This window comes from uncultured Thiohalocapsa sp., assembly GCF_913063425.1.
Taxonomy (GTDB): Bacteria; Pseudomonadota; Gammaproteobacteria; order Chromatiales; family Chromatiaceae; genus Thiohalocapsa.
In genome coordinates this window covers 1-57671 of record NZ_CAJXYK010000005.1, presented here as the reverse complement: position 1 = coordinate 57671, position 57671 = coordinate 1, and the positions used below count along the sequence as shown (strand labels likewise).

Genomic DNA, 57671 nt, shown 5'->3' with positions numbered 1-57671 from the left:
CGTCCACCCCAACAAGCGCAAGGCCCTTCAGGGCGCGGCGGACCAGCCCTGGAAGGTGGCCGTCAGCGAGACGGCCACGGGGCAGCTGGTGACCGGCACCAAGGTCGGCCGCAGCCGGAGCACCACCGGCGACGAGCCCAGCACCTGCCGCACCGTCACCGGCACCGAGTACATGGGCGCGGACATCTTCCGCGAGTTCTGTCAGACGGACCCGGTGGGCCCGGTGCCCAAGGTGCACGAGAGTCCCACCGGCCACGGTCAGCGTGTCACGGGCAACGAGGTCGGGCGCTCGCCGCGGGTCACCGGCGACGAGCCCGGCACCTGCAAGAACATCACCGGCACCGAGTACCTGTCGCCCACCCAGTACGAGGCCTTCTGCGACGCCCGCCCCGCCCCCGGCCCGCGCAAGATCGGCGCCGCCAAGACCTACGGCGGCAAGCCCGTCTCCGGCAACATGGTGGGCCGCTCCGGCAAGGTCACCGGCGATGAGCTGGGCGCGGAGATCAAGCCCACCGGCACCCAGTACACCGCGCCGTCCGACATCGGCACCGACATCGTCCCGCCCAAGGTGGGGCTGTCCACGACCCTCTCGGGCGGCAGTGTCAGCGGCACCCGGGTCGGCCGCTCGGCCAAGGTCACCGGCGACGAGCCCGGCAGCTGCCGCGTCGTCACCGGCGACGAATACGTGGATCTCGCGCAGTACCAGGGGTGCAACGTCGAGGCCAGGCCCGAGCCGCCCAAGGTCGGCGCCTCCGCCACCAACAAGGGCCAGTTCGTCTCCGGCACCCAGACCGGCCGCTCGGCCAAGGTCACCGGCGATGAGCCCGGCACCTGCAAGGCCATCACCGGCACGCCCTACGCCGGCCTGGAGCAGGCGGCGGACTACTGCCCGGCGCCGCAGCAGCAGGAGATCCAGGCCCGCACCCGACCGCTGGCGATGACCCCAGGCCCGGCCATGACGGGCCTTCAGCCCGGCATCAGCGGCCCCAGGGCCGGTGGTCGCAGCTTCGGCGGCGGCATGACCGGCGCCGCCAAAGGCGCCTGCGAGCCCCTCACCGGCACCCCCTACGTCGGCAAGGACCAGTGGGCCGAGGCCTGCGGCGGCAGCGGGGCCGACCCCAGTGCGCCGGACTTTCCGCGTGCCATCGACGCCGGCAGTGTGCAGGGCATGGCCCAGCCGGTGCCCTGGCAGGGCTTCAGTGTCGCCTCGCCCGCGCAGGAAGCCTTTGCCGCGAAACAGCGCGGCGGCGCGGTGACCGGCACGGTCTATGAGTCCGACCGGCACATCACCGGCCCCTTCGGCATGGCCAGCGGCAAGATCACCGGCACCGAGCAGGCGCGGTTCGACTTCAACCGGCCCATGCCCGAGCTGACCAAGATGCAGCCTGCCGCTGCCGCCCAGCCCGCCGCCGATGCGGCGCCCGGGGAGGAAGCGTCCCCGGCACCGGAGCGCTCGCGCATCACCGGCGAGGGCCAGAGCGCGGGGCTCAAGATCACCGGCGACGATTGGGACCGCGGCGAGCGCATCACCGGCACCGAGGGCACCTCGGCCCGCCGGCGCAACCCGACCCGACCCGGTCCCATGAGCGCCATGCCGCCCACGGACCGCAAGCGCAATGACGAAGGCCCGGTGCCCACAAGCCGGGTGACCGGTGCCGCAGGCTCCACCGACCGCGGCGCGCTGATCACCTACTCGGGCGGTGCCCGCGGCTGAGCCCACTTCACGAAGCGCCCACGAAGACGCGTTTAGACCCCTGACCGACAGCGACACCGCGACCCACGCAACCGCAGAGCCACCATGCCACGCCGTCCCATCCAATCGCCGCGCCGTCGCGGGCTGCCGTCCAGAACGGACCTGCCCGCGTCCGGCGCAGCACCGGCTGCGAGCCGAGCCGCGCGGCCGGCCGGCGCCGAGCCGGCGCTCGGCGCGGGTACGGCGTCCGCACCGGCAGCGCGGCCGCGGGGCACTGCGCAGCGGGCACTGGCGGCGCAGGCGACGCGAGCAGAGCGGACTGCGAGCCAGGCGTCTGCGGAGCGCGCCAAGGCGCGGCAGCCGCAGCCTGCAGCCGCCGCCGTTGCCCTGCGCAAGCCCGCGCCGCGGAGCACTCGGCCTGGGCCGGCTGCCGGTAAGTCGGCGCGTCCTGCTCGCAGCAGCAGCCCGGCCTTCGGCCACAGCGGGCTGCACCCGCTCACGGACGCCGCCGCCAACGAGCGGCTGTATGCCTACGAGTCGTCGGTCAAGGGGGCGTTCGATGCCATCGTGCCGGTGCTGAAGCGCATCGCCAGCGAGCGCTGCGAGCCGGACTTCATCGACCGCGCCCAAGCCATCGCCCGCGATGAGCTTGGCTTCGCGCTGCCGCAGCACATTCTGGAGGCCACCTGGGTCACCGGGCTCGACATGCGCCGACTCTTCGCCGCCTGCGTGTTCGAGACCTATCACCGGTTCAGCGACGCGTTCTACAGCCAAGACCCCCTGGCCGGGCGCGACGGCGCTGACTTCCAGGGCTTCCTGCAAGCGTGCGGCTTCCATCTCATGGACGTCACGCCCTGCGCCGACGGCCGGCTCGCGCACGCCATCAGCTACGTGCTGCGGCTGCCCTACGGCGCGGTGCGGCGCAAGTCCTACGCAGGCTCGCTGTTCGACATCGAGAACACCGTCGAGAAGTGGGTCGAGACCGAATTTCTGCGCTTTCGCGAGGGCGTGCCGAACACCGCCGACGAGCCGACGCGCTATCTCAAGGTGGTGCTGTATCACTTCAGCAGCGTCGATCCTGCCCACCAGGGCTGCGCCAAGCACGGCTCCGACGACGAGGCCGCGGCGCGCGAAGGCTGGGAGCGCCTCAAGGCCTTCCGCCAGGCGGTGGAGAACGGCTTCTGCTGCGGCGCCTCCGTGGACCTGCTGCTGATCGGCATGGACACGGACACCGACGCCATCCGCGTGCACGTACCGGACGCCGACGGCTATTGCGACCTCAACGAATGGCTCGACGCCGGCAAGGTCTACGAGATCACCCAGGGCCTCGCCGCCGATGAGGCGCGCAGGCGCATCCTGGAGCTGGTGCGGGCGCACGCCCCCGGCAAGGCGGCAGGGCCACGCGCCCGCCGGCCGGCTGCGGAGACGGGCGGCGCCGCCTGGGCCGGCATGACCGAGCTCATCGCCTGGCTCATCGAGCAGAACCTCTCGCAGATCGACTATGTCCGCCAGTATCACGCGGGCGGCTACGCCGACATCGGCCATGCCGAGCGCTTCATCGGTGCCGGCATCGGCTTCGAGGAGATTCAGCTGCGCAATCTGACCTATTTCGCCTACCTGGACACGGTGGAGGAGGGCGCCGCGGACCTGGACGTCGGCATCAAGATCTTCACCGGCCTCAACGTCTCGCGCCAGCTGCCGGTGCCGCTGGTGGTGCGCTTCGACTACCACGGCCAGGTGCCGGGCGCCCGTGAGCGCGCGGTGGACCGTTGCGAGCGGGTGGCCGCGGCGCTCAAGGCCCGCTACCCGAAGCTCTGCGACGACGGCCTGCTGCACTGCCTGCGGGCGGTGCGCGATGTGGACGCCCAGGCGCCCATCGAGATCGTCGGCTCGTCACTGGCGCCGGCCGCGGCCGCGGCGCATTGAGGGTGCAGCCATGAAGATCTGTCGTGTCGTCAAGCCGCTGGTCTCGACCTACCGCATCCCGGAGTTCGAGCACAAGCACCTGCAGGTGGTGCAGGACGGCAGCAGCCAGCTGGTGGCGGTGGACGCCATCGGCTGCAAGCCGGACGACTGGGTCATCTGCGTCGGCAGCTCCGCCGCCCGCGAGGCCGCCGGCAGCAAGGCGTATCCGAGCGACCTGACCATCGTCGGCATCATCGACGACTGGCCGCCGCCGGAAGAGACCTGAGGAGGCGGCGCGGATGGAGATCAACCAGGTGGTGGGCACGCTCTACTGTACCCAGCGCGTGGCCGGGCTTGAGCACTGCGCCCTGCGCATCCTGCAGGACCGCAAGGGCAAGCTGCTGGTGGCCACAGACCCCGTGGGCACGCGCCCCGGCAACTGGGTGTTCACGGCGAGCGGCTCCGCGGCGCGCTACGCCATGGGCAACGCCGAGATCCTGACCGACCTCACCATCGGCGGAATCATCGACAACTGGGGGCCTGAGACGGTGGCCAAGCCGCAGCCGGCCACCGCGAGCAACAACACGAGCGCCTCCGCCACGACGGCGCAGAACAACGGTAACCGGGCGCAGGCGGCCTGAGGGCGCCGGCGTCAGACCAGGCCCGAGCAAGGGCCGCTTTTGAGGGTAAGCACATGGCCGAGCGGCCGTTCGGTATTGCACTGGGCATGATCGAGACCCGCGGTCTCGTGCCCGCCATCGAGGCGGCAGACGCCATGACCAAGGCGGCGGAGGTCACCCTCACCGGCCGCGAATGGGTCGGCGGCGGCTATGTGACCGTGCGGGTGCGCGGCGAGACCGGCGCCGTCAACGCCGCGGTGCGCGCCGGCGCCGACGCCTGCGAGCGCGTCGGCGACGGCCTGGTGGCCGCGCACATCATCGCCCGCCCGCACTCGGAGCTGGAGCCGCTCCTGGCCGGCACGGGCACGTCCTTCGCACCCGGACGGCCGGGGCGCTGAGCCGACAACAACAGAATCCCTCCCGGCCGGCCGACGGCCGCCGGGAACCCGCTAGGCAGGTTTAACGAGCTGACACAGACGGAGACAGACAATGGCGAGCGAGACCATGGGCATTGCCCTCGGAATGATCGAGACCCGCGGCCTGGTGCCGGCCATCGAGGCGGCGGACGCCATGACCAAGGCGGCCGAGGTGCGCCTCATCGGTCGTGAGTTCGTCGGCGGCGGTTATGTGACCGTGCTGGTGCGCGGCGAGACCGGCGCCGTCAACGCCGCGGTGCGTGCCGGCGCCGACGCCTGCGAGCGCGTCGGCGACGGCCTGGTGGCCGCGCACATCATCGCTCGCCCGCATCGCGAGGTGGAGCCGGTGCTGCCCAAGGGCGGCAGCGGCGAGTAACCGCCGACCGGGCGGCAGCCGCCGCCCCGGGGCGACGCACGCGAGCCCGTAACGCGGCTTTGATGCCCGCGGTCGACACAAGCTTCAAGAACACGCGAACCGGGCCGCTGACGCCCGGCGCACAAACCCAACGGAGAGCAGACTAATGGCAAACGAGACCATGGGCATCGCCCTCGGCATGATCGAAACCCGCGGCCTGGTGCCGGCCATCGAGGCGGCGGACGCCATGACCAAGGCAGCGGAAGTGCGCCTCATCGGCCGCGAGTTCGTCGGCGGCGGCTATGTGACCGTGCTGGTGCGCGGCGAGACCGGCGCCGTCAACGCCGCGGTGCGTGCGGGTGCTGACGCCTGTGAGCGCGTCGGCGACGGTCTCGTGGCCGCGCACATCATCGCCCGCCCGCACCGCGAGGTGGAGCCGGTGCTGCCGAAGGGCGAGAACACGCCTGACTGAGGAGTGACGAGGGACGAGTAACGAGTCACGAGAAAGGCGTCGCGAGGCGGCCCCGACGCTGCGCCTCGCGCCTCGGCACGCGATACTCGCAAAGCCCGCTATGCGCACCGCCACCATCCACCCCCGCACCCTCGGCTACCTCGGCCGGGCCTTGAGTCTGGAGTACTCTGCCGTGCAGCAGTACATGACCCAGGCCGGGCTCGCCGACGCCTGGGGGCTCAAGGACGCAGCGGACCGCCTGCGCCGGGAGGTGGTCGAGGAGCTCCAGCACGCCGAGCGGCTGGTGAAGCGCATGCTGGGGCTCGGCGTCGCCCCCAACGCCTCGCAGCTGCGCCCGGCGGGGGTGGCGCGGAACCTGGTGGACCTGCTGCTGCAGGATCAGGCCCTGGAAGCCGAGATCGTCGCCCTCTACCATGAGGCCACCGAGTTCTGCCGGCGCATCGGCGATGTCGAGAACGCCGCCTTCTTCGAGGGCCTGCTGCGCGAGGAGCAGCACCACGCCGGCGAGATCGACGCGTGGCTCAAGTCACTCGGTGTTGCACCCGACGGAGGTCGCGATGACCGGGCCTACTTCTGACGGCGGGGGCCCAACCCCCGCGGACGGTCCGCCGACACCGCCCCACGGCTGGCGCCGGCGCCAGCGCCCGCTGCGCCTGGAGCGCCGCCTGGAGTTCCCGGACTACGACAGCCTGCGGGACTTCCTGGACCAGGTGGCGGACCTCTCGGAGCAGACCGGCATCTACCCGAACCAGAGCTTCGGGCGGACCTATGTGAACCTCACCCTGTTCGCGGATGAAGACAGTGGTGAGATCAGCGCCGCGGCGGAAGCCTTCGCCGAGCGCGTGGATGGTTTTGCCAAAGGCTGACCGACCAGGCCGGCCGACTCGGCTGATCGACAAGAGGATCCAGTCCCATGAGCGAAGAAAAGGCCACCCCCGCCAGCGGGTCCACCGCCGGCAGCACCAGCACCAGCACCCGCCGGAGCGGCATGAGCGGCCGCCGGCGCAGCGCCGCCAAGCCCGGCACTCCCGCCGGTCCCGCCCTTGCCCCTGAGCGCGACGACAGCTACCAGCGCTTCCCGCGTATCTGGCCGGACTGAGCGCCCGGTGGCTGGTGATCGGGCGCCGGTGATCAGGCGCCGCTGATCAGGCGCGGGCGCTCATTGACGGGGCGCCCATGACGAGGCGCGGGTGCGACAGCCAAGCGCTGACGGATGCCTCAGGCCCGAGACCCCATTCCAAGGGTCCGCTCCGCGGACCCTTTTTTGTGTCTCGCCACAACGCGCTCATCCGCATCCAGTGACGCTTACGGGCCGTCGCCATCGCGGCGCGCAGCGCGCCCAGCCAAGCCCGACCCCGATTGAGCCGCGGGCTGTAACCACCACGCACGACCGCCCAAAGCCGGGCCGGTCCCACCTGGGGGCGCCGGCTTCCAGCCGGCCCGCTGTGTGCCCGGCTCAGCACCGGGCACGCGGCGTCAAACCTGCGATGACCACCCCGAAACCGCGACGGGACCAATCCCCCGGCGCCGGGCGACAACCTCCAGGCGTTGCAGATTCTGATCCGGTAGATCCAATGTAACCACGGTCAGTTGCGGCGCGTTTCGGGTCGGGGCTGCTGTAGCGCACCCGCAGGTACGACTGGCGCTCGTCGGTCACGCGGCGCTGCTGGTACTGCGTCGTGGCCACAAGCATCCCAGGTAGGGTTTTCGCACCAGGCATAAGGCCCCAGGCGCGCCATGCCAGGGCGACCTTGGCCGGCCTTCCCTTCCTTGAGGTGGCCGGGAGGTGGCCGGATCACAGCTCTCCCCCTCAGGATTTCTCCGTCGGGCAGGCAACGCCCGGGGCGACGAGCACGCTGCTGCGGTACACTTGGCTTGCGCTGGGCCAACAAGGAGTCAGGTTGCCGTAACCTAGGCCGGTCCCTGACGCTCCGCTCAGATTTGCCTTGGCCCTGCCGACCGGCCTACCGCCGCCAGCCAGTCCGACCAGGCATTCCTTGCGCCGCGCCAGCTACGCGTTGTTTCACGATTCGGAGGAGATCAAGCCAGTGATAAACCAAGCTCGCGCCGTCATAGCGCTGCGACGCGTACTTGTTGTGATCGGCCTTGCGGGGGCTCTAGTCGCCTGCGGCGAAGGCGACAGGAACACGCTCTCCGTCGCACTTTTTCAAGCTCCGTCGAGTGACGCACTGATCGAGCTGATTCCGGAATTCGAGGAGGAGACGGGTGTCAAGGTCGAGTACGACGTCCTGCCGTACGCCGACCTCAAAACCAAAGTCGAGCAGCAATTCTACGCCAGAAGCGGCACTTACGATGTTGTGATGGCCGATTGCATCTGGATCCCGTCCTTTGCCGAACGCGGGTATTTGCAGGAAGTCGATGAAACCGCCTGGCTCCCCGGCGAATATGACTTCGAGGACTTGTTGCCGGCGCTGGACGATTATCTCGGGCACTACCCCAAAGGCGGCACGCGTTATGGCATGCCCTTCATGAGCAATACGCACATGATGACCTATCGCCCCACCATGATCCAAGCCGTGGTTGACAAGCTCGGCCTTGACTTGCCGGGCGAAACGCCTGAGTCGACCTGGACCTGGGATCAGTACCTTCAAGTTGCGCAAGCTGTACAGGAAGACCTCTCCGCCGCCGGCGTCGATGCGTACGGCTCGTCCCTTCAGGCGCGCGCCGGGGCTTGGCTCATCTACGAATGGTACAGCGTGTTGTTCGGTTTCGTCACCGATGACGAAGCCCGCGCCACCGGCCTCCCCGCCTTCGATGCGCCTGCGGCGGCCGCGATGGCCTACTACGCGCAGTTGTACGACGATGCGGCGCCGAAAGGAGCCCTCACCTGGGGCCACGAGGAAGAAACGGCCGCCATGTGCTCCGGGCGCACGGCGATGGATGCGACGTCGAACGTGGAGTTGGCCGCCAACCTTCTGGCAGAAGAATGCCAGACGGCGGGACCGCTCGCGTTCGCCTATCCGCCCATCGGAGCGTCCGGAAAGGCATCCCCGGACATGGGTGGATACGGTTTGCTGCTGTCCGCTGACAGCGACATGCCCGACCAGGCGAGTGCCTTTGTCCTATGGGCCGCCAGCAAGGATGTGCACGCACGAGTCGTCGCTGGCGGCGGATCGCCCGTCCGGAAGAGTGAGGTACGCAATCCCGACGTGCTCGAGCAGTTTCCGTATCTCGCTATGTACGAGCAGCTTATCGAGGATTCGATCTATCGGGCACGTGTGGCCTTCTGGCCGGAGTTGCAGGATGTGTTGTCGCGCGAGCTCACGGCCGTCATGAAAGGCGACAAGGCCGCCGCCGCTGCCACGGCTGAAGTGCGGGCGTGGCTCGAGTCCCGCGCGGCCAATTGACGCAAGCGCACTGAACCACTGGTTCGTACCAGAGGCGCCTGTTCGATCAAGGGGGCGAGAGGCCATCGGGGATGGGGCTGGCTACGCTTCAGGAATTATTCGGCGGTCCGGCACGCTTGGTGAGGACTGTCTCCGTCGTTGGCGTGTTATTGGCCGTACTTGGAGCAGCCGGACCGCTCCTCTTTGTGCTCTATACGCTTGTGCCCTGGGCACCGTCGACAAGCGCCAGTCCGCTTGTGATGCCTTGGAGCGACCCTCGTCACATGCAGGCGCTGGCCAACTCGCTGTGGGTGGCTGGCGGGTTGACACTCGTGCTGACCGGCGGCAGTGCCGCGATCGCACTGTTGTTCAAACATCTGGCGCTGACCGGCAGCCCTTTCATCTATGCCCTGAGCGCCATCCCTTTGCTGATACCGGACTTCGCGTTCGGCGTCGCCGCCCGCATGGTCTTAGACCCGTCCGTCGGATTGTTAGGTCAGGCATTGCCGAGCACATTGCTGATCGATCGCCCGTCGGCGCTGTTGGCGGTCATCATGGTGGCGGCGCTGAAGTGGCTGCCGGTCATGACGGTGGTTGCAGATGCCAGCCTCGCGAGTATCCCGGCTGGGCAGCAAGCGCAGATTCTGCTGGACTTCCGTTCCTTCGGGCGAGCTGTCCGCCTAGCCTATCTCCCGTACATGCGTGGTGAACTGCTGCTGGTCGCAAGCCTCAGCTTTCTCATTGGTTTTCGCCAGCACGAGTTGGCCATGGAGCTCACCGCCGGCGGCGCCGGCTTCGTTGCCGAGCTCTGGTCGCCCTGGAACCACCGCCAGATCTTCGAGTTCGCACGGTTGGATCAGGCGGCACTGGAGGCGCTCTTCGTCCTCCCCCTCGTCCTCGGCATCGTGCTGATGATCAAGTCAAAGGCACAGGAAATGCTGCGCGATGACGACTGACGGCCGTCGCACCGCCCGGGCTTTCGCGCTGAGTGTTTACGCGGCGCTCTGTCTGCTCGTCCCAGCGTTGATGCTCTGGGTAGGAGCGCGCTCCTCGGGTATCGATCTCGGCCAAGCGCTCTCCGGCAGCGTGGATTGGGAAGGGTTTCGCCGCCTACTGTTCGACGACGGCCAGCGAGCCATGGACTTCCGCCGGAGCGTTGGCCGCGGCGTGCTCTACGCAACACTGGTCGCGGCGCTGAGTACCGTCATCGCATTCTCGTTCGCGGTCTGGACGGCGCATTGGCCACGGAAAAACGGCGTCGGGCTCGCCTTCGTTCTGCTTACGCTAGTTCTCCTGCCGCAGACCTACCTACTCATGCCCGGTCTGGTCCTGCTCCATAACATGCCGATACGCCTGCCGGAATGGCTGCTGATCTGTACTTTTCTGTTCATTGGGACTCTACCAGTCGCCGCCTGGGCCTGCTACATGCTCGCGACGCCGCGCATCCGCAATATGCAGCAACTCTGCGCAACGGACGGTACGATCCTGCTGGATTGCATCCGCAGGACCGGGCGCTATGTCAGTGTCGAACTCGTGGTGGTATTCGTATTGGCCTGGGCGCTGGCTTGGGGGAACTTTCTGGTTCCGTTTTCGCTTGGTTCGCGGCAGTCGTTCCCCGCCGTGGTGCAGATTGCAACTTTCACGACCAATCTGGGACGGGACTGGGCGATGATCGCAGCAGCGTCATTCGTGGTTTCATTGCCGGGCGTGATAGCGGGCGTGATTGTTGGCCTCAGATCCATATCATCGAAAGCGTAGATCGTCGAGGTGCCGCAAGTGAGCAGAAGTGAGGACTACGAAGCTGCGCTACGCGAAGCGCTGAGAAGCGAGAACTACAAAGCTGCGCTACGCGAAGCGCTGGAAAGCGTGAACAAACAAGAGACGGTATTCGAAGAGAATAAGGTTCCGACTGTTACACAGACAGGGGACTACTTAAAACGTATTATTGTGGACAAATCAAACGACCAGTTGCGCTCCGCGTTCGTTGCGCTGGTCGGCACACTAACGCTTCTGTATAGAAAGGAATTATTTGGCCACTTTAGCGATAACCCGCATCGCATTGTCGCGGAACTCGCTGACGCATTGCTCCCCGACCCCGAGGATGGTGGTACGGTCTCGCAAATGCTTGAAAGCCTCGTCAGATCAGACGACGATCTCCGAAAACTCTGGGATTGTCTATCGACTAGCCCCCACCCCCACTACCGTTTTTTTTACTGGAGTCGCCTCCCAATAACCTTACAAACAACCGGCGGCGAGAGAGCTGCAAAAACGATCTCACGCTTAGCCCGCGACGGCGGCCAAGAGGGCGTGTGGTTCGGCGTGGCACCGTCCGAGAAGGACTGTGCTCAATACGACACGTACTGTGATCTCCTCCACGACGAAATGCGCAGAGCGCTCCACTCTACGAACTTCGTGCTTCTGGACTCTATTGATGTGGGCAGCTACTACGATAAGGGGCTGTTAGTACCGATATGGAAGTACGGGAAGGCACCATTTGCAAACTTGGCTGATAAAGCCGAGGAACAATTTAAATCGATTAGCACTCACGAACTGGAGTTCTCAACGAAAGGAGGCAAACAGACACCAGGTGTTATAGATACACATAAACTTTCGCCAATTGTGCTACCAATTACTCTGAATTGGCATCTGCCGGCGCGTTCCAAATCATTCTCCACGTGCTCACATCCATTGCGCGAAGAAATTCGCCAGTGGGCTCGCCAGGATCGACCATGCATCGTTGACCTCGTAGGTTTAGTCGAACGAGCCATAGGCCAAGTTGGTGGCGACAAACCGGCTGACCAGCTTAAGTTTGAAGCAGATTTCTTTGTACCTCCCACAAACGACGCCGAACGACCGATCGTGCCCATGCAGTTGGCAAGTGGCGCGCATGTGACTTATTCACTATTCGCCTACACCGCCAAACTGCATGGAGAATGGCGGTCTTTGTTGCGAGTGGAGCGCGACCCAGGACAGTCTGGTGGGGAGACGTATAGGATTTTCTTCCCCGACCGAGGGTTCCGAGAAGAGTTGCGGCGCCGAATCGAGTACATGTTCAAGGTCGCTTTCTGCTTCGCGCCCGTTCTGACGCTATGCTTGGATCAGCAACGTGCAGCCGATGTCCGCAGTTTGTATAAATGCTGGTTCGATCCATGCTTGCCGATAGAGGGCGTTTACTTTCAGAAGCTGAACGTCAGCGATAATCTGCCCCTCTTTTCCAAGCATCCTGCCAGGGGTCGCGAAGACAATTCTGCATTGACCTGCATTGGTGGTTATTGCATCGCTGTTCTTAACCGCCTTCACAACTCGTCCCAAGAGGCGGAGAAAGCCACCGAGATCGCGGGGCTTCTTCGGAAGTATTTTTTGGCTGCCGATTTCTCCGGTTGCCTGCCTGAGAAGTCGGAAGGGGGCTTACCTGAGAAGTCGAAAAGGGGCCTACCTGACCTTATCCCAGACCGGGGCCAGTTCGCGGTTCGGCCAGCATTCCCGCAGTGGCGAAAACTCGAAGAGGCTGTGTCCGAGATCACTCGCACGTACTTCTGCGCGCTATTCTGGTACCGGGCCGTTTGGTGGAGGAAGCAGGACGGAGACTTAACGAACCGAAAAGCCGAAGAGTTGCGTGTTCAATTGGAAGCTTGGCTGGACTCTGTTTTGGACGAAGTCGCCGCCTGGGCCACTAGAATGAACGTGGGTGCGACCGCGGGGGGCATTAGGCCGGGTAAGCACTGGGACAGAGAGGTATTGAGACGTCAGACGCACGGTTTTCTTTCGGACGCTCCTCGGCTCATAAACGAGGCGATAGCGTTTAACAAAGCTTGGGACTCGACCATTTTTCGCCTAAGTGAAGGTTGCGTTGAAGCTCTTGAGCAACGACTTCGCAGCGTCTGTTTGCGAGAGGGCTGGGCGTTCGGTGCGAAGAGACAACAAGACGGGGAGGAGTAACAATGACCACTGGCGATTTTTTGATCAGCTTCGTGGGCAGTGTGGGCGCATCGATCCTGGCTATCTCTCTGGCGGCAGCTGCGGCGATATCTGGGTTGGTGCGGTCGGCGCAAGATCGCGTTCATCAGTGCATTGCACCCTTCGCTGATAAGGTGGGGCTTCTTGCCGATCAAGTGCGTAAGTATAGAAACGGCGGAGACATAGAGCCCAACGAGCTTAACAAGGCTTTGTCTGCGGTTGCCGCCGGAGGTGAGGACCTATCCGACGCTGCTGGATTAGTGTCTATCCTGAAAGACTACGGCACCTTTCGCGGCGAGTTGCTTGGCCTAGCCGAGTCTTTGGCGACGGTCTCCTTTGCGGACCATCTAGGAGACGCCGCTTCTGCGAGCGGTTTAGAACAAAAGATGGAGCGGATTCTCCCCAATTTAGACGATGAGGGCGTACCTATTGCGCAGAAGGTGTTAGCCTTGATAGAAAAGACGTGGTCTGAGGAAGAGTGGCCTAAGCTTGCCGCGGGCCGCCGAAGTTTACAGAGTTGGGCGCGGTTGCGTCGGTTAGAAGAGGCTGTTCACGCAAGCCTCGGGCTGTCGGTATTTTCTCTCTTGCTCGTTTCCGGAGCGGCGGTTCTCTGGCATCTTCCGGACAGCGTCTCCGTCTTGTGGATGTCTAGCACAGATCTGGCCGGGGCATTTTCCTCGGCCGCTTTGTTGTTGTTGTGGGGCGCCGTTTTCGTGTTGGCCTATCGGATCGTGGGGGAAAAGACGTCTGCCGGAATTACAGGGCTAGTGTTGGTGGTGGTTTTGATAATGTATGTCAGCGCAAAAGATAGTGCGAACCCGGCCAGTGACACAGCGTCTTCCCAGCAGAACACCATGACCGGCGCGCCGGCCGCGGCTCCCGTCTCGCCAGAGCCCTGATGCTGTCTTCAGCGATCGTTCTAGGCATGGCGCGTTATGCTCATACTCGATAGCCTGTCTTTCGGTTTTCGGGCCAGGCGCATTTTGAATAATGTGTCCTTGTCTGTCGCCCCGGGCGAGATCGTAGGTCTATTCGGTCCATCGGGCTCAGGCAAGTCCACGTTGGCCCGCGTCGTAGCCGGGCTGTTGGTGCCGGACAGTGGGAGGATCCGCCTGCACGGGGAGTCGCTCGGGGGCATTCCGGCGGCGATGAGACCTGTAGGCTTTCTCCAGCAGGGCTTCCCTCTGTATCCGCATATGACGGTGTTGGAGAACGTGGAGGTTTCGGTCGAGGTGCGGACGCCTGGCAAGGCGACCCGTGCGACCGCAGTTCTTGAGCAATTGGATCTACCCGAGCGGATCTGGCACCGGAAGCCTGAGAGTCTCTCCGGCGGCGAGGCGCAACGGGTGGCGCTCGCGAAGGTGTTGGCGAAGGATTGTCGCGCGTTGTTGCTGGATGAGCCGTTCAGCAATTTGAACAAGGAGCTGAGGCTGGCGCTCGGGCAGTTGGTTCGTGAGTCGGTGCGAGAAAGGCAGTTGCCGTGCATCTACATCTCTCACGACGAACACGACTTGATGCTGACTGCTGATCGGATAGCAGTGATGGAAGGCGGCAGGCTGATTCAAGCGGAGCCGATTGAGCGGCTTGTGCAATCCCCTTGCACTGCGCGTGCGGCTGGTATTGCTTTGGAGGTTGGCTTACAGTGGCTGCCACTCGCGTCTGTGGTGAAGCAAGCGGCAGTATCGGGCGTTGCCGAAGGTGGGCAGCTTCCCGAAGCGTGCGCCCGTGTCGCGTGGCGAGCGGACGACGCGAGTTTCATCTCTCGCCGCCCACACCGGGAGAGCACCGAACCGGGCGCGCTTGTCATCGGCGTGACCGTCGATCGCGTAGTGAGCGTCGGTCGGCGTCGTTTTTTGGCGTTGTGCGTTGCGGATGACACATCTGCTCGCATGCTCTGGGCTTCCGTCACCAGCGACCGCCTGGGTGATGGTTTTGCGGGGGAAGGGGCGCAGGCTGCCCTCCATATCCCCGCTGATCGTGTTCTGCTGCTCGATGCGCAGGACCGCGTTCTCGGTAGCTTGCGATGACCAACTATTACGAAGAGCTGTATGACATCGATTTCTTTTCGGGTCCGGTCTATGCGGCTCGGGTTGAGGGTGTTTCAGTAGACGTTGCCGTTACAGGCCCGGTGTGGGAGTCCTGGGCGTCGAGGGAAACAACCGTAAGCGCCGCGCGCCGGGCGTTTACGGAGCTCGCTGAGGCCGCGTGTGCTGCGGACGCGACACGCGCGCTGCGCTGCGTCACGTCGGAGGTGGACAGGGCGCTTCTCCTGCTGGTTGCAACAGAGGACGCCTATCGTTGCTGGGAACAGTCCCGGCTGTGTTGGCTGCTGCGGCTCCTGTGGGCGTCTGAGTTTCCGGACACGCGCCTGAAGGCGCGCAAGCTGTGTGCAGCCTGGGCGGCGTTGCGGGACCTGGATGCATGCCTTACTCCAACGTGCGTGCACGCAGCTTTCCCCGGCCATGACGCTGCGCACCCGCTGTGCCGTTTGGTGGGTGAGGCCGTCGACTTCTGCAACACGCACGACGGCGAGCGGTACACGCATAGTGACGTCAAGGTTGAGCGTCCTGTTCGGGAGGCGTGGGAACGCGGTGGCTTCGACATTCGGGTTCCGGCGGATGTCGAACACTTTTACCGCACCACATACGCCTATGTGCTGGAGCTCACCGCCGCGAATTTCCAAGTCCAGACTCTATTCAATTACCATGAGGTGTTGTCGCACCTGAGGCTTCTCGGCGTGCGGCAGATCTTTGACTACGGCGCCGGCATTGGGACCTTTCTCGCCCTGGCTGCGCGACAAGGGTTTGGCGGAACGTACGCCGACCTACCGTCGAGCACGTCAGCCTTTGCCCAAAGGATGCTTTCCGCCTGCGCGGCAGACGTTGTAATTGCGGAACTCGACTATCAGGAGACGCGGCTGGCCTCGGATCTCGACTGCATCCTGTGTACAGAGGTCATGGAGCATGTTTTCGAGCCGGAGCGCCTTGTCGAAGCATTCCATAGCTCGCTGAGGCCGGGCGGCGTTTTTGTTGTATCGGAATCCTTCGACTACACTGAGGAGTTCTGCACGCACCTTCCCTGGCATAAGGGCAAGGGCGGCCAACATTTCATCGAGTTCTTGCGCAAAACGGGATTTGCTCAGGTTCACACGCCTTTCACGATACATCCCACGCTTCACGTCAAGGTCGCCTAGCTCCGTCTCAGCTCTTGGCGCACCTCCATGCCTTCCCGGCCGCCAGGCGTGCAGCTCCTGTTGGCTGTCGCCTATGCAGCCTCACTGTGCTCAAGCACCTTATCCCGCGAGGCAATCCGGCGGTCCGTGACGTGGTGTCGGATCATCGCGAGCGTGTTCTGACGGGCTACGCAACGATGCGCGCCGATGATCGCCGCTGCTTGGCAACATTTGCAGCCGAGTCCGAGCGGCTAGTCCCGAGCGTTTGAGCGGCGGACGGCGGCGTTACATGCAGCTGCGCTGCCGAGGATGGCGCTGCGCAATCGCGAGAGGGTCTGGGACGGTAGACCAACGCAGCACCTCGGCGGCCCGGAAGCGTGCTGTGACCGCCAAACGCCTTCATGCTACCGCTCCCGCCACACCGTGGTGTACAGGTCATGCCGCCGGTCTTTCAGGTTCTGCACCGTGCCCTCGTAACGGGCCTCGGGCAGGGCCGTGAGGCCGGGATCGGCAAAGGCGACGGTCTCGACTGGCACGGCACCGTGGCCACGCGCACGGTCTCCATGAGCTGCCCGCCGTAGTGCTTCTGCCGTGTCTCCTCCGCCTCGTCCGCCGCCTGCGGGTTGCGCCAGAGCAGGTGCACCCCGTAGCCCATGGACTGCTGGTCCTCGGTCCGGTAGCCGGGCATCAGGCCGATGACCTTGAAGTCGTTGCGCGAAACCGGGAGCTGGAGCTGGGCCGGGCAAGTCTCATGAGGCGCGCCAGACCCGCCTGACGCCTGCTCGATCCTGCTAGACTGCGGGTGTGGGCGTCCACAGGACTTTTTTTGGTTCGGCAGCAGCGATCAGCGCCAAGGCGACCCCATGATTCAAGACGAGCTTCTCCAACGCATCACCGCGCGCCCCGACGTGTTCGGCGGCAAGCCTATCATTCGCGATCTGCGTATCTCCGTGGAGATGATCCTGAGCCTGCTCGCCCAGGGCGAATCCTCCGATGCGATCCTCAGCGACTACCCCGGGTTGGAGCACGCAGACATCAACGCCTGCCTTGCCTACGCCCATGCCGTGATCGCCAATGATCGTCTCGACCACATCGCGATACACGGTTGAAGTTTCTCGTTGACCGTTGCGCCGGACGCCGACTCGCCGACTGGCTGCGGGATCAGGGCCACGACGTTCGCGAGGCAACCGAAATCGTCCCGGACCCCGGCGACCAGGCCCTCTTGCGCTGGGCGGTCCGCGAACAACGGATCCTCGTTACCATCGACAACGACTTCGGGCTCCTCGTCTTCCACCACAATGAGCCGCACACCGGCATCCTGCGCCTACCCGACCTGCCTGCCGCGCAGCGAATCGCCCTGACGGCACAGATCATCGAGCGCTACACGGACGTCCTTGCCGATGGTGCGATCCTGACCGTCGGTTCAGACCGCGTGCGCATCTCTGCACCACACGGCCGGGGACCGACTGATATCGGTTAACTCTCAGCCGGTGGTTTCAGCGACATCGCAGGGCGCATGGCGATCTCTTTGCGCAGTCCGCTGATCGGCCAGACCCCCGGGATCAGAAACATAACGACAACGAACGCCCAAGGTTGAACAGGTTTCGCACACAGTCCCCAATGCCTAGCGCTCCCGCCACACGGTGGTGTACAGATCATGCCGGCGGTCTTTCAGGTTCTGCACCGTGCCCTCGTAGCGGGCCTCGCGCAGGGCCTTCAGACCCAGGTCCGCGAAGGCGACGGTCTCGACGTTGGGGCTGGTGTCGGCGGCGATGCCGTCGCGGGCAAAGGGGAAGTCGCAGGGGGTGAGGATGCAGCTCTGGGCGTACTGGATGTCCATGTTGGCGACATTGGGCAGGTTGCCGCAGTTGCCGGACATGACCACATAGCACTGGTTCTCCACGGCGCGGGCCTGGCTGCAATAGCGCACCCGCAGGTACGACTGGCGCTCGTCGGTGCAGAAGGGCACGAAGATGATATTCGCGCCCTGGTCGGCGAGGTGGCGTGCCAGCTCCGGGAATTCGGCGTCGTAGCAGATGAGCACGCCGATGGGGCCGCAGTCGGTGTTGATGGCGGCAAGCTCATGGCCGCCCTCGATGTTCCACCAGTAGACCTCGTTGGGGGTGGGGTGGATCTTGGGCTGCTCGTGCACCTCGCCGTCGCGCAGGCACACATAGCAGATGTTCTCCACCCGCCCGTTCGGCATCTTGGTGGGGTGCGAGCCGCCGATGATGTTGATGTTGTAGCGCACGGCCATGTCCCGCAGCGCTTCCTTGATGGGGTCGGTCCAGCGGGTGAGCGCCTCGATGGCCTCGGCGGGGGAGAGCTCCTGATCCTCCATGGACAAGAGCTGCAGGGAGAACAGCTCCGGGAAGACGCAGAAGTCCGCCCGGTAGTCGGAGGTGACGTCGACGAAGTAGCGCACCATGTCCAGGAACTCGTCGAAGGACTTCACGCGGCGCTGCTGGTACTGCACGGTGGCCACGCGCACGGTCTCCATGAGCCGCCCGCCGTAGTGCTTCTGCCGGGCCTCTTCGAGCTCGTCGGATACCTGCGGGTTGCGCCACAGCAGGTGCACGCCATAGCCCATGGACTGGGTGTCCTCGCTCCAGTAGCCGGGCATGAGGCCGATGACCTTGAAGTCGTTGCGCAGCTGAAAGGTCAGCACCGGGTCGTGCTCGCGGCCGGCTTCCACGGCCTCCACGTACGCCTCCGGCGTCTCGTAGCGGTTCTCGGCGCGGGTCAGGGCGTCGCGCAGGGTGGGCAGCCGCCCGCCGTAGATGATGCCCTTGAGCGCCCAGGCCTGGGCCAGCTTCTTGCGCTCGTCGTACAGGCGCTGGCCGATGCGCAGCCCCCGGTAGTCCGGGTCCACGCAGACCTCCATGCCGTAGAGGTAATCCCCGTTGGGGTCGTGGCGGCTCGCATAGCCGCCGCCGGTGATCCAGGTCCAGTCATGCGGCTTCAGCGCCACCCGGCCAGAGACCACGAAGCTGGAGCAGAAGCCGATGAGCTTGCCGTCGGCTTCCGCGACGAACTGCCCCTCCGGAAACTTGTTGATCTGCCCACGGATCATCGCGGAGGTGTAGCCGCCGATGCCGGCGCCGGCGTAGGCGCGCTCGAACAGGGCGCGGATGGCGGGCACGTCGGCGGGTGTCGCGTTGCGGACGTTGAGGCGCTCGACGTTGTCGGCGGGGTTGTCGCCGGCGTTGGGCGTGCTGGGGGTGGTGGACAAGGGTGGGCTCCGGGCTCGGGCTGATCGGGTCGTGTGACCGTCGATTGTGCCATCCGGCAGCCGGCGCCGGCAGGGCTCCCATGGCGGCTGTGACCCGGCGCTTCAGCCCGGATTGCGTTTTGCGCCCCGGGCGGCATGCAGCCCGCGACGCCATGGCCCAAGGCGCTTCAGCCGCGACCATGCCGGCGAATGGCGCCGATGAGATCCTCCGGGGGGCCGCCTTTGGTCACATAGGCGGCGGCGTCAGCCTCGCGCATGATGTGATGGTCATCGACGATGAGGACGCCCCAGGAGCGCGGCCGCCGGCGTACCTCGATGGCCGCTGGACCTGCTGCCGCGGTGACCGCCACCGGCGCTGCTGCCGCCTTGGCGTGCTTGGCCGCAGGCACCGCCAGGTCCACCCTGGTGCCCCTGTCCGGGGCGCTTTGCAGCTCCATGCGCGCGCCCATGTGGGTCAGGCGCTGCTGGATGCTGAACAGGCCGAAGCTCATTGCTTCAGGGCGCACCGTCGCCAGGGCGGCTGGGTCGAAGCCGGCGCCGGCGTCGGCGACGCTGAGCCGCAGCGCGTCCGTGTCGGACCGGGTGAGGGTTACTTCCGCGTGTTCGACACCGGCGTGCTTGACGACGTTGAGCAGCAGCTCGCGGACGCATTCGAACAGCAGCACGTGCCAGTCGTCGTCCGCGGGCTCGGCGGTGGTATCGGCCCGCAGCCGCACCGCGAGCCCGTGTTGCTCGCGCATGCGGTTGACGAGCCAGTTGAGACCGCCGATGAGACCGTGCTCATGCAGCACGGGCGGGCTCAGCTCCACGGCGAGGGAGCGCGAGGCGGTGAGCGCCTCCGCGAGCGATCGGCCGGCTTCCTCGGCCGCCCCGCGCAGCCGTGTCGGGTCTTCCGCCCGGCTCATGCGGCTCACCTGGATCTGCGGGGCGACGATGAGCTGTTGGATGTGGTCGTGCAGGATGGTGGCGAGACGCCGGCGCTCGTGCTGCTCGGTGCGCGTCAACCGGCTCGCCAGCGCGCGCAGCTGCTCGGCCTGGCGTTGCACCTCAGCCGTGCGCGCGGCGACTTCCACTTCCAGGCTGCGATTCAGCGCCGCGAGCCGCTCCTCCGCCTGCTTGCGCTCGGTGATGTCGAGGTGCACGCCCGCGACACGCAGCTGAGCGCCTGCTTCGTCGCGGGCGTAGACCCGCCAGCGATCGAGCAGCCAGCGCCAGCCGCCATCGGCGTGACGCATGCGGTACTCGGTGCCGATCACGCGCAGCGCATCCAGGCCGTCGGCGGCCATGGCGGCAAGCCCGCGCAGCAGCTCGGCCTCGGCACCGAGATAGCGAGTCGGCTTGTCCGCCACGGCCAGCACGCCAGCGACGGCCCGCGTGCGCAGCAACGGCACCGCCAGGGTGCGCGGCTGCGTCTCGTCCCCATCCGCTGCGGGCAGACCCACAGGCGCGCCCAGCTCCGCCGCGCCCAGGCTCTGCCGGCGGCAACGGGCCAATGCGTCTGTGGCCTCCCCGGCCGGTGCGTTCTCGGCGTCTTGCAGTACGCTGCAGCAGACGCGGCCGTCGCCGTCCACCAGCGCCTCGGCCGCTGGTCGCAGTGGACCGGCGGCCGAGGCCGGCAGGGTGAGCAAGGCGGTGCTGCTGCGGGTGAGCGCGAGGGCGTGGCACAGCGCGGTGTGGAGGATCAGCGTCGCGTCGCCGCGGGCCGCGGCCTCCCAGATCTCAGCACGGGCACGCAACAGTGCCTCCCCGCACTGCCGGTCGGTGCTTTCGATGGAGCGCTTCGACATGGTTGGGAATGCGGGGTTGACCCAAGCCCACCACGCTAACAACCGCCCCGGAATGTGTGCATCCTTGCATCGGTGGAAAACGCCCATTCGTCTGTCAGGTTACGCCCGATACGGTGCTTGGTGCCCCGCGCCGGGCAATCTGCTCAAGACAGGTCCGCGTCCGCCGCGCGCTGGAGCATCGCCCAGCTCGGATAGCTGAGGCCCGGGATGCGCGGTGTCGCAACCGGCAGCCCATGCTCGCGGGCATAGGCCTCCCAGAGCTGGATCTTATGCGCCAGGCCTTCGGGCAAGCCGGTGTCCATCCAGCGCAGGCGCTCGGCCCAGGTGTGTGGGCTGCGGATCAACGGCCAGCCGTGGACGGCGAGCCACAGCGCCAGGGTCGGCTCCCAGCGCAGCCGGGTGCGGTTGTCCGCGCGCTCGGCGTCGCTGCGGTAATCGTGCCAGCGCAGCTGTGCGCCGGCGCGGGTGGCGCTGATGAGCGGTGTTTCGGCGTCTGGGCGCAGCAGCGTCATGCGCCCGGCGGCCAACTGCACCCGCGGCGGCGGCTCGCCGCGCCAGCGCACCAGGCTCAGGGCGTGCTTCCAGTTGGCCACCGCGAAACCGCAGCTCAGATACAAGCGCACGGCCGGCTGCCAGAGCCAGTCCGTCTCCAGCCTCAATGACCCGAGGCCCACCTGCTCCACGGCACGGTAGAGTGCCGCGAGCAGGCGGCGGGCATGACCGCGGCGGCGGTGCTCGGGCAGCAGGTACAGACTCGCGAAGCGCAGCTGCGGCTCGCCCCAGCCCGAGTCCCAGACCTGGAGCGCAATCGTGCCCACGCGCGCCCCGTCGGCTACGAGCCAGTAGGACAGGTACCAGTCGGACTGCCGCGGGTCGGTGCTGCGCTCGCCGGGCAGCAGCAGGCGCTGGGACCAGGCGTCGATGTGCGCCGCGGTCATGCTGCGCGGGTCCGGGCGCGACGCCGCATCGGCGACGCGGTGGTCGAGGAAGCTGCACAGCTCGCAGGCGCGCCAGAACGTGCAGGCGTCGGCGTCGTCCAGGGCCAGCGGCATGACGGCGGGCGTCGCCGCCCGCAGGGGCTCGGCGACCCGCCGGTGCAGCTGCTCGAGTGCGGCGTCGTCCAGCATAGTCGGCTACAGGGTCCGATCTTCGCGCTCTGATGCCTTGGCGCTCGGGATACCGCTGTGAGGCTGTGCAAAGATTGTGAAGTGCCCGCCGAGAGCGTGCTGCGATAGCCGGTGCTTGCACAGTCTCTTTGCGGTGCCGTGAGATCAGCCCGGGCTCAAACGCCCCGCAACCCCGACGCGTCGCCATGCAGGCGGATGGCCTCGATCAGGTCCTCCGGCGGTCCGCCCTTGGTGAGATAGGCTGCGGCGCCGGCCGCGCGCATGGCGTCGGCGACGCCGCGGTCTGAGTGCATGGACAGGCCGATAACCCGGATGCCCGGGCTGTGGGCGAGCACGCGGCGGGTTGCCTCGACGCCGTCGATGCCGCTGCCGAGGTTGATGTCCATGACGATGACGTCGGGCAGCAGCTCGGCGGCGAGGGCAATGGCCTGTGTGCCGTCGGCGGCCGCGCCCACCACCTCGATGTCCGGCTCGGCCTGCAGCAGCCCCGCCAGCCCGTCGCGCACAATGTGATGATCATCGACGATCAGCACCCGGCAGCAGGTCGCCGGCGTGTGCTGCGCGAGCACCGCAGCATTGCGGGCGCGGGTGGCGGCGGCGGCCGCGGACAGCTGCGGCGCTGTGGCGGCGGGCAGCACCAGCGTCACCTGCGTGCCCTGCCCCGGCACGCTGGCGAGCGTCATCCAGCCGCCGATGTGCTTGAGACGCTCCTGGATGCTGAACAGACCGAAGCTCATCTCCTCCGGCTGCTGCTCGCGCAGGTGCGCCGGCTCGAAGCCGCAGCCCGCGTCGGACACGCACAGATGAATGTCGCCCAGGGCGGAGCGCAGCAGCGCCACCTCGGCCTCCGTCACACCGGCATGCTTGGCGACATTACGCAGCAGCTCCCGCGCGCATTCGAAGCACAGGAAGCGCAGCTCATCGCCGGCGGGCTCGGCGTCGGCCGCCGCCTCCACGCGCACGCGCAGGCCCTGCTGGCTCAGCATGCGCCCGGCGAGCCAGTGCAGCGCGGGGACCAGGCCGCTCTCGTGCAGCACCGGCGGGCACAGCTCCACGGTCAGCGAGCGCGACGCCTCCAGCGCCTGCTGCAGGACCTCCGCCGCGCTCTCCCGCGCCGCCTGCACGCTCGCGGCGTCGCCCGCCCGGCCCGTGCGGTTCACCTGCATCTGCGCCGCGACGATGAGCTGCTGGATGTGGTCGTGCAGGACCCCGGCGAGGCGGGTGCGCTCCTGCTGCTCGGTGCGGGTGAGCTGGCTCGCGAGGGCGCGCAGCTGCTCTGCTTGCCGGCCGACCTCGGCGGTGCGCTCCGCCACCCGCTGCTCCAGGGTGCGGTTCAGCTCCGCGACGGCTTGCTCGGCGGCCTTGCGCTCGGTGATGTCCAGATGTACGCCGACGACGCGTTGCACCTCGCCGCCCGCGTCCCGGGCGTACACCTGCCAGCGGTCGAGCAGCCAACGCCAGCCGCCGTCGGCATGGCGGATGCGGTACTCGGTGCCGTACTCGCTGATGCGCCCGGCCATGGTGTCCATGGCTGCCGCGCGCAGACGCGCCTGGTCGTCCGGGTGGATCATTCCGAGCCAGCGCTCGACGGTCATGTCCGTATCCGGCGGCAGGCCCAGCTGGCGCAGGAAGCGCGCGTCCACGTCCGCATAGCCGGTGACCAGATCGCCTTCGTAGAGCCCGAGGTCGCCGGCGGCGAGCGCCGTCTCCAGACGGGCGCGTGCTGCGCGCAGCTCGGCCTGGGTGCGGAGGTAATCGGTGACGTCGAGTACCGTGGCGATGACCCCGCGCGCCGGCGCCTCCGGGTCCACCAGCGCCAGACATAGGGCCACGTCCAGGATGCGCCCGTCCTTGCGCTGGAGCTGTGCATCCACCCGCACGACCGACTGCTCGGCGAGCTTCGGGTACACGGCCCGGCCCACGGCCTCGAAGGCGGCGTCGGACGGGTGCAGCATGCGCAGCGACTGGCCGATGAGCTCCTCGCGGGCATAGCCGCTCATCTCGCACAGCCGGTCGTTGACCTCGCACAGGACCCGGTCCACCGAGAAGCCGACGCCCATGGGCGAGGCGTGGAAAAGGACTTCCATGCCTGGGGTTGCCATTGGCGTCGCCATGCTGACGGTACGGGCCGGGGCTGCCGGCGGCGCGGAGGCTGTCGGCCCCGACCGGGCGTCGGCCGGGCGCTGCGCAGGGGGCGTCTGCGGAGAGAGCCCCCCGGCGCAGTCATTGGTGGATTCGATGCTCATGGGCGTGCGGGCCAGTCAGGCCGATTTGTGAGCATAGGGGCTCGCCACGGGTAGGAGTCCACAAGGTGTCGGCGAAAACGCGCGCCTCGTCCGCGGTTGTGCCGGGGCATCGGCAGATACCGTTCGGTAGGCTCGGGCGTGGCCCGGTACAGGCGCCGCAGCCGCCCCGGGCAGCTATCCTGATGCGTCCGATGATCAAGGCGCGAGAGGCGGGAGCGCTCCCAGCGGGCGCAGGGCACAGCGTCTCAGCCGCAGCAGGCCGACGCAGGGCACCGACAGGCGCCCGGCGCGCGTGCCGTTGCACTCAGCCCCGCCGGTGGGCGCGGATTGCGGTGAGCAGGTCGTCCGGCGGGCCGCCCTTGGTGACATAGGCGGCGGCGCCGGCGGCATGCATCGCCGCTGCCACCTCCTGGTCCAGGTGCATCGACAGGCCGACTACTGTGGTGTCGGGCGCCACCGCGAGCAGCCGGCGCGTGGCTTCGATACCGTCGATGCCGGTGCCCAGGTTGACGTCCATGATCACGACGTCGGGCGCGAGCGCCATGACCTGTGCGACAGCGCGCTCGCCGTCGGCGGCCTCGCCCACCACCTCGATGTCGGGCTCCACCTGCAACAGCCCGGCGAGCCCTTCACGCATGATCTGGTGATCATCCACGATTAGCACCCGGCAGCGCTGCGCGCGGTGGCGCACCGTCATCGGCAGGATATCACCTGCCGCCGCAGCAGTGCCGGCCGCCGCGGGCTGGTCTGCCATGGGGACGACCAGGGTCACGCGGGTGCCGCGGTGGGGTGCGCTCTCGATGTCCATCCGGCCGCCGATGTAGGCCAGGCGCTCCCGGATGCTGAAGAGCCCGAAGGTCATGGCCTGGGGCTCGATGTGTTGCAGCACCGCGGGATCGAAGCCCTGGCCGGTGTCGCTCACGATGAGGCGGATCTCCCCTGGGGCGCATCGCAGCAGCGTCATTTCCGCCTGTGTAACGCCGGCGTGCTTGTTCACGTTGAGCAGCAGCTCGCGCGCGCACTCGAACAGCAGGAAGCGCACCTCATCGTCGGCGGGCTCGGTGGCTGTGTCGGCGCGCAGCCGCACCGCCAGGCCGTGGCGCTCGCGCATGCGCGTGGCGAGCCAGTTGAGCCCGCCGATGAGACCTGCGTCACGGAGCACCGGTGGACTGAGCTCGACGGTGAGCGAGCGCGACGCCTCCAGTGCCTCCTTGAGCACTTGGCTCGCCGCCTCCGCCGGCGCCCGCAGGCGCGACCCGTCGGCGGCGCGCGCGAGCTGACCGACCTGCATTTGCGCGGCGACGATGAGCTGCTGGATGTGGTCGTGCAGGATGGTTGCGAGGCGTTTGCGCTCGCGCTGCTCGGTGCGGCTCAGCTGGCTTGCCAGCGCGCGCAGCTGCTCGGCCTGGCGGCGCAGCGCTGCGGTCTGGGCGGCGACACGGTCCTCCAGGGTGCGGTTCAGGTCCGCGAGTGCTTCTTCGGCGGCCTTGCGCTCGGTGATGTCGAGATGGGCGCCGGCGGCACGCAGGATCTTCCCGTCCGTGGTGCGCACGAAGACGCGGGCGCGGTCCAGGATCCAGCGCCAGCTGCCGTCGGCGTGTCGCAATCGGTACTCCGCGTGCCAGTTGTCCGCTCTGCCCGCGTCGAGGTCCGCGATCAGGCGCTCCATGTGCGCATGATCGTCGGGATACAGCAGCTCGAACCAGCGCGCCACCGTGAGCGGGCCATCTGCCTGGGTGAGCCCGAGCTGTGCCAGGTAGCGGTCGTCCACGGCAAGTCGCTTGGTGCCGTCGGCAACATTGATCTCGTAGAGGCCAAGCTCGCCGCCTTCCGCCGCCAGCTCCAGCCAGTCGCGGGTGGCCTGCAAGTCCGCCTCGGTGCGGCGGAGCACCGTGACATCGACATGGGCTCCGGCGGAGCGCTGCACCCGACCGTCCGGGGTACGCTCAAAGACCCGCGAGCGGTCCAGGATCCAGCGCCAGCTGCCGTCCGCATGGCGCAGCCGGTACTCGACTTCCATACCGTCGCTGACGCCATGACCGTAGTCGTCGATGCACTGCCTGAGCCGTCCGCGGTCCTCGGGGTGCAGCAGCCCGAGCCAGCGCTCCAGCGTAAAGGCGCCATCGGCTTCGGTGAGCCCGATCTGCGCCAGATAACGTGCGTCCACGCTCAGCTCCGGCGCACCCTTCACGAGGTTCACCTCGTACAGCCCCAGATTGCCACCTTCCAGGGCCATGTCCAGCCGCGCGCGGGCGGTGCCCAGGTCGGCTTCGGTGCGGCGCAGCGCGGTGATGTCCGTGTGCGTGCCGATCATGCGCAGCGGGCGGCCTTGGGCGTCGCGCTCGAAGACCCGCCCGCGGGAGAGCACATGGCACCAGTCACCGCCCGCGGTGCGCAGCCGATATTCGGTCTGAAACTGCGTGTCAGCGGCCAGTGCGGCCTCGCCCTCGGCGGCGATGCGCCCGCGATCGTCCGGATGGATGAGCCCCTGCCACTGGTCGATGTCGATGACAAGGGGCCCAGCTCCCATGCCGAGCATGCGCAGGTAGGCCTGGTTGACGCTGACCCGGCCGCTCGCGATGTTCCAATCCCAGACGCCGATGCCGGCCACGTCGCTGGCGAGCGCTGCGCGCGCTTCGCTGTCGCGCAGCGCCGCACGGTCGCGCAGGGCGTTGACGCCGTCGGCGGCCATCGAAGCGATCTCGCGCAGCAGCTCCGCATCGTCGTCCTCGTAGACCGCAGCCGCGCCCGCGACCGTCAGGACGGCGGCGACGGTCCCGCCGCGCAGCAGCGGCACGGCCAAGGGGTTGTCCGTGCTCGCGGCGGCACCCTGGGGCAGTCCGACGGGTCTGCGTGTCTCGACGGCCGCCATGCTTTGGCGGCGACAATGGCCAAGCAGGCTGTCCCCGGCCGGTTGCCCGGTGCCTGCGTCCGCGCCGCCCAGCGAGCAGTCCACACGCCCGTCGGCGCCGCACCGGGCGTCGGCGTCCAGCCAGGGCGTATCGGCATCCAGCGCGGGCAGTTGCAGCAGCGCGACGCTGCTGCGGGTCGCCGACAGGGCCTCGCGGAGGGCGGCAGACAACAAGACACCGCGATCCCCGTGTCCGACGGCGTCCGAGATCTCAGCGCGCAGCCGCAGCAGCGCCTGCGCGCGGCGATACGGCGTGGCATCGAGCACGGAGGCGATGATGCCGGATTCGGGGTCGCCCGGCCGCAGGGCCGTGATGTGCAGGGCGAGGTCGATGATCCGGCCATCCTTGCGGCGCATCTGCACGTCGAGCTGCGCCTGGGGCTGACGAGCGAGCAGGGCCTCGCCGGCCGCCGCGTAATCCTCCTCCGAGGCGTACAGGAGCCGCGTGGGCTGCCCGATCAGCTCGTCCCGGGTATAGCCGCTGATGGCACAGAACCGGTCGTTGACCTCGCGGAAGACCCGGCTCACGGAGAAGCTGACGCCCATGGGCGAGGCATGGAACAGGGTCTCGAGGGCGGGCAGGGCGGCGGCGTTCATGTCCGTCGGCGAGCTTGTGTGTGTGGCATCGGGCGGGCCCGACAGATGCCGGCGGGCGCGCCTGGTCCTTGGCCTTGCGGCGGGTGGGCCGGCGTGCGCGCGCGCTCCGGCAGGCTGCTCATGGTCCTCGCAAGGTGGCAGGGACAGCCATGCAGCTTAAACGGCCCGGCGCGATTGCATCTCCCGCCATGGTGCGTGCGGTCCATGGACTTGCCTCAGCGGTCCGCCATCGGCGCGACGGCGCTGGGTGCCGCCGTTTGCCGGCCGGCACCGAAGCCGCCCGCTGCAGGCGGCGATGCATCGGGAAATCCTGTCGATAAAATCAGATTCTCGAAGGATTGACATGCGCGGCCGACCATATGTTGCTCCCCCGCGGCCGCGTCCTCGGCCCGCGCTCAGCCTAGGCGTCGGCCGGGCGCACAGCGGCTCACCACCACCACAACGACACCCCCGGTTGAAGGGAGGGCAAGCTGCCTATGTACAAAACCATCACAACCGCCGCCACCCTGGCGGCCCTGCTGACCACCGCCGCGATCGCGGACGAGCTCCGCGCGCCGGAGGACGTGCTGCAGGGGCTCATCGACGACAACGAATCCGCGTACCTGACCCAGAGCGAGCAGAACATCATGATGATGCCGGACAACGCGGCGCTCTGGACCGCCGAGGAAGGCAAGGACCTGTTCTTCGAGGAGCGCGGTCCGAACAACAAGTCGCTGGAGACCTGCGACCTCGGCAAAGGCCCGGGCGTCGTGGACGGCGTCTATGTGGAGCTGCCGCGGTTCTTTGAGGATACCGGCCGCGTGATGGACCTGGAGAGCCGGCTCGCGTACTGCATGACCAGCATCCAGGGTTTCTCGCCGGAGGACCCGGAGGTGAAGCGACGCCACGGCTCGGACTCCGACATGATGAAGCTGCAGACCTACATCGCCAACCGATCCAGCGGCCTGCCCTGGAACCCGCCCATGGACCACCCGCTGGAGCAGGCCATGCGTGACGCGGGCGAGGTGCTGTTCTATCGCCGCGCCGGCACCTCGGACTTCAGCTGCGCCACCTGCCACACCAACACCGGCAAGCGCATCCGCGCCTCGGTGCTGCCCAACATCAACGAGCCGCACGAGTGGACGAAGGCCATCTCCTGGCCCGCCTACCGCGTCGGGCATCAGCAGGTCCGCAGCAGTAATCACCGCATCCGCGGCTGCTATTGGCAGATGCGCCAGCCGCAGAGCATCCCCGGCTCCGATGCCGCCATCGCGCTCATGTCCTTCTGGACCGACGCGGCCCGCGGCGAGCCGGCCATTCTGCCCGACAAGAAGCGTTGAGCACCGCCATCAGCCAGGAGGACCCAGCCATGACACACCCAGCGACCCACCGCTCCCCTGTACACGGCACCCCGGTACACCGCTCCCCGGTACACCGCTCCCCGGTACGCAGCGCCCTCGCAGCCGCGGCGCTGCTCGGACTGTCCGCCGCCGCCATGGCCGCCCCGCCGGCGCCCGAGGCCGCCTACACCGCCATGAGCGCGGAAGAGCTCGCCGACTACCTGGTCTTCGAGGCGGGCGGCTTCGACCTCGACGCCAAGACGCAGGACGGCGGCACCGCGCGCGAGCGCATGACCCAGGACCGCACGCAAAAGGTCTGCTCCGCCATCGCCCGCAGCGGCACAGACCTGGACCGGGCCACGGCGGCGAAGATCAGCGCGTTGGCGGATGACACCATCGAGTTTCCGGAAGACGGCGTTGCGCTCGGCGACTGGCAGCGCGGCGAGGAGATCGCCCGCTCCGGCTTCGGCTACCGCATCGGCCATCGCGTGGACAACCACGACGAGCGCACGCCCGGCGGCAACTGCTACGCCTGCCACCAACTGGACCCGAACGAGATCGCCTATGGCACCGTGGGCCCGAGCCTCACCGGTTACGGCCGGCTGCGCGGCACCAGCGAGGCCATGCTGAAGCACACCTATCAGATCCTCTACAACCCGAACCTGTTCTTCCCGTGCACGACCATGCCGCGCTTCGGCCACCATGGGACCCTGACCCAGCAGCAGATCGCCGACGTGATGGCCTACCTTCTGGACCCGGAGTCGCCGGTGAACCAGGAGCCGCCGCAGACGGCAGACGCAGAGTCCGCCGACACTGACTGAAGCCGGCGGTGCAGCCCGCAAATCGCGGGCCCTGTGCAGCAGCCGGCGGCTCCGTCAGCGCAGCCGCCGGCCGATGCTCACGCCCCGCCTCAGCTCTGCTCCCACATCACGTTCTTCTCGTCCCGCGCGGCCGCCTCCAGCAGCTCGACCAGCGGCAGGGCGCGCTTGGCGAGACTCACGCTTTCCCGGCGGGCATCCTCGTCGTCATCATCCCCGCGCTCCGGGTTGAGCGGTGCGTTGGGGTTGCGCGCAACGGCGTCCCGGAGCCTCTCCAGGGCCCTGGGCACGTCCTCGGCGAGGATGGCGCCGGGGACGGTGCCGCTGTGGCCCATCATTTTGATCAATGCCTTGGCGACGTCGCCGAACATGGTGATGTCGGCATAGGAGGGGGTCTTGAAGGTGATGAGCATGGCGTCTCCCGGGCGTCAGCAGGGTCTCCGCGTGGGCGGGTTCAGGGCAACAGGATAGCGCCGGCCGCGGTGGGCCGCTTGCGCCTGTCCGCGCTCAGGCTCGGCGTTGTGCGCCAAGGCCCGGCACGGCAGCCGGTCCCGGTCAAGCCGCCGGCCATGGAGACAGCCGGCGGCGATGAGGACAGCCGGCGGCGCCGAGGACAACCGGCGGCGCTGGGCGACTGCCGGGCGGAAAAACGACCGGCAGAGTAGGGTTATGCGGTGTAGGGCGCTACACTGCGCGGCGCCGATCCCCAAGCGCACCGAGAAGGAGCCCGCCATGCAGACAGGCCCCCGCCAGCTCGTCACGCCCTTCCGCCCGATCCCGCTGGATGTTCCGGAGGGCATGGCGCCCAACGAGTTCTTCAACAGCGCCGAGAACCTGAACGACCTGGTCAGCAACAACGGCCTGCTCAGCAACCCGGAGCACCTGCTGCTGTACCGCAAGGCCCTCGGCCACTCGGGCACCTTCGACTGCTCCATCATCTACAACACGGCGCGGGAGATCCTGAACCCGCTCGGCCGCCCGGTGCGTCGCACCCAGGTGCCGGAGCGGGTGCGCCGGGTCTGGAACCGCATGAACGCGGTCATCATCGGCTACATGCTGGAGCACTGGCCGGACCCGGCCGAGGCCCTGGTGCTGGCGGGCGAGGCGAGTCTGGACGCCACCTGGCCGCTGACGGCGCCCGGGGTGCCCAGCATCCGCATGCTGCACAACCACTTCATGGTCTTCCCGATGGCGGACCTGCGCGCCGCCGAGCTCGCCGACCCGAGCAACCCGAACCTCACCGACGGCGGCCAGCACAGCCTGTTCCAGGCGCACATGCGCGATGTCTACCGCGCCTTCTTCGACACCGCGCTGGACCTGGAGCTGCTGCGCCCGGCGCGCGGCGCGGCGTCCGCGCTCGCACTCACGGGCTATCCGCAGGGCCTGCCCTGCTGGGAGATCGCGGGGGGCGCCGCGGCGCTCAGCGACATGCGCTTCTGGCATGAGTACGACGCCCTGCTCATGGGCTTCCTCGACTTCTACCGGACCTTCTTCAGCCAGGTCTCCAGCCGCAACGCGGACCCGCTGCCGGACCTCTACTTCCCGGCCGCCGTGGAGCGGGTGCTGCTCGCCAACGACGCCTTCATGGGCACCGCCAAGACCATCCGCGAGCGCTGCATCAAAGAGCCCGCCTATGCCAACGCCATCCGCTGGGAGCCTGCCTTTAAGCAGCTGATCTATCGTGGGTACGGGGGCGACGACGGCCGGCTGTTCGTCACCATCAGCCAGAACTCCATCGGCAACGCCATCACGGAGCTGCTCGGCGTTGTGGTCAAGCGCGTTCCGGACGCCGATGCTTACGCCCGGCTGGAGCCCGCGCTGATGGCGCACCTGCAGCGGGTGGGCGAGCGGCTCGCGGCGGCGGACCTGGGGGAGATGCTGGGGGCCGATTGAGCACGGTGGCTGACCAAGCCATTGGTCTTTCAAGACTGCACCGAGGGGCACATCGCTAAGTGTGTGCCGGATGAGCTGGCGCAGGTGCCGGCACACAAAACCCTGTTGCGCTGCGAGCCCGGCGAGGGTCTCCCCATCGGCAACTCAAATCGGCAATCGGCGCACCCGAATGCGCGTTTCGTCGAAGACCACCATCGCGCCCTCCGCCAGATCAGCCTTGATGCCGGGCAGGTTCAGCAGCAGCAGGGCTGCTTGTTGCTCTGGCCAATGACCTGTCCTACGACGAAAAAGAATACAGGAGGGGCGGTGTGTTCCAGACGCCGCAAGCAACGTTCCGAAGTCCGTATCGGCGGACACCAGAATCCGATGTTCTGCCGCCGCGCGGGCAAAGATGCGCTCGTCCATCGCTGTCGCCATGTCGATGTCTCGTACATGGATCGCATCGTGCCCGGCCTCTGCCAGGCGCGCGCCAATCAGCGGCGACAGGGCGTTGTCGATTAGGAATTTCACGTTCCTGTCAGCAAAGGAAGCTCGCGCTCACGAACCGCCTCGGCTGCGAACAGGAGTGCTTGGCGGATATCTTCCGCCTCTAAATCGGGGTAAGCGGCGAGGATTTGGGACTCGGGCATTCCGTCGGCCACCATGCCGACGACGGTCGCGACCGGGATGCGCAGTGACCGCAAGCAGGGCTCGCCTGCCATTTGCTGTGGATTGATTGTGATGCGGTCGAGACGTTGGGTGGTCATCTCATCGAGCTCCGACTGTCGGGGCGGTTTTCCAGGCAGACATGGCAAGCACCGATAGTGTGGCATGACTCCTGCTGCCTTGCCCGATGGCTGCGGGGCCGCTGACGGGACATCCGGCGCGTGTTCGGTGTGTCGCGTTGAGCGGACGCCCGCTGTTCAGGCCCCGCAGACGCGATGCAGTCCAGGTGTCATGGTCGCGGGCCGAGGCTTACACCAGCCCAGGGTCGCGCCCGCGCTCATCCGGCATCCCCGGCTGCCGGGTGCCGGGCACCCAGAGCACGACGGTGCGCAGGCTGCGCGCCGCGAGCGCCGCGCGAATGGCGGGATGCGTCTGGGAGGTGCTGCGGGTCTGTGAGCCGGGTTTGGCCTGCGCGATGGCAGCGTGCCGCACCCGGCGAGCCCCGCCTGCCTCAACCGAAATTGATCCGCGCCTCCAGATTCGCCCGCGAGTCGGCGTTTACCAGGCATTCATCCAGGTCGATGCGGCCGGAGCGGTAGAGCCGCAGCAGAGCGTTGTCGAAGGTGGTCATGCCGCCTTCTTCGGTGCTGGCCATGGCGTCCTGGATCTCGTCGATGCGCCCATCGCGGATGAGGTCGGCGATGTGCGGGGTGTTTACCAGGATCTCGATGGCGGCGGTGCGCTTGCCGTCCACCGTGCGCACCAGGCGTTGGGAGATGATGGCGCGCATGTTGAGCGAGAGGTCCAGGTACAGGGTCTTGTGCAGCTCCTGCGGGAACATGTTGATGATGCGCTGCATGGCCTGGTGGGCGTTGTTGGCGTGCAGGGTGGAGATGGCGAGGTGGCCGGTGCCGGAGAGCTCGATGGCGGCCTCCATGGTCTCGCGGGTGCGGATCTCGCCGATGAGCACCACGTCCGGCGCCTCGCGCAGTGAGCTCTTGAGCGCCGCCGCATAGGACTTGGTGTCCACGCCCACCTCGCGCTGGTTCACCACGCAGCCCTGGTGCGGGTGGATGTACTCCACCGGGTCCTCGATGGTCAGGATATGACCCGAGCTGTGCTTGTTGCGATGGTCGATCATCGCGGCGAGCGTGGTGGACTTGCCGGAGCCGGTGGCGCCCACCATGAGCACGATGCCGCGCTTGTGCATGACCAGCTCCTTCAGCACCTCCGGCAGGCCCAGCTCCTCGCAGGTGAGAATCGTGTTGCTGAGATAGCGGATCACCATGCCGGCGTGGCCGCGCTGGTGGAAGGCATTGATGCGAAAGCGCCCGCGGTCCTCCAGGCCGACGGCGAAGTCCAGCTCCCGCTCCGCCTCGAAGGCGGCGATCTGCGCCTCGTCCATCAGCGCATGCACCGCGTCCAGGCACATCTGGGGGCTGTAGACGGTGGTGCCGATGTCGTGCAGCTGGCCCTCGATCTTGATGCGCACCGGGCAGCCGGCGCTGACATAGATGTCCGAGGCCTTCTTGCGGATCATCATCTCCAGGTAGGGCGTGAAGTCCATGGCGTTGGCTCCCCGAGCAGGCGTCAGTGCGCGCCGAAGGTGCCGGGCTCGTCGTCGTCGCCGACGATGGAGAGCCCGTCCACGTCGCCCAGCACGTCGTGTTCCTCCGCATCCTTGCCCTCCAGCTTGATGCGCAGGCGCAGGTCGGTCATGGAGTCGGCGGAGCGCAGGGCGTCCTCGTAGGAGATCTGGCCCGCCTCGTAGAGGTCGAACAGGGCCATATCGAAGGTCTGCATGCCGCCCTCTTTGGACTTGCGCATGACGGCCTTGATCTCGTGCACCTTGCCTTTGAAGATCAGGTCCTGGATCAGCGGCGAGTTGATCATGATCTCCACCGCGGCGATGCGCCCGCCGCCCACCTTGCCGATGAGACGCTGGCTGATGACGGCCTTCAGGTTCAGCGACAGGTCCATCAGGAGCTGCGCCCGGCGCTCTTCGGGAAAGAGGTTGATGATGCGGTCCAGGGCCTGGTCGGCGTTGTTGGCATGCAGCGTGGACAGGCACAGGTGGCCCGTCTCGGAGAAGTTGATGGCGTGCTCCATGGTCTCCCGGGTGCGGATCTCGCCGATCAGGATGACGTTGGGCGCCTGGCGCAGGGTGTTGACCAGGGCGTTGTCCCAGCTTTGGGTGTCCACGCCCACCTCGCGCTGGGTAATCAGGCACTTGTCGTGCTTGTGCACGAACTCCACCGGGTCTTCGATGGTGATGATGTGGCCGAAGGTGTTGGCGTTGCGGTAGCCGAGCATGGCCGCAAGCGTGGTGGACTTACCCGACCCGGTGCCGCCCACCACCAGGACGAGCCCGCGCTTGGTCAGGATCAGGTCGCGCAGGATGGGGGGCAGGTTGAGGTCTTCGATCTTCGGGATGTCCGTGGGGATGATGCGCAGCACCGCCCCCGTGCGCCCCTGCTGGACGAACACATTGACGCGGAAGCGCCCGATGCCCGGTGGCGCAATGGCGAAGTTGCACTCCTTGGTGGCGTCGAACTCCCGGATCTGGTGGTCGTTCATGATGGAGCGCACCAGGGTGGAGGTCTGCTCCGGTGTGAGCCGCGACTCGGTGAGCGGCGTCAGCTTGCCGTCGATCTTGCAGGCGGGCGGAAAGTCCGCGGAGATGAAGAGATCGGACCCCTTGCGCTGCAACATCGTGCGCAGGCAATCCAGCATGTACTTGGCGGCCTGTTGGCGGTCCACGGTGCGTCCTCCGTCGTCTGCTGGGCCGTGATGACCTGATTCGCGTGTGCGGGTAAGCCCCTCAGCGCCGTCGGTGGTCTGCCGACACAGGCAAAGATACAACGAACGCCGCCCCTCGGTGTGCTGTGGACAAGGGTTCGCCACAGCCGCGTCTACGGCTCATCCGCCGCCGCGGGTCGGACCCTGCGCCCGGGGCATCCAGGCTCCTGCTGACGCTCGGCGTGCGGGTGCCCAGCTCGCCGGCTCGGCCGGCCCGGCGCTGTTGGGCGCCAGCGCCAGCGGGCGCCGGGGCCGCGCGCACAGCGGCGGATGCCTGTCGGTCCGCAAACCCGCATCCGCTCCCCGCCGTCGCGCCTGTCGGGGCTTCCCCCGGCCGCACCTAGAAGGCATTGACTCCCATGCAATTTCCCTTTGTTCAGAAATAATTTGGTCACAAAAGCTGAATTTCGTTGTCAAGAACATATCCTAAGATGTCGGGATAAGAGCGAATCCGAGTGGGGACTACCTGACGTGATCAACGAACGCCGTTACGCCGCGCGACACCGCATCGATCTGCCGGTCTACATCCGTTACGGCCGCCGCCCCTTCCTGGGCGCCACGGCGCGGGATCTCTCCGTGGGCGGTATGTTCCTGTCGGTGCAGTCGCTGACGCTCCCCGCCGGTACGCCCATCGAGCTGGAGCTGAGCTGCCTGGGCCGGGACTGGCTCATCCCCGCCGTCGTCATCCACGGCGACAACAGCGGCGTCGGCGTTATGTTCCGCGAGCCGCAGTCGGCGCTCTTCCGCGGCCTGATGCAGGCCACCGACATGCTCCCGCCCATCACCACCGCCCCCGGTGCCGAGGCGGACTACCGCCCCTGACCCGCCACCACTGACCTTGGCGCTCGCAGACGCCTGGCGCACCCGCGCGCCACAGCGGGCGGCTCCCGGCCCCCGCCGGCCAAAGGCCGCGAGCCCCTCCACGAGCAAGACCCGGCAGCGTGCCGCGCTGACCTGTCGGCCCAGCTCACCTGTCTGTCCTTCGCCCCCGGCGCCGAGCCCTCAGCGCTGCTGTGCGGCGGGCAGCTGTCGTGCCCATGCTGGTGCACCGATGACACCTGCTGCCGCCGGCGGCCGGCCGGCCGTGGCCGCTCGCCGGCGTGCCATGGCGCCGACGCCCGCCCGCTGCGGCATACTGCGGGCCTGACAGTCCGCAGTAGGCACCGGAGGCATCCATGTCAGACCGCAGCCGAGCAACGCGCTCCCAGGCACGGGCCGGGGAGGCGCCACGAGGATTTCTGTATCGGGTCTGCTGCTGTCCCTGGGGGGCTGATCTGCTCTGGACCTGGCTCGCGGTGACCGTCCTGCTCGGCGTGCTGGTGGTGGCCGGCAACGCACTGCTCGCCGTGAGCACCGATCTGGGCTTTATGGACTTTGTCGCGGGCGGTCAGCTCGCGCCGAAAGGGGAGCCGCCGGTGATCGTGCAGGCCTGCGACGGGCTTCAGGATGCGGGCCACCGCAGCCGGCTGGTGCAGGCCTGCTGGACCCCGGCGCAGACGCGATCCGTGCCCTGGCTGGTGGCCCTGGACAGCCTGTGGGGGCTCGCCTATGCGCCGCTGCTGGCGCTGCTCGGCATACGCCTGCTCGCCGAGCTCATCGCCGACCGGCACGGCCGCCGCTGCGGTGCGCACGGCGCCCTCGACGCGCCGGACAGCCCGGCGCAGGCCTGGCCCTGGATGCTCCTGCTGGCGCTGCCGCCCGCGGCGCTCCTGGGCGCGGACTGGGTGGAGAACTGGCAGGCGTGGCGCCTCGCGGCCGCCGGGGAGCCCGCGCGCGATGCCGCCTATGCGGTGATGAATACCGCGGCCTGGATCAAGCTCCGGCTCCTGTCCCTGGCCGTCGGCGTCGTGCTCCTGCTCTTCGGGCTGTGGCTGTTCGGTGTGCTCTTCAGTCCCGGCGAGCCGCAGGCCGCGCGCCGGCGCGACCGCGCGCTGCTGCGTCTTGCTGTCGCGCGCGTCCTCTGGCGCAGCCGCTACGTGCTGGCCATGCTCGGGCTGTTCGGGGCGCTCGCCCTCGGCATGAATCAGAGCCGGGACGTGCTCGTGGGCATGGCCCAGGGACTGGCTCGCGAGCGTGTCTCCGGCGCCGCCGTGACCGCAGACCAATGGCTCTTGCCCTGGGTGCTCGGCGCCATCGTCGTGACCATCCTCGCTGTCTGGATGCTCGCGTATGCCAGCTGGCTCTGGTCGCGCATCCCGGCGCGCATGCGCTCGCCGGAGGTGGACATGCTCCGGGCCGATGAGCCGGTGGCGGCCGACGGGACGCCCGCCGCCCAGGGCAGCGCCGCCCCCTCGCGCATGGCCGGCGGCGGCGCCCGGGCGCAGGACGGGCGCGACACCTTCGCCAAGTGGTGGGCGCGCTGGCTCGGCCTGCTGCCCATCCTGATCCTCACCGCGCTCGCCGGTCTTGCCAGTGGCGATGCCATGCGCGTGGCCGCCGCCGGCCTGGCGGCGGGGCTCGGCAACGTCGAGACCGCAGAGGCCACCGGGCTGGTGCTGTGGGATTTCGCGCTCGCCACGGTGCTGCTCGGCTTCGCGATCCTCGCCGGCTTCGCCCATGACCGGGGCCGGGAGGCGACGGCACCGCGGCCTGCGGCTGCGCCAGGCCCCTGCGGCTTGCCGCGCAAGCATGCGCTCTACTACAACGCCGTGCGCCTGGACGAGTCGGAGGACGAGCTCGCGGGCTACGGTTATCGGTTTCTGATGCTGCTGCGGCGGGCGCCGCTGACCCTGCCGGTGCTGTCCCTGGTGCTGTTTCAGGCGCTGCGGGCGATGGACCTCTTTCTGGCCGGGCAGGTGCCGGTGACCGTCGCCGTCATTGCGCTGGCGCTCACGCTGTGGACCTGTGTGCTGGGTCTCATCGCGCAGGCCGCCCAGCGCCAGGGGATGCCCTGGGTGCTGCTGCTGGTGGTGCTGGCCGGTGTGCTGAGCCTGTTGGGTGTCACCGACAATCACCGCGTCCTCACAGAACCCTACGCCGCCGTCGGTGCGCCGGTGCTCTGGGGCATGTGGGCCGCGCAGCTGGTGCTCTCGGCCCTGCTGGTGCTGGCGCTCTACTGGACCTGGCTGCGGCTCACGGTGCGGCTGCAGCGGGAGGAGCCGCGCTGGTTTGCGTGGCTCGTGAACCGGCTCGCCTGGCTCACGCAGCCGTTGTCACGCCTCGGCCTGGTGGCCCGCGAGGCGCGCGGCCATCGCCGCCACATGGCCGTGGATGTCGGCTTTTTCGTGCTCCTGGTGCTGCTGGCGCTCCCGGTGCTCTGGGTGGCGGACCGGCTGCTGGCGCCCGGCGGTGTGGCATGGCCAGTGGCGGCGGTTGCCGCATTCAGTGCTGCGCCCCCTGCTGAGCCCGGTGCTGCGTCCCCTGCTGCGCCCGGTGCCGAGACCGATGGCGAGCCCGTTGAGGCGCAGGGGGATGCCCGCCGCGCGCTCGACAGCGCCATCGGCGCGTTCATAAGCTCCCGGCTCGCGGACGCCGGCGGCGGCCCGGACGACCCGGTGCCGGTGTACTTCGTCTCCGCGGAGGGCGGCGGCATCCGGGCGGCCTACTGGACGGCGCTGGTGCTGGACCGCCAGGCGCAGGCGGACCCGTCGTTCGCGGCCCGCACCTTCTCCATCTCCGGCGTCTCCGGCGGCGCCATCGGTGCCGCCGTCTGGACCGCCTGCCGCCAGCAAGCGACGCCCGACTGCATCCACCGTGTCGCCGACGCGAGCCTGCTCACACCACTGCTTTCCGCCTGGCTGTTCGACGACGTGCTCGGCGCCTTCCTGCCCACCTCGGTAGCGGCCGGGCCGGTGCACTGGTGCCGCACGCCCGGCTGCGGCATGCTCGGTCGCGGGCTCTGGCTCGAGCGGTCGCTGGAGGCGGCCCTGCCGGCGCTGCGCCGGCCCCTGGTGGAGGTCAATGCAGCGCCACCCCACCTGTTCCTGAACAGCACCCGCGTCGAGGACGGCAGCCGCGCCATCGCGAGCCCCATTCGCATCGGCGCCGCCGCCTTTCCCTCTGCCGTGGACCAGCTCGCGGTGCTCGGGACCGGCGTGCCGCTCAGCACCGCTGCCCACAACTCGGCGCGCTTCACCTATGTCAACGCCATCGGCAGCGTCCACCGGACTGCCAAGCCAGAGCCCGCCGGGGCACCGGCGCAGGCCGCCGCGGGCACGGGTGCCGCGGACAGCCCACCCGAGGCGGCTCCGGTGAATCGCCACCACCTCGCCGACGGCGGCTACTTCGACAACGGCGGCGGGCAGACCACCGCCGACATCATTCGGGCCTTCACCCGCTGCCTGTTCGGGCCCATCGGGCGCCAGGCGGGTGCGCCAAGCTCGGGTGAGACCGGATCCGGCGAGCCCGGGACAACGGCGTCCGACCCCTGCGGTCTCGACCAAGACCTGCGGGAAGCGGCACAGCGCCGGCTGCTGCCGCAGGCCATCCACATCCGCAACGGCATCGAGCCGACGGCGGAGCCCGACGTGCAGTCACGCATGCCGGCAGACAGCTCTATCCAAGGCTGTGCGCCCATGCAGGCGCCGAGCCCGAGGGGCCTCGACATCTATCCTGATCTGCTCGGGCCCGCGGTCACCGCCTTCAACGCCATCGGCACCGGCGCCAACGGGCGTGTGGCGGAGGCGGACGTCTGCCGTGCGGTGCAGGCCTGGCGGCTGCTGCGGGGGCGGCTGCTGCGGGGGCGGGTGAGCGCGGCACCCGTGGCAGACGAGCCGGACCTCGTGCGCCGGTGCGACCTGGTGGATGGAAGCGTGCTCTTCCCGCTCGGCTGGTACCTGTCGCCCACGGCCGCCGCCGGCATGCTTGCGGCGGCGGACGACGCCGAGCGGATGGCCGCCCTGTGCCTTGCGGACTTGCAGCAGGACGCGCCGTCGGCACCCTGAGCCTGGTGCCGCGCTGCGGAGGTCGCGAGGCCGGCCCCGGGGCCGCTGACGTCAGTCGGCACCCTGGGGCGCGCGGACTTCAGTCTGCCGACAGGCAGTGCTCCCCAACCTCTGGTTGTCCTCGCCGCTGCATAGCGTGAACCGCTCCTCGCATTTGCGGCCGCGCTCGGTGCAGAACCGGTCAGCGCGGGCAGCGTTCAGAACAGGGCACGCAGGTCCAGGCTCGCCGCGGTGTCGTCGGGCTGGGTCAGGGGCTGGGTCAGGGGCTGGGTCAGGGACTGGGTCAGGGCTTGGGGCAGGGACACGGCGCTCAGGTCCGCCAGCTCCGCCACGTCGGCATAGGTGCCGCCTGCGGGTTGGCGGTGCCGCAGCAGCCGGCGACCGGCCAGGTCCACGAGCCAGACCTCGGGGATGCCGGCGAGGGCGTAGCGCGGCAGCTTCACGTCGCGGTCGTAGCTGAGGCTGCTGTCCGCCACCTCGATGATGAGCAGGACGTCCCCAGGCGTCGGATGGCCGTTGCGATAGTAGTCCGGGCGTGGTCGCAGCAGGGCGAGGTCCGGCAGGGGCTCGGTGTGGTCGTTGAGCCAGACCGGATCCTGCACCGACACGATGGCTGCCGCCCCCAAATGCTCTTTCAGCAGATTCGACAGCAGTTTGACCGTCCCGGCGTGCGGATGTCCGATGGGCGGCGTTTCCACGACCTCCCCGTCGATGAGCTCGGTGCGCAGCTCGGGCCCGAGAATCCCGGCCTCCCCCATGCGGTGGTAGTCGGCGACGCTGAAGCGCACCGCCTGCCCGAAGGCCGAGGCGCGCGGCGGTGCATTGGCGGTGATGCGCATGTCTGGCCTCCGCTGAGGATGTACCCGATTCTGTACCGGCCTGCGGTGCGCTGTCGACTGCATCGGCGCCGCCGGGAATGGTGCGGGAACGCTCTGGCAGGCGCGTGGCCGCTCAGGAGTAAATGGTATCCGGCAGCCAGGTGGCCAGCCCCGGGAACAGCGCCAGCGCACCCAGCATCAGCAGCTGCAGCACGATGAAGGGCAGCACGCCGCGGTAGATCTGCGGCGTGGTGACCTCCGGCGGCGCCACCCCGCGCAGGTAGAACAGGGAGAAGCCGAAGGGCGGCGTCAGGAAGGAGGTCTGAAGATTGATGGCGATCATCACGCCGAGCCAGACGGGGTCGAGGCCCATGGCCAACAGTACCGGCCCGACGATGGGCACCACCACGAAGGTGATCTCGATGAAGTCCAGGATGAAGCCGAGCAGGAACATCACCAGCATCACCAGCGCCACGGCGCCGACGACGCCGCCGGGCAGGCCGGTGAGGAAGTCCGTCACCACCTCGTCGCCGCCGAAGCCCCGGAACACCAGCGAGAAGACGGCCGCGCCGATGAAGATCAGGAACACCATGCTGGTGACGATGGTGGTCTGCCGCACCACCGCAGTGAGCGTGCGCAGGCCCAGCTGGCGCTGCACGGCCGCCAGCAGCAGTGCGCCCACGGCCCCCACCGAGGCCGCCTCCGTGGGCGTGGCGATGCCGTAGAGGATGGAGCCCAGCACGGCGACGATGAGCCCCAGCGGCGGCAGCAGCACCCTGAGCACCCGCAGCCAGAAGCGCCAGTCGTGCTGCGGGCGCTCCGCCGCCGGGATGGCCGGCACCGCGGCGGGGCGGAAGATGGCCACACCCAGCATATAGCCGATGTAAGCCCCCACCAGCAGCAGGCCCGGAATCAGCGCGCCGATGAAGAGATCCCCCACCGACACCGTGTCCGGCGAGAAGATGCCCATGTCCAGCTGCGCCTGCTGGTAGGCCGCCGAGAGCACGTCCCCCAGCAGCACCAGCACGATGGAGGGCGGGATGATCTGCCCGAGCGTGCCGGAGGCGCAGATGGTGCCGGCGGCCACGCTCGGGTCATAGTGGCGGCGCAGCATGGTGGGCAGGGACAGGAGCCCCATGGTCACCACCGTGGCGCCGACGATGCCGGTGCTCGCGGCCAGCAGCATGCCTACCACCGTCACCGAGATGCCGAGCCCCCCGCGCATGGGCCCGAACAGCAGCGCCATGGTGTCGAGCAGGTTCTCCGCCACCTTGGAGCGCTCCAGCATCACGCCCATGAAGACGAAGAGCGGCACGGCGATCAGCGTCTCGTTGGTCATGACGCCGTAGATCCGGTTCGGCAGCGCCTCGATGAAGGCGTGGTCGAAGAGCCCCAGCCACTCGCCGAGGTAGGCGAACACCAGCGCCGTGCCGCCCAGCGACAGCGCCACCGGATAGCCCAGCAGCAGCACCGCGCCGACCGCCAGAAAGAGCAGCAGCGGCATCAGCTCAGCCATCGTCTGGCACCTCCGCGCTGGTGTCGCCCGCCCCCGCCGCCGGCGCCTGGTGCGCCGCCCCGGGCGGCGCCGCGGATGCCACGCCTGCCAGGAAGAGCCCGCTGCGCAGCGCCCAGACCAGGCCTTGCAGCAGCAACAGCAGCGGCATCACCACCAGGAGCGTCTTCAGCCAATAGACATAGGGCAGGCCGCCCGCTTCCCGCGAGCCCTCCCGCACGGCCCAGGACTCCGCGACATAGTCCCAGGAAGCCGTGAGGATGTAGAGGCTGACCGGGATCAGCAGCGACAGGGTGCCCAGCAGGTCCACCCAGGCGCGCGCACGTGGGCCGAAGCGCTGATAGAAGATGTCCACGCGCACATGGCCGTTCTGCTGGAGGGTGAAGGCCGCCCCGAGCATGAACAGCGTGGCGTGCATGTAGGTGACGGATTCCTGCAGGGCGATGGAGCCCTCGTCGAAGCCGTAGCGCAGCACCACCACCAGAAAGGTCACCAGCACCATGGCCAGCGCCAGCCAGGCGATGACCCGGCCGACCCAGGCGTTCACCAGGTCCAGCCCGCCGGCGAGCCTGAGCAGCCCCGCCTTCAGTCCCCCGTGTGCGGGCGGCCTTTCATCCAGCATGCCTTGTCATCCCCTGCTGCTGCCGGCGGCCTCGCGGCTGCGGCGCCCGGGCCGGCGTCCGCCGTCACCAACTGAACAGCAGCCACTGCGGCAGCGCCAGGTTCGGCGGCGGGCGGTCCTCCTGCACGTCCAGGGTGCCGTCGCCGTTGGTGTCCAGCAGATAGTAGGGTGGGCCCGCGACGGGCTCGATCTTGACCATGTACACCTGGCCCTTCACGCGGTACTCGTAGATGACCTCCTCGTCCGTCTCGATGATGGTCACCTCCGGCTCCACCCGGTCCGCTGCCCGTGGCGGCACGGGCACCGCCGGTGCCGACAGGAAGGGGCTCTGCTCGTCCGGCTGCGCGAGGGCGGCGCTGCACAGGCCGAGGCCGACACAGGCCGCGAGCAGTGTCGGCAGGAGAAGGGCGGGCGCCGGGATCGGGAAAGCAGGCATGGCGAACCGAATGGCAGCTTGCGGATCGGGTTAGTGTATTACGGATGGCCGCCGAAAGGGGCGGGTGTCGCGCCAGCGGTGCCGACGCGCTGGCCGCCGTCCGCAGCGAGTCTTTCCCACTGCCAACCTCAGAGCTCACACGTCCGACTTTCCCAATGCACGGCCTGAACCCCCACCAAGCCGAGGCCGTCGCCCACGTCGGCGGCCCGCTGCTGGTCATCGCCGGCGCCGGCTCCGGCAAGACCCGCGTCATCACCCGCAAGATCGCACACCTGATCCGCGCGCACGGCGTGCCGGCGCGCAACATCGTCGCGCTCACCTTCACCAACAAGGCCGCCCGGGAGATGAAGGCCCGTGTCGGCACCCTGCTCAAGGGCCAGAATGCCCGCGGGCTCAGGGTGTCCACCTTCCATACCTTCGGGCTCAACCTGCTGCGGCGCGAGGTGGAGGCCGCCGGCCTGCGGCCCGGCTTCTCGCTGTTCGACCCCGAGGACGCCGCCACGGTGCTGAAGGAGCACCTGCGCGAGCACGACCTCGCCGATGCCGTGACCCCCGCCGCGGCGCTGGCGCGCATCTCGCGCTGGAAGAACGCGCTCATCGACCCGGCCCGCGCCGCCGGCACCGCCGAGGACGACTTCGACGCCATGCTCGCGGACCTCTACGGCCGCTACGAGCAAAGCCTTGCCGCCTACAACGCCTGCGACTTCGACGACCTCATCGCGCGCCCGGTGCGCCTGCTGCGCGACGACCGCGAGCTGCGCGAGCGCTGGCAGAACCGCATCCGCCACCTGCTGGTGGACGAGTACCAGGACACCAACGGCGCCCAATACGAGCTGGTGCGGCTGCTGGTGGGGCCGCGCGGCGCCTTCACCGTGGTGGGCGACGACGACCAGTCCATTTACGCCTGGCGCGGCGCCCGGCCGGACAATCTGGCGCGGCTGCGCGACCACTATCCGACCCTGCGTGTGGTGATGCTGGAGCAGAACTACCGCTCCAGCGGGCGCATCCTGAAGCTCGCCAACGGCCTCATCGGCCACAACCCGCACCTGTTCGACAAGCGCCTGTGGTGCGACCTGGGCCCCGGCGAGCCCGCCCGGGTGCTGGTGTGCCGGGACGAGGCCCACGAGGCCGAGCGCGTCGCCGCCGAGATTCAGCACATGCACCTCACCAAAGACCGACCCTACGGCAGCATCGCCATCCTCTACCGCAGCAACCACCAGGCGCGGCCCTTCGAGCAGGCCCTGCGCGCCCTGAGCGTGCCCTATTTCCTGAGCGGCGGGACGTCGTTCTTTGCCCGCGCCGAGGTCAAGGACGTCATGGCCTACCTGCGGCTGCTGGCCAACCCGGCGGACGACGCCGCCTTCCTGCGCGTGGTGAACGTGCCCCGGCGCGAGATCGGCCCCACCACGCTCCAGCGCCTGGCGGCCTTCGCCGCCGAGGGCGACGAGCCGCTGGCCGCCGTCTGCGCCGACCCGCGGCTCGCGGCGCAGATGCCGGCGCGGCAGGCGCAGCGGCTCATGGCGCTCGCCGGCAGCCTCGCCGAGCATCGCGCCCAGAGCGAGCGCGCCGCCCACCCCATCGCCGCCGTCCGCGCGCTGCTGGAGCACATCGACTACGCCGGCTGGTGCCGCGACAACGCCCCCAGCCGCGCCGCCGCCGAGCGCCGCATGGACAATGTCACCGACCTGCTCAACTGGCTGGAGCGCCTGCACCGCGAGGCCGCCGCCGAGGGCCCCCCGCCGGGCCTGCCGGAGCTGGTGGCCAAGCTCACCCTGCTCGACGTGCTGGAGCGCCAGGACGAGGCCGAAGGCGGAGAGCGCGTGCACCTGATGACCCTGCACGCCGCCAAGGGCCTGGAATTCCCGCACGTCTACCTGGTGGGCATGGAAGAGGAGCTGCTGCCCCACCGCGGCAGCCTGGATGCCGCCGACGCCGGCCCATCGGACAGCGACACGGGCGCCGCCGGCGGTGCCGGCGTCGAAGAAGAGCGCCGGCTCTGCTATGTCGGCATCACCCGCGCCCAGCAGAGCCTCACCTTCACCCGCGCCCGCCGCCGCCGGCGCTACGGCGAGACAGTCACCTGCGCGCCGAGCCGGTTCCTGTCAGAGCTGCCCAGCGCCGAGCTGCACCAGCCCGACAGCACCAAGCGCACCGACGCCGAGGCCCGCGCCCACGGCAGCGCCCAGCTCGCCGCACTCAAAGGCCTGCTCGCCGACCGCTGAGCCCCGGACCAAGCCAAACGCCCAACCGGCACCCGCAGGCAGCCAGCAACCCTGCCCCAAACGGAGACGACGCGCCCCGTGGGAGCGGCATCCCCGCCGCGACCCCAGGCAGCGCTGTTGCGATCCGCCAGGGATGCACCAGCGCCCGCCATGGACAACGACAGCCGGGCGGACTAGACTACGGCGTTCGGCAACGGCCTCCAAACGTCGGCCCACCGCCAGCCCTCCCCAAGCGCCTGTAGCTCAGCTGGATAGAGTACTGCCCTCCGAAGGCAGGGGTCGCAGGTTCGAATCCTGCCAGGCGCGCCATATCCAACGTCCAATCAACATGTTGCGTCTGCAACCCCGCCGACGCTACCGGCTCCGGTCTGCATTCGGCCTGGTTGTGGGTCAGCTGATCGCAGCCGTCCCCTGCGTATTAGGCGTCTGTCCCCGATTTCGTCGATCCCCGATTTCGTCGATCCCCGATTTCGTCGATCCCCGATTTCGTCGCGGGACTGATGCCGGCGTGTGGTGTCCTTGCCGGCAAGCTGCCCGCCCACAGAGTCCGTGCTCTTCGTCTGCCCGCGGTCTTCCGCCGAAACGCCAGCTCGCAGCAGCAGTCCGGCCGGCGTCCCCACCCTTCAGCCGAAGAGCGCCTCCAGGCTGTCGGCAGTCAGGATGCGCTCGGACCAGCGGCGTAAGGTGTCGCTGTCGGCTGCGTCGATGCGCTGCCGCACGCTCTGCACCGCGTCGGCGCCGAACTTCTTCTCGATCTGCCACAGCAGCAGGTCGGCTTCGCCGTCTCGATAGCCGATCTGCTTGCCCTGCTTCAGCCCCTTCTCGATCCCGGCCCGCTCGGCACTTGTGACATATGGCATTCGCTTGGTCTCCTCGAAGGTGTAGACATCCTGGAGGAAGGCCGCTTCCGCCGCCGCCGGCAGCCGGATCATCCAGTCGATGATGCGAAACAGCTCCAGGATGGTCTTGCGCGCATGGCCTCTATCGTACATCAGGCGGATCAGGCGGAACTTCCAGGCCCGGAGCGTCTCGGCATCCTTGCTCGCCTTGGCCCGGATCTGCGCCATGACCACCAGCGCGAAGATGTTGTCGCTCGCCTCCAGCGCCGCCCAGCGCTCCGGCGTGGTCCAGTCCAGCAGCTTGGCGACGGGGAAGCGGAAGTCGATGACACAACCCCACAGCGCATCGCTGAAGCGCCCGGGGCGGAAGCCGGCATCGGTGTCGGCGAGCACGGCGAGGCTCGCCACCGGCACGGCATGGGCGTCGCGGATGCGGTGGTTGTAGAGGAACATGCGCGCCGGGAAGCCTGCCTCTGCCTCGCCCTGCACCTCCACGTGCACCAGTACCCACGCCGGCTGACCGTCCAGGCGGTGCACCCCCACCAGCTTGTCGGCATAGCGGCGGCCGGTCTCTGCGTCGCGCACGATCTGCTGGAGCTCCTTGTCCAGGAAGCGATGCCCGCGGGACCAGTCGATGCCGGCATGGACGGCGGGGAACAGCAGCGCCAGGAACTCCGGAAACCAGCCCTCCAGCGCCTCCTTCCAGGGGCTGTCGTGGTCGCTGAGTGGGTTGGTGGCTGCGTCCTCGTCGGTCATCCCGGCCTCCGGCTCCGCTCTCGGCTGTGACGCTCAAGTATAGCCGCCGTCACCCGAACGTGTACGACCGGAACCCCATCTCCCTGAATTGCTGAGAGCAAGCCCCCGGCATTCCCAAAGGCATCCGGGCCGTCGCAGCGCGATGTCTGCCCGGAGCCCCTGCCGGCTTCTTGCGCGATGAGTACACTGTCCTCGGACATGTCCCAGGGCCAGCGCAGGGCCCTCCGAGCTATACCCATGCCAACCTTCAGCCAAGCCCTCGCCAACCAACCCGATGCCGGCTTCTGGCTCTACGGCCCCGAGATATTCCGCACCTACTGCCGCCGCGACGGGCTCCGCGCCGACACCGCCAACACCATCTCCGTCGATCACATCAGGACGCTCTCGAAGGAACTGCGCGAAGCGGACCCCATGGTCCTGCGCCTCGGCACCGGCCACGGGGATGACGACGCCCGTGGCCAGGCCGCTTTCGCACTGCGACGACAGCAGCATCCACATGCTCCCGGCCACCGGGGCCGGCACCTACAGCTTCCGCTTCACCGTCGGCACCGACCAGCCACAGGCCGTCGACCACATCGCCGGCCAAGTCGAGATCGACTCCGTCTGCATCGGCGTCCGCGACGGCCGCAACCACGTCATCGTCACCGAGGCCAAGCGCGGCCCCTTCGACAGCATCGCCAAGCACAAGCTCGCCTACGCGGTCTGGGCTGTGCGCAGCAACATCCCCGACGACATCCCGATCATCCCCGTCTACCTGCGCGTCACGGATACCAACCAGGGGCTGGAATTCAACGTCGCCGAATGCGCCATCGACGATGGCCGCGAGGGCATGCCGAGCCTGCACTCCGTCGAGCCCGTCCGGCATCGGCGGCTGCCGTTGCGGAGTAATGGCGGTTGATCCAGACGTGGGCCGATGCGCCTAAGCTCCGCGTGACCCCCAGCGCCGCGCTCTGCCTGTTACGTCCGAGCATCTCGACTGCGGTCTGTCCTTGCCCCGTGGCCACGGCTTGGCTACGCTTCAGAATCAATAGGAACGGGTCGTTCGCCTGATGGCCGCGCGCGGACGCACACTGCTGGCGACATCATCCGCGGCATTGCGCGCCCCAGTGTGTTCTGGTGTGACTTGCCCGAATCGTGCACGATCGGTGGGCAATGCCCTCCGGCTCGTGTCAGGCAGAGAAGTCGCATAGAATCAGGGCTTGCGGGCATGCGGTGTACAGGGAGCAAGCGCTTGCAAACGCCGCGGACCTCAACGATGCGCCTAGGCGAACCTCACCGTTGCAAACACTGAGGGAACATTCGCACAAGCTCAGCTACAGCACCGGGCGGGACGACCTGGTGCGGGATTTCTTCGTCCCCTGTCTGGAGGCCGCCGTGCTCTACCGGCGCGCCGCGGGTTACTTCACCAGCGCCGGACTCGCGCTCGCCGCCCGCGGTGTCGCCAGTCTTGCGCTGCGGCGCGGCCGCATGAGACTGGTGGTGTCGCCGCACCTGGAGGCCGACGACATCGCAGCATTGGAGCGTGCCAAAGAGCAACCGGCGGAAGTGCTCAAAACCGTCGCCGCCCGGACCCTCGCCGACATCGAAGACGCCCTGGTCAAAGACCGTCTCAACGCCCTGGCATGGCTGGCTGCCGCGGGGCTGCTGGAGCTTCGGCTCGCCCTGCGGGTCGATGATCAGGGCCGCTACCGACGGGGCTTGTTTCACCCGAAAACAGGCGTCTTCACGGACGAAACCGGTGACCAGGTCAGTTTCACCGGCTCCGCCAACGAGACCGCCGGCGGATTGGTCGAAAACTACGAGCACATCGAGGTGTTCCGATCCTGGCAGGACTCCGAGGGCCGCGTCCAGGCCGCCATAGAGGAGTTCGATGCCCTTTGGGAAAACCAGACACCCGGACTTCGGGTGATCGAGTTCAGCCAAGCGGGCCGCGAATTGCTCCAGCGCTACCGCGATCTTCAGAACCCACCAGATGGACTGAGGCCAGAGAGAATTGCTGAAGGCGACGATATAAGGGCGTCGTTCGAGTCACCGCCGGGCCTGACTTTGCGCCCTTATCAGAAGGACGCCATCCGAGCATGGAGCAAAGCCGGAGGTCGCGGTATCTTGGCGATGGCGACCGGCACTGGCAAGACTGTCACCTCGCTGGTGCTCGCCACAAAGGTCAAGGAAAAGAACCGACCGCTGATGCTCGTTGTCGTCTGCCCCTTCATCCACCTCTGCCGCCAATGGATCGGCGAGGTCGCCGCCTTCGGCGCCACGGCCATCGACTGCTTCGAGGGGCGCCAGCGTTGGGAGTCGCGGTTCGACAACGCCTATCAGCGCCTCACCGCCGGACTCGAACAGCTACAGGTTGTTGTCACTACCAACGCGACATTCGTCAGCGAGCCATTCCAGGCACGTCTCAAACCTCGAGTCGAGGCTGGAAATATCCACCACCTGCTGATCGCCGACGAGGCCCACAACCTCGGCGCTGTGCGTGCCCAAGACGCCCTGCCGGAAGGCATCCAGATGCGCCTCGGCCTGTCGGCAACCCCGGAGCGCCACCTGGACCCGGTCGGCACCGCGGCCATTCTCGACTACTTTGGCGGCGTCGTCTTCGAGTACGGCATCGCCGAGGCCATCGCTGAGGGCCGACTGTGCCGCTACCAGTACCACCCACTTCTGGTGGAACTGACCGACGAGGAGGCGGACGAGTATCTCGACATCACCAACCGCCTGGCGAAATTCCTGCACGGCAACGGCGCTGACGAGGAGCTGAACCAGGGCGCGATGCACCTACTCATGCGCCGCGCCCGGCTGGTGGGCGCCGCGGCCAACAAGCTCGACGTCCTGGATCGCCTCATCGCTGGCCTCGACCAGCGCCCAAGTCAGGCCATCTTCTACTGCGGCGATGGCCGCACCACCGACCAGCTCAGCCAAGAAGAGATCCGCCAGATCCGCGCCGTCGCCCGGCTGCTCGGCGACAAACATGGCCTTCGCGTGCGCAACTTCACCTACCGCGAGGGCGCCGACGAGCGCGCCGAGATCCTCCGCGACCTCAAGAGCGGCTTCCTTGACGGCGTCGTCGCCATCCGCTGCCTCGACGAGGGCATCGATCTGCCGGACCTGCGCATGGGCTTCCTGCTCGCCAGCGCCACCAACCCCCGCCAATTCGTCCAGCGCCGCGGTAGGCTGCTGCGCAACGCCCCCGGCAAGCAGCGCGCCCTCATCTACGACCTCTTCGTCTCGCCACCGGACCTGGGCGGCGATGTGGACGAGGCGGCGTTCAACCTGGAACGCCGCTTCCTGCAACGGGAGCTGGGCCGCACGGTCGAGTTCTGCCGTACTGCCGAGAACGGCCCGGAGGCCCTGGCGACGCTGCTTCCGCTGCGAAAGCGCTACAACCTGCTGGTGACCGACTGATGGACGTGCTCAAGGTCTCCGGTCCCCATAACATCCAAGACGTCGACAACGCCCCCCGGCTGCCGGGTCTCTATGCATGGTATGCACGCTTCAACGTCGCCGAGGCCGACTGGAGCGCCGAGTTCGCCGGCGGCGACGCGGCCGCTCAGCGCAACCTGCTCAAGGCCCTCCGCGAGCACGCCTGGAAGTTCGGTCGCCAGGCCATGCCGGTACAGGCGCACTCCAACTTCTCGACGGTCTGGAACGGCACCCTGCGCGAGGACCCCGACGCCAAATGGCACGCCGGCACCGCGGATAATTCGACCGCAGGATTCGACGAGCGCCTACAAGCCTCCATCGACAGCGATCTCAGCCGCCGCGCCCTGGTGGGTTTGCTCGACACCGGGCTACCCCTGTTCTGCTCACCGCTGTACCTGGGCAAGGCCGCGGAGCAAACCCTGCAACAGCGGCTGCGGCAGCACGCCGCGCGTTATCTCAGGCTCTGGGAGCGCTATCTCGAAGACCGCGACCTGCCCGAGCGCCTTGCCAACCCGAAGGACTTCGCCGAACGGGCGATCAAGCTCGGTTTTTCTCCGGACGACCTGTCTTGCTTTACCCTTTCGGTGGATATCGAGACGCTGGGCGGCATGGAGCCAGACACCCTGTCCGCCCTCATCGCCGCCGCCGAATGGCTGTTCAACCGATGGACCACGCCCATACTGGGCAGGCAATAGCTGGAAGACCAATCCCAACGCCATGAGCACAGACACCCCCGCCACTGGATTGCCCGGACTGGTCCAGCCAACGGACCCGAACTTTCCCAATGTCATCGACGGCATCTACGGCACCTTCTCTACCCCCGCCGGCAGCGTCTGCTACATGCAGACCAAGGCCAAGATCGGCGGCGGCACCTCCAAGCACGCCCAGCTCACCCGCTCCCTGGTCCCGGCGCGGGAGGCGCTGAACATCCAGGAGATGGACTTCAATCAGCTCCTTCAGCGCGACCTCGACGACCACCGCATCGCCACCAAACTCATCCCCTACATCCTTGACCCCCCGGCCAACGCGCTGCCCGGCTTCTACCCGCCCATCGTCGCCGTCCTGCTGCCGTTCGACTACAACCAGCAGCCGGTCGATACCTTTCCGCCACCGGCGGCGAAGCTCGATCTGGATCATCACTACGGCGGTCGCTTCCAAATGACCACGCACGGTCACGCCTATCGCGTCCAATACCTCGCCAACGAACAGGGCGAGCTGGTCGATCCGCCCATCGCCGTGCTGCGCTGGAACCCCGACCAGGCCAAGCTTGTGATCATGGACGGCCAGCACCGCGCCATGTCCCTGCTCGCCATCGAGCGCACCGTCTCAAAGTCCTGGTATACAGCCCCCAAGGGCGCGCGCTACCAGCCATTCTACGAAGAGCACGTCGAGGGCTGGCTGCGCAAGGCGCGCGAGGCCGGCAACCCGGTAGACCTGTCCAACATTGAGCTGCCCGTCACCATCTGCTGGTTCCCCGACGAACCGGGCCAAGACCCGCGCCCGCGCCCGCACCGGGCCGCGCGGAAGCTCTTCGTCGATGTCAACAACACCGCCAAGCCCCCCAGCGAGGCGCGCCTGGTTCTGCTAAGCGACACCGAGCTGCGCAACATCTTCGCCCGCGAGCTGCTCAACCGCTTGCGCCGAGACGAGCGCTGGGCCGAGCGCCTCCCTCTCTACGGCGTCGAGTACGACAACCCCATCGCCAACGTCAGCACCCCGAAGCGGTGGAGCGTCGTCACCAACCTGGAGATCCTCAAGGACTCCGTTGTCCGCGTCGTCTTCGGGCCGCCCAAGCTCATCGACCAGCCCGCGGCATCACTGCAAGGCAAGCCCAACTACCGCGAGATGGACCGCTTCATGCGCCAACGCCTGGAGGTCGGCAAGCTCTTCCCGAAGCAATTCCACGATGGCCCCCATCGCCTCCTGCGCGACGAACTCGGCGACAAGACCTTCCCGATCACCGACGACGCCCAGCACCAGAAACTGCTCGACGCCTTCTACGATCGCTGGGGACGAGGCATCCTCTGGTTGCTGTCCGAGGTGCTGCCCTATCGGGCGCACCTCGATGCCCTGCAAGCGCGCTACCGCCATTGGAACGTCGCAGACAACGTGCAAATCCTCGCGAAAGACGCCTTATTCGAGGGCGTGGGCATGTTCTGGACCATCGCGGACGGCGATCAGCTATGGCGCGAAAATAGGCAGGAGGCAAAAGAGCATAGCCTGCCCGAGCCCCCTCAACCCGACATCAGCCGCGCCTGGACGATCCTCGAAGACCAGGAGCGTCCGGAATTCGGGCGGCTACGCGCGAAGCACTATCTCGAAGCTGAGCGGGCGGAGGACATCGACGACGCGGACCGGCTCTTTCAGGGTTTGATCACCTATGCCGCTCAGGTAGGCCTGGTGATGGCCTGGGCATCGCTGCACCGACTGACAGGTCCGGAACTGGCGCCTCAAGAGGTCGCGGAGACCCTCGCCAAGGCCATCAACGCGGCGCTGGCGAGCGGCCCAGTAAAGACGCGCGATCGGCGTAAGATCTTTCTTAAACGCTCGCAAACCGACGGCTTCCATCCCCTGAACGAGTTACCAAAGCTGCAGCCTGGCTTTGCGGTCTATCTGCGCTACTTCTGGCTGGAGGTCGCGCTGATCGATGAAAACCAGGCGCTTTGGGAAGACCTGGGTATCGATCTCGATCAGGCGAACGATTTTCTGGCCAAGGCGCGGCAGAAGTATCTCCAGTTTCTGACACAAGAGCGTGCAAAGCAGCGGATCAGGGACAACGAGGTCCTCAAGCTGCCCCAAGCGCAACAAAAGGACAAGGCCGAGGACATGGCCAAGAAGGAGATCATCGCGTCCCAGGCCAAGGCGCACAAATACTGGTTCGGCGGCGACATCGAAAGCCATCGCGCGCGGATCGCGGGCGCCTTGGGCGCCGTGGAGCGCGACGCGGAGACCAAGGCCAACGACGAAGACGACGAGGCCGAAGAACCCGATGCCGACGACGACGATCTGCTGCTGTAGGGCCAGCAAGGAGACGCTCGGAAAAGGCGACTGCGGAGGTAACGCAACCATGACAACCGACCCCGACCAAAGCGAACGCGAGCTGTTGCGGGCGCAGGAGATCTTCAAAGAGGCCCCCGAGGAGCACAAGGAACTCATCCGCGCGGTCCTCGAGGAAGAACGCGATGTCGTTAACCACGCTCGCCGCAAAGAGATCTACCAACGCATCTGCAACCACGTAAAGCGAGTGATCAAGTGAAGCTGGAACGGCTGGTGCTGGAGAACTTCCGGCAGTTCAAAGGGCGCCAAGAGTTGGTCTTCTCGGACCTGGACGAGCGCAACGTCACGCTTGTCCATGCCGAGAACGGCTTCGGCAAGACCACGCTGCTCAAGGCGCTGCTCTGGGCGCTCTATGGTCGCAAGGGGTTGCTCGGTTTCGGCGCCCAGGATCAAGACTTCGAACGGCCCGATGCCATCGTCCACGAGGGCCTTGCGCTGTCGGCAACGGACCCGAGCCGCCTGTTCGCCATGGTCGAGCTGACCTTCGTCCACGAGGGCGACCGCTATACCCTCACCCGCCAGCTCAGCCTCGCCCAACAGCGCGCGGCCCCGAAGGAGACCATCCCGAGTCTGGCGGTCACCCGCGACGGGCAGACCATAGACCTCCCCACACCGCAGCGGCACATCCAAGCCATCGTCCCGGACGGCATCAGCAAGCTCCTATTCTTCAACGGCGAACGGATCAACTACCTCGCCGCCGAGCGCAACAGCCAGCAGGTCACCGAGGCCATCCATCAAATGCTCGGCCTGAGCCTGCTGCGCACCACCATCGACGACCTGCGCAGCCAAAGCGTCCGCGGCAAGCTGCGCGCGGAGCTGCGCGACTGCGCCAGCGACGAGAAGTCCGCCCTGATCGAACGCCAGCAACAACTGGAGCAGGGCATCGAGCAAGACCGGCAGCGGCGCCGCCAAACCGAGGCCAACCTGGTGGCCATCCACGACGAGGTCGCCGCCATCGACGCCAAGCTCGCGGCCAACCGCGAGTCCGCCGCCCTGCAACAGCGCCGCCAATCGCTGGAGCAACAGCGCAGCGCCCTCGGCGAGCGGCGCGACGGCATCCAGCAACAGCTCGGCAAGCTCATTGCCGAGGATGGCTACACCCTGTTCACCGGCGACCTCATCCGCCGGGGTGAGGAGATCGTCACCCGGCTGCGCCAAGAGAAAAAGATCCCGGCCAAGGTACAGCACGCCTTTCTAGACGACCTGTTGCAACAGGGTACCTGCATCTGTGGCCGCCCCCTCGCCGAGGGCTCGCCGGAACGCGCCAAGGTCGAGCACCTGCGCCCCGAGGCCGGCGATCAGGCCTTCAACAACGCCGTCGCTGCCTTGGACCACGCCATGGGCCACATCAAGGGCGTCGCCAAGACCACGGCAGAGGCCCTGCGCCGGCTCAACGCCGAGCGCCTCTACATCAAGCGCCAGATCGAGGACTGCGAGGAGGAGCTGAACGACATCCACAACCAGGTCGGCGTCAAGCACGACGACCAGGTGCAGCAGCTCGAGCGGCAGCGCAAGGACCTGGAGCTGAAGGAGAATGGCCTGCACACCGAGATTGGTCGTATCGACCGCGACGTCGAGACCGCCGAGGCCGAGCTGAAGCAGCTGGCGACCCAGATCAGCCAGCTCCAAGACCAGGAAGAGGCCGCCGCCCGCGCCCAGCGTCGCCTCGACGCCGTCGACGACTGCGCCGCCCTGCTGGAGCGTATTCTGGAGGCCGAGACCCAAGGGCTGCGCCCGTTGCTCAACGATGAGATCGACAGCCACTTCCGTCGCATCATGACTAAGGCCTACTGGGCCGAGCTGACCGAAGACTACACCCTGCGCATCCGCAAGAAGGTCGCCCCCAGCGACCCGGACCAGGCGCACCAGGTCACCGACGTGGCCCTGAGCACCGGCGAGCGTACCGTCACCTCCCTGGTCTTTATTGCCAGCCTGGTGGCCCTGGCGCGCAAGCGCTCCGAGATCCCCACCATCCTCAAGGGCCTGTCCGGCGCCACCTACCCGGTCGCCATCGACAGCCCGTTCGGGTCGCTGAGCATCTTCCGCGAGGGCGTCGCCCGAGACATCCCCGAGCTGGCCCCCCAGGTCCTGCTGCTGGTCAGCCCAGAGCAATACAACGGCGCCGTCGAGCAGGCCCTCAACGCCTCAGCCCGCGTCGGCCGTCGCTACTACCTCGTCTACCACGGCCCGACCATCCCCCAGCGCGCAAGCCCGGACCTGATCGTCAATGGCCAGCGATTGCAGCAGTATGTTGCGACGGAGGGGGATGAGTACACGGAAATTGTGAGCCTTTAAGCACAATGGCAACGATAGCTGAAGCTGCTGTTCAAGCGCTCAAGATTCTCGATCGAGCCGGAACCGTGAAAGAAATCTATCAGGCTATCTTGGATAACGACCTATACCAATTCAACACCCCTGTGCCTCAGCATGTGTTGCGGACTACGATCCGCCGGCATACCGGGAACGTGGAGCGTACCGACTCCTTCTCCGTCAGTCATTTCTACATGGTTGGCAGTGAGGTCTACGACCTCATCGAACGAGCGAAGCCGATTAAGATGAGTGAAAAGACAAAGGGCCTGCGCCGAATCTATCGGTCGCGTTCTAAAGACGAGATTATCTCTGCGCTAACAGATCAAAAGACCGGTGCCTTTCGCGAGATATGGCGCGTCCTAGTCTTTGCTGCGGAGGTCGGCGTGGCAAAAAATCGCCGCGACCCATTCGATGATTTTGATACAGGCAAAGGTATCGATCAAAGTACCTTTGGAAACTGCCCGGCATGGCCAGGACTGCTGTATTTGATCTCTATCGCAGAGAAGAACACAGCCGAGTCGCTCTCAGCTACCAGCGATGCAGAGGAAGAAAGAATTGTTGCGTTTCAGGAATATGCCAATGGCGGATTGGCCGTCATGCAGGAGCACTTCTCAAAACAGATTGTCGATCTAGACAGTCTGATTTCTTTTATCGAGATGGAGCTGTCGCCCCCAACGAGTAAACCTGATGTTGACATTGCGATCTAGTCGCAAACGCCAGCGTAGAGTTCATCGAGGGTGGCAACATCACGAAGGCAGGAGATGCCATATTCCAGCATTGCATGGAAATGTCGCGCCCTAGCCTCACGCCTGTTGGTATCAACGCCGTCGCGCTCGGCTCTCAGCATGCTTAAGCCCGTAAATATTTCGGCATATGCGCCGCCGAATGTCTTCCACTCCATCCTGACGCCGACATCTCCTCGCGAGACCTCGTCCGGCACATGGGCTTCCTTTAAAGCTCTACAGTAGGCAACGCGACATATCTCATTCCAATGCTGAATCCCTGTCCGACGTTTTAGGCGGATCAGGGTTTCTTTTGCCTTGGCGCTGATTCGGACCTCTTCAACTGGCGGCTTCATATTCAGCAAAGTAGCCCTCGGTTATCGATGTGACGGCACGCCGGCTGTCATGGGCGAGCAGATAGTGTCGCGCCACGTAGGGTGCCAGCTGTTCGTGGTAGGGGCCAACCAGCTCCTGGTCGGTCGATAGCAGGATGACCTGGTGGGACGCCGCGGGGAAATAACGATCGACGAGGTTGCGGCGGTGGGAGGAGTCGAGCCGGCCCAGGGGCGTGTCGATGATGGTGGGGATCGGTCGCCCCGACGCGCGGGCCAGACCCCAGAGCATGGCGGTGGCCAAGAGCTGGCGCTCGCCGGCGGACAGGCGGTCGAACGGCAGCGGGTGTCCGTCGCCGCCGATGAGGGTGATGCGGTAGCTGTCGGGGTCGATCCGCAGCCGATGGGCCAGCCCCGGCTTGTGCAG

At 67.4% G+C, this 57671-nt stretch carries 50 protein-coding genes, 1 tRNA gene and 1 pseudogene (1 of these 52 running past the window's edge); 33 read left to right on the top strand and 19 right to left on the bottom strand.

Annotated features, from left to right (window positions below):
• The 17 genes from QZ607_RS03755 to QZ607_RS03675 all read left to right on the top strand — a co-directional run.
• On the top strand, window positions 1-1714 hold the 3' portion of the coding sequence (locus tag QZ607_RS03755) for a CsoS2 family carboxysome shell protein (RefSeq protein WP_295879813.1). Its footprint begins 1133 nt before the window's first position; the window shows 1714 of its 2847 coding nt (coding positions 1134-2847); its start codon lies beyond the left edge, outside the window; the stop codon is at window positions 1712-1714.
• Between the two features lie 84 nt (window positions 1715-1798).
• Complete coding sequence (locus QZ607_RS03750; RefSeq protein ID WP_295879811.1) at window positions 1799-3619, top strand: carboxysome shell carbonic anhydrase; 1821 nt, start codon at window positions 1799-1801, stop codon at window positions 3617-3619.
• 10 nt (window positions 3620-3629) lie between these two features.
• Window positions 3630-3884: a carboxysome peptide A gene (locus QZ607_RS03745; protein ID WP_295879809.1), complete on the top strand. Its 255-nt coding sequence runs from the start codon at window positions 3630-3632 to the stop codon at window positions 3882-3884.
• A 13-nt stretch (window positions 3885-3897) separates the two neighbouring features.
• A complete protein-coding gene (locus QZ607_RS03740) occupies window positions 3898-4239 on the top strand; it encodes a carboxysome peptide B (RefSeq protein ID WP_295879806.1) in 342 nt (113 codons plus the stop codon).
• A gap of 53 nt (window positions 4240-4292) precedes the next feature.
• Window positions 4293-4616, top strand: a complete 324-nt coding sequence (locus QZ607_RS03735) for a BMC domain-containing protein (RefSeq protein WP_295879805.1) — start codon at window positions 4293-4295, stop codon at window positions 4614-4616.
• 91 nt (window positions 4617-4707) lie between these two features.
• Complete coding sequence (locus QZ607_RS03730; RefSeq protein WP_295879803.1) at window positions 4708-5010, top strand: BMC domain-containing protein; 303 nt, start codon at window positions 4708-4710, stop codon at window positions 5008-5010.
• Between the two features lie 145 nt (window positions 5011-5155).
• The gene (locus QZ607_RS03725; RefSeq protein ID WP_295541307.1) at window positions 5156-5461 is read left to right on the top strand and encodes a BMC domain-containing protein; all 306 of its coding nucleotides are present in this window, start codon (window positions 5156-5158) and stop codon (window positions 5459-5461) included.
• A gap of 100 nt (window positions 5462-5561) precedes the next feature.
• Window positions 5562-6038, top strand: a complete 477-nt coding sequence (locus QZ607_RS03720; protein ID WP_295879801.1) for a ferritin-like domain-containing protein — start codon at window positions 5562-5564, stop codon at window positions 6036-6038.
• Window positions 6019-6327, top strand: a complete 309-nt coding sequence (locus QZ607_RS03715; protein ID WP_295879799.1) for a 4a-hydroxytetrahydrobiopterin dehydratase — start codon at window positions 6019-6021, stop codon at window positions 6325-6327. Before QZ607_RS03720 ends, QZ607_RS03715 begins: the two co-directional genes overlap by 20 nt.
• 47 nt (window positions 6328-6374) lie before the next feature.
• A complete protein-coding gene (locus QZ607_RS03710) occupies window positions 6375-6560 on the top strand; it encodes a hypothetical protein (protein ID WP_295879796.1) in 186 nt (61 codons plus the stop codon).
• An 847-nt stretch (window positions 6561-7407) separates the two neighbouring features.
• On the top strand, window positions 7408-8829 hold the full coding sequence (locus QZ607_RS03705; protein ID WP_295879794.1) for an extracellular solute-binding protein: 1422 nt from the start codon (window positions 7408-7410) through the stop codon (window positions 8827-8829).
• A 263-nt stretch (window positions 8830-9092) separates the two neighbouring features.
• The gene (locus QZ607_RS03700) at window positions 9093-9764 is read left to right on the top strand and encodes a hypothetical protein (RefSeq protein WP_295879793.1); all 672 of its coding nucleotides are present in this window, start codon (window positions 9093-9095) and stop codon (window positions 9762-9764) included.
• Window positions 9754-10566: a hypothetical protein gene (locus tag QZ607_RS03695; RefSeq protein WP_295879791.1), complete on the top strand. Its 813-nt coding sequence runs from the start codon at window positions 9754-9756 to the stop codon at window positions 10564-10566. Before QZ607_RS03700 ends, QZ607_RS03695 begins: the two co-directional genes overlap by 11 nt.
• An 18-nt stretch (window positions 10567-10584) precedes the next feature.
• Complete coding sequence (locus tag QZ607_RS03690) at window positions 10585-12747, top strand: hypothetical protein (RefSeq protein ID WP_295879790.1); 2163 nt, start codon at window positions 10585-10587, stop codon at window positions 12745-12747.
• Window positions 12748-12749: 2 nt separating this feature from the next.
• Complete coding sequence (locus QZ607_RS03685) at window positions 12750-13664, top strand: hypothetical protein (RefSeq protein WP_295879788.1); 915 nt, start codon at window positions 12750-12752, stop codon at window positions 13662-13664.
• Window positions 13665-13700: 36 nt separating this feature from the next.
• Window positions 13701-14792, top strand: a complete 1092-nt coding sequence (locus QZ607_RS03680) for an ABC transporter ATP-binding protein (protein WP_295879785.1) — start codon at window positions 13701-13703, stop codon at window positions 14790-14792.
• On the top strand, window positions 14789-15958 hold the full coding sequence (locus tag QZ607_RS03675; protein ID WP_295879783.1) for a methyltransferase domain-containing protein: 1170 nt from the start codon (window positions 14789-14791) through the stop codon (window positions 15956-15958). Before QZ607_RS03680 ends, QZ607_RS03675 begins: the two co-directional genes overlap by 4 nt.
• 383 nt (window positions 15959-16341) lie before the next feature.
• On the opposite strand, the gene QZ607_RS03670 is transcribed toward QZ607_RS03675, so the two are convergent.
• Complete coding sequence (locus QZ607_RS03670) at window positions 16342-16473, bottom strand: hypothetical protein (protein WP_295879782.1); 132 nt, start codon at window positions 16471-16473, stop codon at window positions 16342-16344.
• Window positions 16474-16800: 327 nt separating this feature from the next.
• Between QZ607_RS03670 and QZ607_RS03665 the strand changes: the two genes are divergently transcribed.
• Window positions 16801-17046 carry a DUF433 domain-containing protein gene (locus tag QZ607_RS03665; RefSeq protein WP_295879780.1) on the top strand — a complete coding sequence of 82 codons (246 nt, stop codon included), beginning with the start codon at window positions 16801-16803 and terminating at the stop codon, window positions 17044-17046.
• Complete coding sequence (locus QZ607_RS03660; RefSeq protein WP_295879777.1) at window positions 17043-17417, top strand: DUF5615 family PIN-like protein; 375 nt, start codon at window positions 17043-17045, stop codon at window positions 17415-17417. The genes QZ607_RS03665 and QZ607_RS03660 overlap by 4 nt, the downstream gene beginning before the upstream one ends.
• 144 nt (window positions 17418-17561) lie before the next feature.
• Here QZ607_RS03660 and QZ607_RS03655 read toward each other — a convergent pair whose 3' ends face one another.
• The 5 genes from QZ607_RS03655 to QZ607_RS03635 form a co-directional block, all read right to left on the bottom strand.
• A complete protein-coding gene (locus QZ607_RS03655) occupies window positions 17562-19169 on the bottom strand; it encodes a bifunctional GNAT family N-acetyltransferase/carbon-nitrogen hydrolase family protein (protein ID WP_295879775.1) in 1608 nt (535 codons plus the stop codon).
• Between the two features lie 167 nt (window positions 19170-19336).
• Window positions 19337-20956, bottom strand: a complete 1620-nt coding sequence (locus QZ607_RS03650; protein ID WP_295879773.1) for an ATP-binding protein — start codon at window positions 20954-20956, stop codon at window positions 19337-19339.
• A gap of 143 nt (window positions 20957-21099) precedes the next feature.
• On the bottom strand, window positions 21100-22083 hold the full coding sequence (locus QZ607_RS03645) for a GNAT family N-acetyltransferase (protein ID WP_295879770.1): 984 nt from the start codon (window positions 22081-22083) through the stop codon (window positions 21100-21102).
• A gap of 155 nt (window positions 22084-22238) precedes the next feature.
• A complete protein-coding gene (locus tag QZ607_RS03640; RefSeq protein WP_295879767.1) occupies window positions 22239-24185 on the bottom strand; it encodes a PAS domain-containing protein in 1947 nt (648 codons plus the stop codon).
• A gap of 448 nt (window positions 24186-24633) precedes the next feature.
• A complete protein-coding gene (locus QZ607_RS03635) occupies window positions 24634-27837 on the bottom strand; it encodes a PAS domain-containing protein (RefSeq protein ID WP_295879766.1) in 3204 nt (1067 codons plus the stop codon).
• Window positions 27838-28313: 476 nt separating this feature from the next.
• Here QZ607_RS03635 and soxA point away from each other — a divergent pair, with 476 nt between their 5' ends.
• Window positions 28314-29156, top strand: a complete 843-nt coding sequence (gene soxA, locus QZ607_RS03630) for a sulfur oxidation c-type cytochrome SoxA (protein ID WP_295879764.1) — start codon at window positions 28314-28316, stop codon at window positions 29154-29156.
• 29 nt (window positions 29157-29185) lie between these two features.
• A complete protein-coding gene (soxX, locus tag QZ607_RS03625) occupies window positions 29186-29977 on the top strand; it encodes a sulfur oxidation c-type cytochrome SoxX (RefSeq protein ID WP_295879763.1) in 792 nt (263 codons plus the stop codon).
• Between the two features lie 89 nt (window positions 29978-30066).
• On the opposite strand, the gene QZ607_RS03620 is transcribed toward soxX, so the two are convergent.
• Complete coding sequence (locus tag QZ607_RS03620) at window positions 30067-30387, bottom strand: DUF1840 domain-containing protein (protein ID WP_295879761.1); 321 nt, start codon at window positions 30385-30387, stop codon at window positions 30067-30069.
• A gap of 319 nt (window positions 30388-30706) precedes the next feature.
• Between QZ607_RS03620 and QZ607_RS03615 the strand changes: the two genes are divergently transcribed.
• Entirely contained in the window at window positions 30707-31867 is a 1161-nt protein-coding gene (locus QZ607_RS03615) for a hypothetical protein (protein WP_295879759.1), read from the top strand.
• 144 nt (window positions 31868-32011) lie between these two features.
• Here QZ607_RS03615 and QZ607_RS03610 read toward each other — a convergent pair whose 3' ends face one another.
• The 5 genes from QZ607_RS03610 to QZ607_RS03590 form a co-directional block, all read right to left on the bottom strand.
• Window positions 32012-32377, bottom strand: a complete 366-nt coding sequence (locus tag QZ607_RS03610) for a DUF5615 family PIN-like protein (protein WP_295879756.1) — start codon at window positions 32375-32377, stop codon at window positions 32012-32014.
• The gene (locus tag QZ607_RS03605; RefSeq protein WP_295879754.1) at window positions 32374-32613 is read right to left on the bottom strand and encodes a DUF433 domain-containing protein; all 240 of its coding nucleotides are present in this window, start codon (window positions 32611-32613) and stop codon (window positions 32374-32376) included. Before QZ607_RS03605 ends, QZ607_RS03610 begins: the two co-directional genes overlap by 4 nt.
• Before the next feature lie 208 nt (window positions 32614-32821).
• Entirely contained in the window at window positions 32822-33004 is a 183-nt protein-coding gene (locus QZ607_RS03600) for a hypothetical protein (protein WP_295879753.1), read from the bottom strand.
• A 19-nt stretch (window positions 33005-33023) separates the two neighbouring features.
• A complete protein-coding gene (locus tag QZ607_RS03595) occupies window positions 33024-34079 on the bottom strand; it encodes a PilT/PilU family type 4a pilus ATPase (protein ID WP_295879751.1) in 1056 nt (351 codons plus the stop codon).
• 23 nt (window positions 34080-34102) lie between these two features.
• Window positions 34103-35272, bottom strand: a complete 1170-nt coding sequence (locus tag QZ607_RS03590; protein WP_295879749.1) for a PilT/PilU family type 4a pilus ATPase — start codon at window positions 35270-35272, stop codon at window positions 34103-34105.
• Between the two features lie 510 nt (window positions 35273-35782).
• On the opposite strand from QZ607_RS03590, the gene QZ607_RS03585 reads away from it, so the two are divergent.
• Both QZ607_RS03585 and QZ607_RS03580 read left to right on the top strand, forming a co-directional pair.
• Window positions 35783-36133, top strand: a complete 351-nt coding sequence (locus tag QZ607_RS03585; RefSeq protein ID WP_295879746.1) for a PilZ domain-containing protein — start codon at window positions 35783-35785, stop codon at window positions 36131-36133.
• A 353-nt stretch (window positions 36134-36486) separates the two neighbouring features.
• Entirely contained in the window at window positions 36487-40194 is a 3708-nt protein-coding gene (locus QZ607_RS03580) for a hypothetical protein (RefSeq protein ID WP_295879743.1), read from the top strand.
• A gap of 197 nt (window positions 40195-40391) precedes the next feature.
• Here QZ607_RS03580 and QZ607_RS03575 read toward each other — a convergent pair whose 3' ends face one another.
• From QZ607_RS03575 to QZ607_RS03560, 4 genes are all read right to left on the bottom strand, one after another.
• On the bottom strand, window positions 40392-41033 hold the full coding sequence (locus QZ607_RS03575) for a Uma2 family endonuclease (protein WP_295879741.1): 642 nt from the start codon (window positions 41031-41033) through the stop codon (window positions 40392-40394).
• 112 nt (window positions 41034-41145) lie between these two features.
• On the bottom strand, window positions 41146-42528 hold the full coding sequence (locus QZ607_RS03570) for a TRAP transporter large permease subunit (protein ID WP_295879739.1): 1383 nt from the start codon (window positions 42526-42528) through the stop codon (window positions 41146-41148).
• Window positions 42521-43147, bottom strand: a complete 627-nt coding sequence (locus QZ607_RS03565; RefSeq protein WP_295879737.1) for a TRAP transporter small permease subunit — start codon at window positions 43145-43147, stop codon at window positions 42521-42523. Before QZ607_RS03565 ends, QZ607_RS03570 begins: the two co-directional genes overlap by 8 nt.
• Window positions 43148-43211: 64 nt before the next feature.
• Window positions 43212-43583: a DUF2782 domain-containing protein gene (locus tag QZ607_RS03560; protein ID WP_295879734.1), complete on the bottom strand. Its 372-nt coding sequence runs from the start codon at window positions 43581-43583 to the stop codon at window positions 43212-43214.
• Window positions 43584-43738: 155 nt separating this feature from the next.
• Here QZ607_RS03560 and QZ607_RS03555 point away from each other — a divergent pair, with 155 nt between their 5' ends.
• Window positions 43739-45805, top strand: a complete 2067-nt coding sequence (locus tag QZ607_RS03555) for a UvrD-helicase domain-containing protein (protein ID WP_295879732.1) — start codon at window positions 43739-43741, stop codon at window positions 45803-45805.
• A 232-nt stretch (window positions 45806-46037) separates the two neighbouring features.
• Window positions 46038-46114: transfer RNA gene (locus QZ607_RS03550), tRNA-Arg, on the top strand.
• Window positions 46115-46428: 314 nt separating this feature from the next.
• On the opposite strand, the gene QZ607_RS03545 is transcribed toward QZ607_RS03550, so the two are convergent.
• A complete protein-coding gene (locus QZ607_RS03545; protein WP_295879730.1) occupies window positions 46429-47400 on the bottom strand; it encodes a hypothetical protein in 972 nt (323 codons plus the stop codon).
• 496 nt (window positions 47401-47896) lie between these two features.
• On the opposite strand from QZ607_RS03545, the gene QZ607_RS03540 reads away from it, so the two are divergent.
• From QZ607_RS03540 to QZ607_RS03510, 7 genes are all read left to right on the top strand, one after another.
• Window positions 47897-48298 (top strand): hypothetical protein, encoded by a 402-nt coding sequence (locus QZ607_RS03540; protein WP_295879727.1) that lies wholly within the window; start codon window positions 47897-47899, stop codon window positions 48296-48298.
• Between the two features lie 254 nt (window positions 48299-48552).
• Window positions 48553-50805 (top strand): DEAD/DEAH box helicase family protein, encoded by a 2253-nt coding sequence (locus QZ607_RS03535; RefSeq protein WP_295879725.1) that lies wholly within the window; start codon window positions 48553-48555, stop codon window positions 50803-50805.
• The gene (locus tag QZ607_RS03530; RefSeq protein ID WP_295879724.1) at window positions 50805-51518 is read left to right on the top strand and encodes a hypothetical protein; all 714 of its coding nucleotides are present in this window, start codon (window positions 50805-50807) and stop codon (window positions 51516-51518) included. Before QZ607_RS03535 ends, QZ607_RS03530 begins: the two co-directional genes overlap by 1 nt.
• Window positions 51519-51540: 22 nt before the next feature.
• The gene (locus QZ607_RS03525; RefSeq protein ID WP_295879720.1) at window positions 51541-53841 is read left to right on the top strand and encodes a DNA sulfur modification protein DndB; all 2301 of its coding nucleotides are present in this window, start codon (window positions 51541-51543) and stop codon (window positions 53839-53841) included.
• A gap of 49 nt (window positions 53842-53890) precedes the next feature.
• Window positions 53891-54079 carry a hypothetical protein gene (locus tag QZ607_RS03520; protein ID WP_295879719.1) on the top strand — a complete coding sequence of 63 codons (189 nt, stop codon included), beginning with the start codon at window positions 53891-53893 and terminating at the stop codon, window positions 54077-54079.
• Window positions 54076-56175: an AAA family ATPase gene (locus tag QZ607_RS03515; protein ID WP_295879716.1), complete on the top strand. Its 2100-nt coding sequence runs from the start codon at window positions 54076-54078 to the stop codon at window positions 56173-56175. The genes QZ607_RS03520 and QZ607_RS03515 overlap by 4 nt, the downstream gene beginning before the upstream one ends.
• Before the next feature lie 65 nt (window positions 56176-56240).
• Complete coding sequence (locus QZ607_RS03510; protein ID WP_295879714.1) at window positions 56241-56897, top strand: DNA phosphorothioation-associated protein 4; 657 nt, start codon at window positions 56241-56243, stop codon at window positions 56895-56897.
• Here the strand turns inward: QZ607_RS03510 and QZ607_RS03505 are convergent.
• Window positions 56894-57268 carry a DndE family protein gene (locus QZ607_RS03505; RefSeq protein ID WP_295880021.1) on the bottom strand — a complete coding sequence of 125 codons (375 nt, stop codon included), beginning with the start codon at window positions 57266-57268 and terminating at the stop codon, window positions 56894-56896. The two genes, QZ607_RS03510 and QZ607_RS03505, sit on opposite strands and share 4 nt — an antisense overlap.
• Window positions 57252-57671, bottom strand: a pseudogene (locus QZ607_RS03500) (DNA sulfur modification protein DndD); the annotation flags it as partial. The gene QZ607_RS03505 and the pseudogene QZ607_RS03500, both read right to left, overlap by 17 nt.

Coding starts and splice junctions, on each gene's coding strand:
- QZ607_RS03750 (WP_295879811.1), top strand. CDS start 1,799: ATGCCACGCCGTCCCATCCAATCGCCGCGCCGTCGCGGGCTGCCGTCC.
- QZ607_RS03745 (WP_295879809.1), top strand. CDS start 3,630: ATGAAGATCTGTCGTGTCGTCAAGCCGCTGGTCTCGACCTACCGCATC.
- QZ607_RS03740 (WP_295879806.1), top strand. CDS start 3,898: ATGGAGATCAACCAGGTGGTGGGCACGCTCTACTGTACCCAGCGCGTG.
- QZ607_RS03735 (WP_295879805.1), top strand. CDS start 4,293: ATGGCCGAGCGGCCGTTCGGTATTGCACTGGGCATGATCGAGACCCGC.
- QZ607_RS03730 (WP_295879803.1), top strand. CDS start 4,708: ATGGCGAGCGAGACCATGGGCATTGCCCTCGGAATGATCGAGACCCGC.
- QZ607_RS03725 (WP_295541307.1), top strand. CDS start 5,156: ATGGCAAACGAGACCATGGGCATCGCCCTCGGCATGATCGAAACCCGC.
- QZ607_RS03720 (WP_295879801.1), top strand. CDS start 5,562: ATGCGCACCGCCACCATCCACCCCCGCACCCTCGGCTACCTCGGCCGG.
- QZ607_RS03715 (WP_295879799.1), top strand. CDS start 6,019: ATGACCGGGCCTACTTCTGACGGCGGGGGCCCAACCCCCGCGGACGGT.
- QZ607_RS03710 (WP_295879796.1), top strand. CDS start 6,375: ATGAGCGAAGAAAAGGCCACCCCCGCCAGCGGGTCCACCGCCGGCAGC.
- QZ607_RS03700 (WP_295879793.1), top strand. CDS start 9,093: ATGCAGGCGCTGGCCAACTCGCTGTGGGTGGCTGGCGGGTTGACACTC.
- QZ607_RS03695 (WP_295879791.1), top strand. CDS start 9,754: ATGACGACTGACGGCCGTCGCACCGCCCGGGCTTTCGCGCTGAGTGTT.
- QZ607_RS03685 (WP_295879788.1), top strand. CDS start 12,750: ATGACCACTGGCGATTTTTTGATCAGCTTCGTGGGCAGTGTGGGCGCA.
- QZ607_RS03680 (WP_295879785.1), top strand. CDS start 13,701: ATGCTCATACTCGATAGCCTGTCTTTCGGTTTTCGGGCCAGGCGCATT.
- QZ607_RS03675 (WP_295879783.1), top strand. CDS start 14,789: ATGACCAACTATTACGAAGAGCTGTATGACATCGATTTCTTTTCGGGT.
- QZ607_RS03665 (WP_295879780.1), top strand. CDS start 16,801: ATGATTCAAGACGAGCTTCTCCAACGCATCACCGCGCGCCCCGACGTG.
- QZ607_RS03650 (WP_295879773.1), bottom strand. CDS start 20,956: ATGTCGAAGCGCTCCATCGAAAGCACCGACCGGCAGTGCGGGGAGGCA.
- QZ607_RS03645 (WP_295879770.1), bottom strand. CDS start 22,083: ATGCTGGACGACGCCGCACTCGAGCAGCTGCACCGGCGGGTCGCCGAG.
- QZ607_RS03640 (WP_295879767.1), bottom strand. CDS start 24,185: ATGGCAACCCCAGGCATGGAAGTCCTTTTCCACGCCTCGCCCATGGGC.
- QZ607_RS03635 (WP_295879766.1), bottom strand. CDS start 27,837: ATGAACGCCGCCGCCCTGCCCGCCCTCGAGACCCTGTTCCATGCCTCG.
- soxA (WP_295879764.1), top strand. CDS start 28,314: ATGTACAAAACCATCACAACCGCCGCCACCCTGGCGGCCCTGCTGACC.
- soxX (WP_295879763.1), top strand. CDS start 29,186: ATGACACACCCAGCGACCCACCGCTCCCCTGTACACGGCACCCCGGTA.
- QZ607_RS03620 (WP_295879761.1), bottom strand. CDS start 30,387: ATGCTCATCACCTTCAAGACCCCCTCCTATGCCGACATCACCATGTTC.
- QZ607_RS03615 (WP_295879759.1), top strand. CDS start 30,707: ATGCAGACAGGCCCCCGCCAGCTCGTCACGCCCTTCCGCCCGATCCCG.
- QZ607_RS03605 (WP_295879754.1), bottom strand. CDS start 32,613: ATGACCACCCAACGTCTCGACCGCATCACAATCAATCCACAGCAAATG.
- QZ607_RS03595 (WP_295879751.1), bottom strand. CDS start 34,079: ATGGACTTCACGCCCTACCTGGAGATGATGATCCGCAAGAAGGCCTCG.
- QZ607_RS03580 (WP_295879743.1), top strand. CDS start 36,487: ATGTCAGACCGCAGCCGAGCAACGCGCTCCCAGGCACGGGCCGGGGAG.
- QZ607_RS03575 (WP_295879741.1), bottom strand. CDS start 41,033: ATGCGCATCACCGCCAATGCACCGCCGCGCGCCTCGGCCTTCGGGCAG.
- QZ607_RS03570 (WP_295879739.1), bottom strand. CDS start 42,528: ATGGCTGAGCTGATGCCGCTGCTGCTCTTTCTGGCGGTCGGCGCGGTG.
- QZ607_RS03565 (WP_295879737.1), bottom strand. CDS start 43,147: ATGCTGGATGAAAGGCCGCCCGCACACGGGGGACTGAAGGCGGGGCTG.
- QZ607_RS03560 (WP_295879734.1), bottom strand. CDS start 43,583: ATGCCTGCTTTCCCGATCCCGGCGCCCGCCCTTCTCCTGCCGACACTG.
- QZ607_RS03555 (WP_295879732.1), top strand. CDS start 43,739: ATGCACGGCCTGAACCCCCACCAAGCCGAGGCCGTCGCCCACGTCGGC.
- QZ607_RS03545 (WP_295879730.1), bottom strand. CDS start 47,400: ATGACCGACGAGGACGCAGCCACCAACCCACTCAGCGACCACGACAGC.
- QZ607_RS03540 (WP_295879727.1), top strand. CDS start 47,897: ATGCTCCCGGCCACCGGGGCCGGCACCTACAGCTTCCGCTTCACCGTC.
- QZ607_RS03535 (WP_295879725.1), top strand. CDS start 48,553: ATGCCCTCCGGCTCGTGTCAGGCAGAGAAGTCGCATAGAATCAGGGCT.
- QZ607_RS03530 (WP_295879724.1), top strand. CDS start 50,805: ATGGACGTGCTCAAGGTCTCCGGTCCCCATAACATCCAAGACGTCGAC.
- QZ607_RS03525 (WP_295879720.1), top strand. CDS start 51,541: ATGAGCACAGACACCCCCGCCACTGGATTGCCCGGACTGGTCCAGCCA.
- QZ607_RS03520 (WP_295879719.1), top strand. CDS start 53,891: ATGACAACCGACCCCGACCAAAGCGAACGCGAGCTGTTGCGGGCGCAG.
- QZ607_RS03505 (WP_295880021.1), bottom strand. CDS start 57,268: ATGAAGCCGCCAGTTGAAGAGGTCCGAATCAGCGCCAAGGCAAAAGAA.